The sequence below is a fragment of the Pseudomonas quebecensis genome, from assembly GCF_026410085.1.
GTDB lineage: Bacteria > Pseudomonadota > Gammaproteobacteria > Pseudomonadales > Pseudomonadaceae > Aquipseudomonas > Aquipseudomonas quebecensis.
The window spans coordinates 2,499,085-2,556,755 of sequence record NZ_CP112866.1; the positions used below are offsets into that span (position 1 = coordinate 2,499,085).

Here is a 57,671-nt window from a genome sequence, read left to right on the forward strand (position 1 = left end):
AACGCCCAGCGACGCTCCTCATCGCTCACGGTGTCGTCGCTGATACAGCGTTCGAGCAGCGCCACCTCGAATGCCGGGCCGTTGCCTTGGGCCAAGGCTTGCTGATAGCGCTGGGGTAGGGTGGCGTCCACCGGTTCTGGCGCGGCCATCTCGACCGCCGTGGCGGCAAACGCGTCATCCAGCGCCGATTCTTGCCCACTCATGGCCGCTTCATACGCTTCACGCAGGCGCTGGAAACCCTCGGGATCAGCATCCGGCCGGGTTTTCTTCAGCAGCGCCGCGTAGGTGCGCTTGATGGTGCGGCTATCGGCATCCGGGGGCAGATCAAGAACTTCCCAGCAAGTCATGTGCGGTGCAGCTCCGTGAAGAATCGCGCGCACCTTACCTGTTTCATTGGCCAGTAAGCCAGCAGTAGTAAGGACACTGCTTAACGCTTTGTAGTGTGCCGGATCGCTGCAAATCGGCGCGCGCGGCCCGCCCCTGGCTGGACCGCGCGCGGTATCACTTGAGCGGTGTCAACGGCGGCAATTTCCACTGACCGCTACCCACCTCAGGCTTGGGCAGGTAGATTCGCAGTACGGCATAAAAAGGACCGGGGGGAGCCGGCAACCAATTGCTCTGTTCGGCTTTGGGCGGTTCGTGATGCTGCAGGGCCAGGGTCAGACCTCCATCAGCGTCGAGCTTGAGACCAGGCAACATGCGCGAGTTGATCAGGTAGCGCTTCTTGTGGTTGGGTACCAGTAGCTTTGTCCTGGCGTCGTACATGGTCAGCGACCAGAACGCATCCGCCGGCGGCAGTTGATCCTTGTTGAAGTGCACGGTATAGCTATGGCGGGCGCCATTGGCGGGCTTGCCTTCGCTGTCGACCAGATACTCCAGGTACGCGGCTTCATCGGTTGAATTGCCAAAAATGCTCAGATTCGCACCGGCGTAGCGGTACAGGTAGTTGTTCTGCAAGCGATCACGACTACCGAACAGGTCGCCGCTTGGCACTTGGCGGGTGTCTATTTTGTCTTTCTTGAACGCGGCAAACTCAGCCTTGCCGTCGGCAATCCCGTCTTCCAGGGCCTTGCGCTGTTCGGCGCTGAGCTGGTTGAGCTTGAACGGCGCGCCGGGGGCGATGCCGATTTTGGCGAAGCGCGCCAGCAGGTCTTTCTCGCTGTCCTGGGGCGCGGCGAACGCCAGCATGAAATTCAGGTAGCGGAACAGTTGCGGGCTGTCGCTCATGGTGGCGGTGGGTTTGGGCCACTCGACCTTCGGCGCGCTGGCCGGTGCAGGTTGCTTGACGTAGCTGCTCAGCGGCTGGACTTTATAGCCGCTCTGAATCTGCTTGACCTTGCCCAGGTCTTTTTCGTCGAACAACTGCGTGCGGTACAGCGCATAAGCGATGTTGCTCTCGCTGTAGACCACACGGTCGATGTCCACCGGTTGCTGACCTTTCCAATCCGGCCCGGCGATCATGTAGTGGCCACCGTTGTTGCCGGTGCTGCGCGTGCCCAGGTACGCGAAGTTCTGCGTATAGAGGTCGATCAACTGCACCGAGTAGTAACGGTTGTCGTCGATCTTGGGCAGGGTCAGCACCAACGGTTCGCGGCGCAGGTCCATCCACACGAACGAGTAGGGCGTGTCGGAGTTCGGGGTGACGAATGCGGTGTCCTTGGGCGTGAACACCTGGGCGGTATTGCCGATGTGGTTGAACGGCGCCTTGAAGTTGGCGCCGCCTTTGTCAACGGCCTGGGTGTAGAGCGTCTTGTACATTTCCACCACCGGGAACCCGTACAGGTAGGCTTCCTTGGCGATGGCCCGCGCTTCGCTCGGGGTGGCGGTGAAATCGGCCCAGGCGCCGCTGCTCAGGAGTATCGAGAGGCTCGCCAACAGCAGGCGCGTCGGTTTTCTGATCATGTTGTCGCGTCCTTTTGAGGCTCTTGACGATTTTTTCAAAGGATATGGGAACGCGCAGAGTTTCCGATTTTATTTGTCCAAGGTCACGTAAATCTCTCGTTGCCCGATACAAAAATGCCGCCCGAAAGGGCGGCATTCAATGGAGAAGCCAGCTCAAACAGAAGAAAGGATTGATTTGACCTTGTCACGCAATTGATCGATGGAAAACGGTTTGCCAATCACCTGCATATCGGCGGGGGCGCCGATATGTTCGGCATAGCCGCTGGCAAACAGGATCGGCAGACCAGGGCGCAGTGCGCGGACCTCTTTGGCCAACTCCTTGCCGTCCATGTCCGGCAGGCCCACATCGCTCATCATCAGGTCGATGACCTGGCCCTTGTCGCTGACCACCTTGAGTGCTGCCGCCGCATCCGCCGCCTCGATCACCACGTACTCCAGTTCTTCGAGCACATCGACAATCAGCATGCGCACGATGTTGTCGTCTTCGACAACCAGGATGGTGGACGGGGGTAGGGGCATAGTGGGAGTTCCTGAGAAGAAAGAAAGCAGGTCATAGAATTCAACAAGACGCGTCACTAGTGAGTCTTTTTGATCCAGGCAAGTTCCCCTGGCCGGCGCATTGTGACGATACCGGCCAGTAATGTCTCCTGCTCAGGTACGCAGGTTTTACAAAGCCTCGTCCAGGATCGCTTGTAACGCGGGTTTCTTGACGTTGGCTGCACTCAAGTCGGCCACATCAAACGTACTGACGTAAAACTCCCGCGCCCCGCGCTTGCTGCCGTAAGGCGATAGCGTAGCGGCAATGCCTCCGCTGTTAAGGACCTTTTCCATCCCCTCCTGCATTGACTGCAAGGTGGTGAATTTGGCCATTCCGGAGTTGGGTTCCGGCAGGCGTTTTTACGGCACTGGCCGCGCCTTGGTGAACCGTTGCCATCAGAAAAATGGCGTTCAGGCGCAACTTTGGGGCAAACTCCCGGTTTTTCCGTATTTGGCCAAGGCATGCCCATGACTCCCGCTTCGTCCGTCGATGAAAAGAGCTTCCGTACCCTGCTGAGCAGAAACGTGGCATTGCCCCTGGGTGTGGGCGTGCTCAGCGCGGTGTTTTTCGTGTGCCTGATCACCTATTTGCTCTCGGTGATCCAGTGGGTGGAGCACACCGACCGGGTCATCAACAACCTCAATGAGACGTCAAAGCTGACGGTCGATCTGGAAACCGGCATGCGCGGCTTCCTGATCACCGGGGACGAGCATTTCCTCGACCCGTACGAAGTGGCCAAGCCGCGCATCATTGCGGACCTGCATAACCTGCAGGAGCTGGTGGCCGACAACCCGCAGCAGGTCGACCGCCTCAAGCGCCTGGAAGCGTTGCAACTGGAGTGGAACAAGTACGCCCAGTCGATGATTGATATGCAGCGCCAGAGCGGCGACTACCGCAGCGCGGTAAAGGCCGGGCGGGGCAAGCGCTTGACCGACGAGATTCGCAAGGAATACGACGATGCGGTGGCCATGGAGCAGCAGTTCCGCATCGCCCGTAATGCCGACGTCACCCGCACCACGGTGGCAAGCGTAGGCCTTTACCTGGTATTCGTGCTGGGCCTGAGCGCCTTTCTCGCGTATATCGGCAGAAAAAATCTAGTCTCACTTTCAGTAAGTTACAGCGCAAACCTCGCGTCACAACAGAAGATCGCACGGCGTCTGGAACAGCAAGCATGGCTGCGTAATGGCCAGACCGAACTGGCCGAGCAGGTGTTGGGCCAACTGACCTTGAACATGCTGGGTCGCAATATCCTGCAGTTTTTCGCCCAATACATGGGCTCGGCGGTCGGGGCACTCTATGTGCGCGAAGAGCACGGCGGCCTGAAGCGCATTGCAACCTACGGCTTTTCCCGCGAGCAGGAGCAACAGGAGCAGGCGATCTACAGCGACGAGGGCATCGTCGGCCAGGCCGCGCAGCTCGATCGCTTGATCCGTCTGGACGATGTGCCGGTGGACTACTTCAAGGTCAGCTCGGGCCTGGGTGAAGGCACCACCCGCAGTGTGCTGGTGATGCCCACCAGCGACGATGATCGCGTCAACGGCGTCGTCGAGCTGGGCTTCCTGCGTCCGCTGCAGGAGCGCGACGTGGAACTGGTGGAACTGATCGCCGGCAACATCGGCACCTCCATCGAGGCCGCGCGTTATCGCCAGCGCCTGCAGGAAGTGCTGGCCGAGACGCAGCAGCTCAACGAAGAGCTGCAAGTGCAGCAGGAAGAACTCAAGACCGCCAACGAAGAACTCGAAGAACAGTCGCGCATCCTCAAGGAGTCCCAGGCCCATCTGGAAACCCAGCAGGCCGAACTGGAGCAGACCAACGAGCAACTGGCCGAACAGACCCAGACCCTGGCCGAGCAGCGCGACGCCATGGACCGCAAGAACATCGAGCTCAACCAGGCCCAACTGGAACTGGAAGACCGCGCCGAAGAACTGCAGCGTTCAAGCAAGTACAAATCCGAGTTCCTCGCCAACATGTCCCATGAGCTGCGCACGCCGCTCAACAGCTCGCTGATCCTGGCCAAACTGCTGGCGGAAAACCCCCAGGACAACCTGAGCGCCGAGCAGGTCAAGTTTGCCGAGTCGATCTATTCGGCGGGCAACGACCTGCTCAATCTGATCAATGACATCCTCGATATTTCCAAGGTTGAAGCCGGCAAACTGGAAGTGCGCCCGGAAACCTCCAGCGTGGCGCGCCTGGTGGACGGTCTGCGGGGGATGTTCGAACCGCTGGCGGCCGATCGCAAGCTGGGCTTCCAGGTGGAGGTGCAGGAGGGCGCTCCCGCCATGCTGTTCACCGACCGCCAGCGCCTGGAGCAGATCCTCAAGAACCTGCTGTCCAACGCAATCAAGTTTACCGAGCAGGGCCAGGTAAGCCTGTCGGTGTCCGGCGCCGCCGAAGGCGGCATTGTGTTCAGCGTGCGCGATTCCGGCATCGGCATTGCCCTGGACCAGCAGGAAAGCATCTTTGAAGCCTTCCGCCAGGCCGACGGCACCACCAATCGACGTTACGGCGGTACCGGCCTGGGGCTGTCGATCTCCCGCGACCTGGCGACCCTACTCGGCGGCTCGATCCAGGTGACCAGTGAGCCTGGCAAGGGCAGCGTGTTTACCCTGGTACTGCCGGAGCAGTATGAAGAGCGCCCGCGGGACGCCGCCACCGAGGAGGCGCCGCGCCCAGTGGTTGCAGCGCCCGCACCGGCCCCCGTCAAGGTCTCGCCGTTGCCGGTGGCCGATGCGGAGCAGATCCCACGCTTTGCCGACGACCGCGACAAGGCCCCGTTCACCACGCGCTGCATCCTGGTCGTAGAAGACGAGCCGAATTTCGCGCGGATTCTGTTCGACCTGGCCCACGAGCTGGGCTATCAGTGCCTGGTCGCCCACGGGGCCGACGAAGGCTACAACCTGGCCGAGCAGTACATTCCCGATGCGATCCTGCTCGACATGCGCCTGCCGGACCATTCCGGCTTGACCGTGCTGCAGCGTCTGAAGGAACACGCCAATACCCGCCATATCCCGGTGCACGTCATTTCCGTGGAAGACCGTGTCGAAGCCGCCATGCACATGGGCGCCATCGGTTATGCCGTCAAGCCCACCACCCGTGAAGAGCTCAAGGACGTGTTTGCGCGCCTGGAAGCCAAACTGACGCAAAAGGTCAAGCGTGTGCTGCTGGTGGAGGACGACGACCTGCAGCGCGACAGCATCGCCCGCCTGATCGGCGACGATGACATCGAAATCACCGCCGTCGGCTTCGCCCAAGAAGCCCTCGAACTGCTGCGCAACAACGTCTACGACTGCATGATCATCGATCTCAAGCTGCCGGACATGCTGGGCAACGAGCTGCTCAAGCGCATGGCCACCGAGGACATTTGTTCGTTCCCGCCGGTAATCGTCTACACCGGGCGCAACCTGACTCGCGATGAAGAAGCCGAGCTGCGTAAATATTCGCGCTCGATCATCATCAAGGGCGCGCGCTCGCCGGAGCGTCTGTTGGACGAAGTCACACTCTTTCTGCACAAAGTCGAATCCCAGCTGTCCCATGAGCGCCAGAAGATGCTCAAGACTGCCCGCAGCCGCGACAAGGTGTTCGAGGGGCGCAAGATTCTGTTGGTGGACGACGATGTGCGTAACATCTTCGCCCTGACCAGCGCCCTGGAGCACAAAGGCGCGGTGGTGGTGATCGGGCGTAACGGCCGTGAAGCCATCGACCGTCTCAATGAAGTCGAGGACATCGATCTGGTGCTGATGGACGTCATGATGCCGGAGATGGACGGTTACGAGGCCACGGCGTTGATTCGCCAGGACCCACGCTGGAAAAAGCTGCCGATCATCGCCGTGACCGCCAAGGCCATGAAAGACGACCAGGAGCGCTGCCTCGCGGCGGGCTCCAATGATTACCTGGCCAAACCGATCGACCTGGATCGTCTGTTCTCGTTGATTCGCGTATGGCTGCCGAAGATGGAACGCATTTAAGTGGAGCGAAGTTTTTTGGAAAAAAGCAGCGATATTGAGCTGCGCCTGCTGATCGAGGCGATTTACCTCAAGTACAGCTATGACTTTCGCGACTACTCCGGGGCGTCGGTCAAACGACGCGTGGCCCATGCCATGCGCCAGTTCGACTGCGCCACCATTTCCGCGCTGCAGGAGCGGGTGCTGCATGACCCGGCGGCGTTCATGCAGTTATTGCAGTTCCTGACGATCCCGGTGAGCGAGATGTTTCGCGACCCGTCGCACTTCCTGGCGATCCGCCAGGAAGTGGTGCCGCTGCTCAAGACTTACCCGTCGATCAAGATCTGGATCGCCGGTTGCAGCACGGGGGAGGAGGTGTACTCCATGGCTATCCTGTTGCGTGAAGAGGGCCTGCTGGAGCGTACGATTATCTACGCCACCGACATCAACCCGGCGTCCCTGGATAAAGCCAAACAGGGCATTTTCTCTCTGGAGAACGTGCGGGCGTACACCAGCAATTATCAACAGGCCGGAGGGCAGCGTTCGTTTGCCGACTACTACACCGCGGCTTACGATTACGCGATCTTCGATAAAACGCTGCGGGAGAACGTGACGTTCGCCGACCACAGCCTGGCCACCGACAGCGTATTTTCAGAAACTCAATTAATTTCTTGTCGCAACGTACTGATTTATTTTAATAAAAATTTGCAGGACCGGGCGTTTGGGTTGTTTCATGAGTCGCTGTGCCATCGCGGCTTCCTGGTGCTCGGCAGCAAGGAAACCCTGGATTTTTCTGGCTACAGCAAGCACTTCGAACCCTTGGTCAAGCAGGAACGGATCTACCGCAAATCATGAACGACGCCGCAGCCAGCCCGATTCGCGGGATTGAAGCCATTGTCGTCGGCGCGTCTGCCGGTGGCGTGGAGGCGTTGCTGAGTATTTTCGGCGAACTGCCCCAAGGCTTCGCGCTGCCCATCATTGCGGTGCTGCACTTGCCGGATGAGCGCCGCAGTCAACTGGCGGAAGTGTTCGCGCGGCGGCTGCGTATCCCAGTGCGCGAGGCCCGCGACAAAGAAGCCATCGAGGCCGGCACGTTGTACTTCGCCGGTCCCGGCTACCACCTGTCGGTGGAGCAGGACCGCAGCCTGTCCCTGAGCCAGGAAGAACGCGTGCATCACTCGCGCCCGTCCATCGATTTTCTGTTCACCTCGGCGGCGGACGCGTATGGCTCCGGCCTGCTGGCGATCCTGCTCACCGGCGCCAACCAGGACGGCGCACGCGGCCTGGCCTACGTTAAACAGCAGCACGGCATCACCGTTGTACAGGACCCTGCGGAAGCACGCGTGGACGTCATGCCCCGTGCAGCCCTGGCGTTGCAGACACCTGACCATATTCTGACTCTGGGCCGGATTGGCTCATTGCTGGTTTTGCTGGAATCTACCCCATGTTAAGTACCGTCCAGGCCAAGCTGCTGATCGTCGACGATCTGCCGGAAAACCTGCTCGCCCTCGAAGCGTTGATCAAACGCGAGGATCGCCAGGTCTTCAAGGCATTGAGCGCCGACGAAGCGTTGTCCCTGTTGCTCGAGCATGAGTTCGCCATGGCGATTCTCGATGTACAGATGCCCGGCATGAATGGTTTTGAATTGGCCGAGCTGATGCGCGGCACCGAGAAGACCAAGAACATTCCCATCGTGTTTGTGAGTGCCGCCGGGCGCGAACTGAACTACGCGTTCAAGGGCTATGAAAGCGGCGCCGTGGACTTTTTGCACAAGCCGCTGGATATCCATGCGGTCAAGAGCAAGGTCAACGTGTTTGTCGACCTGTATCGCCAGAGCAAGGCGATGAAACTGCAGGTTGAAGAGCTGGAGCGCAGCCGCCGCGAGCAGGAGCTGTTGCTCAACCGCCTGCAGGCCACCCAGGCCGAGCTGGAGCAGGCGGTGCGCATGCGCGATGACTTTATGTCGATCGTCGCCCATGAGGTACGCACCCCGCTCAACGGGCTGATCCTGGAGACCCAGCTGCGCAAGATGCACCTGGCGCGGGACAACGCTGCCGCATTCACCCTAGACAAGATGCACGCCATGGTCGACCGCGATGAGCGTCAGATCCGCAGCCTGATCCGTTTGATCGAAGACATGCTCGATGTGTCGCGCATTCGCACCGGCAAGTTGTCGATCCGCCCGGCGCGTTTCGACCTGGCGCAACTGGTCAGCAACCTGGTGGAAAACTTCGCGCCGCAAGTGGCCGCCGCCGAATCGTCCATGCAGCTGTCGGCCGAAGGGCCGGTGGTGGGCAACTGGGATGAGTTCCGTATCGAGCAGGTGATCACCAATCTGCTCACCAATGCGCTGCGCTACGGGGCCAAGAGCCCGGTGGATGTGCGGGTGTATCGCGACCACGGCGAAGCGCGGGTCGAAGTGCGCGACCGAGGGATCGGCATCAGCGAGGAAAACCAGAAGCGCATCTTCCAGCAATTCGAGCGCGTCTCCGCCAGCCAGGTAGCGGCGGGGCTGGGCCTTGGATTGTTCATCTCAGAGCAGATCGTCGCGGCCCATGGCGGCACCATCGAAGTCGAGAGCCGGATAGGCGAGGGCGCCCTGTTTCGGGTGTGCCTGCCCCTTGAACCCACGGCGTGAAATCAATCGTCACCTCGACGCAACCTTCTGCGTGACCCTATGGTCGTAGTTGCAGCAATTGACCGGACAAAGGCTTCCCATGAGTGAAGATGCACAAGATGTCGTACTGATCGTCGAAGACGACGAATCCATTATGTTTGTGTTGGGTGAGTACCTGGCGGGCCTGGGTTACCGGGTCTTGAAGGCGATCAATGGTGAACAGGCCTTCGAAATCCTGGCCACCAAACCGCACTTGGACCTGATGGTCACCGATTACCGCCTGCCGGGTGGCATTTCCGGTGTGCAGATCGCCGAGCCGGCGTTAAAGCTGCGGCCGGAGTTGAAAGTCATCTTCATCAGCGGCTACCCCCAGGAAATCCACGACTGCAACAGCCCGATCACGCGCAATGCGCCGGTGCTGGCCAAGCCGTTCGATCTGGATACGCTGCAGGAACATATCCAGCGCCTGCTGGCGTGAGTGGTGCGGCGCTTGTCAGGCGCCGCTAATGCCAACGGTTCAGTAAATTCAAGACGATTGAAAATCGGCCGACGGATTTCTTCTGCTGAAATTCGGCGCGGTTGCTGGCCACTATCCTGCAACGAGACCTCTACACGCCGCATGGCAGCGTACTGTGCTACAAGCACGCCATCGCAAATTTCAAGGGCTCCCGGGCGCTGCAAAAACGTTGCGCGCCTGACAGTTTTTTGTGGTGAGCAAGCCGGTTCACCACCACAAAACTCTCATTTCCCCAGGTTAGGTATCACTGAAGATAGGTATACCTATGCTCAGGCAAGCACGCCCCTGATGCTGGATTCCAGGGTGCTGGAGGGTGTGAACACTATGTCAAAGCCCGCGCCCGTGTCCATGAACTCTCGAATGCCCGCCTGTTGCTCCGCGCCAAGTGGGTAGACGTTGGCTTTACCTGCGGTGTTGGGCACCTGTTTTGTACCACCAAGGGCGTGATCCAGTGCATGTGAGTTTGACTGATAGAGGTGCAGTTGGCCGTCCGGGGCTTTCTGAAGGTAGACGGCATGAACAATTTTATCTTTGTTGTAGCCGCCTCGACTCACAAAGGTCATGACGCCTGATTCGTTGATATGGGCGGCATTGAAACTAGTTTTGCGCGTGCCGGGGCCAATTTTCATGACCTGGTTATAGCGCTCCGATCCGCCATTGAGGACTTCGGGGATGATCTTGTTGAATGCGGTGTCGGTGATTTTTTTGTCGGCTTGAGCAGTGCGCAAGGCGGTGGCGTAACAGATATCCAACTGAGGCTCTTTATCCAACTTTTTGAACAACGCGACCAGATTGTCACTCAGCTCTGCACTGGAAAGCACTTTGGGTTCGAAACCCTTGAGTGCCGGGCCGAAGGGCTGCCGCGTCGCTGGGTTAAAGGCATGCCAGTTGCCCGTCTTTTCATCCAGCCGGGCAAATAGCGCCAGCTCGTCGATTGCGTTGGACGATTTGATCCCACCCTGGGCGATCCCCGGCGTCTTTGTGAGGGCCACGGCGTCAACTTTGGTCAGGGCCGCGCGCAGTTGCTTGAAGCCTGTGCGTGTGGCTTCGTATCCACGTCGCACCGATTTGACTGCTCCTCGGGCCAGATCCGCCACGCCGTCCAGCGGGTTGATCGCCCCGATAGCGGCGCGGCCGATAATTCCGGTGAGTCTGGACGCTTTGCTCAACCCACTGGCCGCACTACGCAGCACTTTTGCGCCCTTGCCTACAACGCCGGTGCCGGCCGTCAAAAAGCCCAACGCATCAAAGGCCAGGTCCGTGATTCCGCCGCCGATGTCACCTTTTGAAAAACTGACGATCGCCGAATAAAAGGGGATCAGGTTAAGTACAGCTTCCTGGATTTGTTTGTAGGTAGGCACTTCCTGGTCAAAGGTGGTCAGCACCTGGCCTTGTTGCTGGATTTTATTGACCAGCCCCAGTTCCTGCGTGACCGTGCGCGCAATCGCCTTGGTTCGGTTACTGTTAAAACTCTGTGGCGTTCGCTCGTCAGGCGGGGTTTCCTCGGTCAGGCCTGGAGCGCTGTCGAGGCCATCGGCCGATAGCTTTACCGGCACCATGTCGTAATGAAAGTGCGTGTGGACCGGGGGTTGCCGTCCAGGCTCGAACAATCCCAAGTCGGGGCGCTGTTTGATTGTCCCATCTACGTTGATCTGGTAGTGCCGAGTGTGCGCATTGCGTGTAGTACGGAAGATCAACTCCGTGGGTTCGGGTTCGTTCGAAGCGCCGTTACCTACTCGCCGGGTAGCCCCGCCGAAGTTGTCCTGCCTGACGCCGACCTCCCGGAATACGCTCAGCGCGCCATATTGAAGGTCTTTTTGTTCCTCGAGCGGCAATTGCGAGAGGTTGAAGTTGATACCGACTTCGACGCTTTTTTCCATTCCCTTCGCATAAGTTGAAATGTCCTGCCTGAACGCGCCGATGAGGTCAGGCCCGTCCTTCAACTTACTGGCCACGTCAGCAATATCCAGCTTGTCGCTGAGCGAGACCCAGCGGTAGTCGGAGCCCGACGTTTGAGTAATTGTCTGCTGAGCCGAAATGAACGGATAGAAACGACCAGCCTTGAAGTTATCGAGCCCGGAAGATTTTCCGGGCAACGAGAACAACCGCTCCTTCAGATAGAGGTCCTTGATTGAGTATGGCCCCGGAAAATCCACATGTGCCGGGGAGATCTGGATGACCTTCGCTTCCAGGTCGACATCCGGGCCTAATGTCGCTCTCAAATAGTCATCCGTTCGTTTGTGTAAATCAGGCACATCGCTGCTACGGGCCTCGGACGCCTGCTTCAATGCTCGGATCTGCTCATTGAAGGCGCTGCGCACCCGTTGCATCTGCCCATCGTTATACACATCGTGCGGGTTCGATTCGATCACGCCATTGGCCACGCCCCAGTCCTTGAGCGCAGTGTTCTGCGCCTCCCATTCGACCTTGCGTTGCGTTTGCGTGACAGGCGCCGTGCTCGCCCAAGTCATCACCTGGGAGTAGGACATGTCTGCTGTTGCACCGGGCGTTGCAGATTCGATACGCGCCACGGCGGTGGCGAAACTGACCCAGCCATGTGAGCCGTAGAGCAGTTGCTCGGGGAGCCCCTTGACCAGAAACTCCGGGGCCCTTGATGACAGCAACAGATGCGCCTGTAAGCGCGCCTTCTCGGGCGAGGACGAGCGACCGGTGGTTTCCAGGTGTTCGGCCAGACGCGTGACGACCTGCGAAGCGGGCCTGCCCCAGTGGTGATCGCCGGCCAGGTTGAAGCCGGCCACCCGGGTTCGGGTTGACGGCGTGTTAGGCGCGGGGGCGTCCGTATCCTGGCTTAAGGCCGCCAATAGCCAGTCATTAACGCTGCCTTTGATCGAGTTGGCCTCGAACCTGGCTTGGATAGCCAGGCCAAGCGCCTGTCCCTTGGGCGATTGAATCAGTCTGTCGAGAACTCGGCGGGGATTGGCCAGTTGCGAGGGTTCCAATGAAGCGCCGTGCAGCAAGTACTCAAGAACGTTCTTGTAGGGGCTTACATCCAGATCACCCACGGTAGCGTGCCGCAGCATACTGCGCAGTGTCAGTTGGCTCTGCTCGTCAAGAGGCATGGGCCAAGACAACGCGCCGCTGTAGTCACCAAGCGCCGGGCCTTTCTCCAGCGTCTTGGGCAGCGCGTCCAAGAGGTTTTGCACTTGCTCGGCGTTGGTGGGAAGGTCCCAGCCATTTTGCAGGATGTAATCGTTGAGGCTGACCTTCGCGCCAGCCTGCGTGGCGAATGCCTGCGCCCAGGAAGAGTCGGGATGGATGTCAAGTCGGGTGCGCTGCAGATAATCAACAATTTCGTCACTCAAGACACTGCCCGAGTCCAGGCCCCTGCCGAGGTGGCGCAACTCGCCCAGCAGGAAGTACAGGTTGCTGTTGTCGCCCCGTACCCGTTTCTGTTCATTGAGCGCTTCGTCGCTGCGTGCGGCATAGAAAGCCGGGTCGCGGTCCCAATCCACACTCATGAAGGTCAGATCACGCTCCAGACGCACGGCTTGCTCTTGCGCTTGCGTCGGGTCGTTGGCAGGCGGTTGGAAGTAGAAGGCGCGTACCAGCTTCCACGGCGCGCTGTCGCTGCGCTCGGTCAGCGGCGGCTTGAAGACGTAGAAGTTGGAAATGGCCCGTCCTGCCATCATCAACGGCCCGCTGACCGTTGCCCAATCCTTGTTTTCCGGACCGACTACGAGCCGTGGCGGATTAGACCCGCGATTTTTCGGATTGTAGAACACCTGACCGGTATCCGGCTTGATTCTGATGCTGTCAGGGTCTGCGCCCACGCGTCTTATCCAATCGAGCACCTCGGGGGACTGCATCGCGCTTCCCAATTGCTTCCACCATTGTCCGAACGTCGAGTGCATGGGCATTGCTTCGACCATGATCGCATTGTCCTTCTCCGGGTCGCCGGCGATCTGGAGCAGCGTTTTGGCATAACGAAAGGCCATTTCGTTGTCGCCGGACACACCCTGCACCCCTTGGGGCGGTTGCCCAAGGTTCACCTGGGCCGCGCGCCCGACCGGTGGCTCGCGTACAGCGAGCTGCGTTGGGGCTTGAGCCTCGACGGGCTGGGTGAGTAACGTTCGAAGGGAAGAGATCATCATAGGCAAGTAACTCGCTGGCGTTCAGAAATAACTCAGCGCAGAGCGCGCGGACCTATTGCTGAGTAACCGTTACTTGTAGGACCGTTCCACGATGCCACGGGTCGAATGTTGCGGCATGTTGACGCTGCGTCGATTACGCCCGGATCATCTCCCGCACCTTGGCCGTCAACAGATCAAACGTGAAGGGCTTGGCGATCAGTTGCATCCCAGGCTCCAGGAACCCGCCGCGCACCGCCGCATGCTCGGCATAACCGGTAATGAACAGCACCTTGAGGTCTGGCCTGATCTGCCGGCCGATTTCGGCCAGTTGCCGGCCGTTCATGCCGGGCAGGCCAACGTCGCTGATCAGCAGGTCGATACGCTGGTCCGACTCGATGATCGGCACGGCGGTGTTGGCATCGCCGGCCTCGACGTAGGCATAGCCCAGTTCCTTGAGTACCGCACTGACCAGCACGCGCACTGCGGCGTCGTCCTCGACGATCAGTACCGTTTCGCCTTCGTTGGCGAACGGCAGCAGCGTCGGATTGCTCGCTTCATCGGCGACCACTTCGCCGACGAAGCGTGGCAGGAACAGGCTGACTGTGGTGCCTTTGTCGACTTCGCTGTGAATGATCACGTGACCCCGGGATTGGCGGGCAAAGCCGTAGATCATCGACAGCCCGAGCCCGGTGCCTTGGCCAATCGGCTTGGTGGTGAAGAACGGATCGAACACCCGGCCCATGACACTTTCGGGGATGCCGCACCCGGTGTCGCTGACGCTCAACTCAACGTAGTCGCCGGGCGTGAGTGAGCCGTAGGCGGCGGTGAACACGCTGTCGAGGTGGCGGTTGCTGGTTTCCACCGTCAGTCGGCCGCCATTGGGCATGGCATCCCGCGCATTGATCACCAGGTTGAGCAGGGCGCTCTCCAGCTGGTTGGGGTCGGCTTCGGCGGTCCACAGTTGCTCGCTCAAGCGCATGTTCAGGCTGATGCTTTCGTTAATGCTGCGTTGCAGCAACTCGCCCATGGAGGTGACCAGTCGATTGATCTGCACCGGTTTGGAATCCAGGGACTGGCGGCGGGAAAACGCCAGGAGCCGGTGGGTCAGCCCCGCCGCCCGGTTGGCGGAAGTCACGCCCAGGTCGATCAGGCTGTCAAGGTCGTCGAGCTTGCCGCGGGCCACGCGCCGGCGCAGCAATTCCAGGCTGCCGATAATACCGGTGAGCATGTTGTTGAAGTCATGGGCGATGCCGCCGGTCAACTGACCGACCGCTTCCATCTTCTGGGACTGGCGCAACGCCTCTTCATTGCTGCGCAACTGCGCGGTACGTTCTTCGACCTGTTGCTCAAGCGTTTCCAGGGTGCGCTGCAGGCGCAGTTCGCTGGCGCTGAGGTCGATCAAGCGATCGCGGGCCTCGTACTGGCGGCGTCGCCCACGCAGGGCTGCGCTGACCAGGCTGATCAACGTTACCGGATGGAACGGCCGCTCGAGGAAGGTCACGTTACCCAGCAAGCCACTGAGGTCCGACGAACCGTTCTGCTCGCTGCCGCCGTGGTGAGTCAGCAGTACGATGGGCAGGTCCGACCACGCCGGTTGACGATGCAAGTGCTCCAGCAATGGCTCCAGATCGACCCCCCGCAAGGCTTCGGCGGCGATGATCAACAGGCCGGCACCTTCTTCCAGGGCCTCGCACAGCGCCATGAGATTGCTGGCAATGATGCCGCTGTAGCCGGCTTCGTTGAGCATCATCAGCGCCAAGGTGCCGTCGCGGCCCAGAGGCGCCAGAACGATAGCGCGCTCGGAGGCGGGTGCCAGGGCCGTCACTCTCCCTCTTCCTTCAACAAAGGCGAACCGGCGCCCATGTAGGTAGGAATGCCACGCAGGACGCCCTGGAAGTTGGCCAGCGGTTCACCGACGGTCATGCCCTGGTGACTGATGCGATACTCGCGAATGGTCGACTCATGGGTGCCCGTGCGTTTCTTGATGATGGAGATGGCGCGACGCACTTTGCCCTGTGCTTCGAAGTAACGCAGCAGGATCACGGTGTCGGCCAGGTAAGTAATGTCGACCGGCGCCTGCATGTCGCCAACGAGGCCATGTTGCGCGACGGTCATGAACGTCGCCGCGCCACGACGGTTGAGGTACAGCAACAGCTCGTGCATATGCAGGATCAGGGCGTTTTCTTCAGGCATCGCGGCCTGATAGCCGTTGATGCTGTCGATCACCACGGTCTTGATCCCGCGCTCATCCACGCAACGTCGCACGCGGTGGGAAAACTCACCAGGCGACAGCTCGGCGGCGTCCACCTGTTCGATCAGCAGGTTTCCGGTCGCTTGCAGCGCGACAAGGTCAATGCCCATATTGCGCATGCGTTCGAACAGCAGCCCCAGCTCTTCGTCGAAGATAAACAGCGCGGCCTTTTCCCCACGCGCTACCGCGGCGGCGGCGAAGATCATCGAAATCAGCGATTTGCCGGTGCCCGCCGGACCCAGAATCAGGCTGCTGGAGCCGGTCTCGACACCGCCGCCCATCAACGCATCCAGTTCGTGGATGCCGCTGCTCAGGGTCTGGCGCACATAACCGCCACGATGCTCGGCCGCCACCAGGCGCGGGAACACATGAATGCCGTCGCCCATGATGGTGAAATCGTGGAACCCACCGCGGTATTTCTGGCCGCGGTACTTCACCACGCGCACGCGGCGGCGTTCGGCGCCATAGTTGGGGGTCAGTTCTTCCAGGCGGATCACGCCGTGGGCGACGCTGTGCACGGTCTTGTCCAGGGATTCGGTGGTCAGGTCGTCCAACAGCAGCACCGTGGCGTCATAGCGCACGAAGTAATGCTTGATGGCCAGGATTTGCCGGCGATAACGCAGCGAACTCTGGGCAAGCAGGCGGATCTCGGACAGGCTGTCGATCACCACGCGGGTTGGCTTGACACGCTCGACCACTTCGAAAATCTGCCGGGTCGCTTCACCCAGTTCCAGGTCCGAGGAGTACAGCAGGCTCTGCTGGTGCTCGGCGTTGAGCAGGCTCTCGGGCGGGGTCAATTCGAAGATATGGATATTGTCGTCCAGGTCCCAACCGTGGGACTTGGCACCCTGGCGCAGCTCACGCTCGGTTTCGGACAGGGTGATGTACAACGATGTTTCACCGTTTTTCGCGCCGGCCTGCAGAAAATGCAAGGCTACGGTGGTTTTGCCGGTCCCTGGCTCACCTTCGAGCAGAAACAAATGGCTGCGGGACAACCCACCGGAAAGAATGTCGTCGAGACCTTCAATGCCGATGGCTGCTTTTTCGGTTAACAACGCTTTAGATGTAGACAAGAAGTGCCCTCAGGTCACATACGAGGAGATGTGCGCACCCGTTCGGGCGCGCCTTAAGCACTTGACCGTTGGCTGTTGCGGGGGTTCAACGTTTTGCGCGGGTTTGTGCGCGACTGCGGCTTTTTTTCCAACTTTTTGTATAAGCCTTACAGGCCTTGCTGCAGCGCCGGGTCATCCGGGTTCTGTTGTTCGAGCTGGGCCAGCAATACCTGCACGTTCTGCAACTGGCCGCTCTCTTTCCAGTAGTTGATCAGCAACACGCGCGCCTTGCGGTTGGCCGGGTGGCGCTGGACGATTTCTTCCAACTGGCGCTGGGCAGCTTCCAGTTCCTGCTGGGCGTGCAGAGTGGTGGCCAGGTCGTAGCGGTAATCCTGATTATCCGGTTCCAGCTCTACCGCTTTGGACAGGCCGAGCAACGCATACGTGCGCTCGCCATGGTGCAGCAGCCACAGGCCGAGGGCGTGCTGCAGGTAAGCCGACTCCGGATGCGCCGCCAATTGCCGGGCCAACAGTTGCCGCGATTCGTCGGTCTTGCCCTGTTTGTCGAGCAACTCGATCTGCGCCACCACCGCCGGCAGATTGTCCGGCTGCAGGCGTGTGGCCTGTTCCAGCGCATTCTGCGCCTCGGGCAGCAGCGCGCTGTGGATGTACAGGCGCGCCAATTGAATCCAGCCTTCAGCGGTTTCGGGCTGGGCCTTAAGGTGTTTGACGTATTCGTCCAGCACCTGTTGCAGCGGGCCGAAATACAGGCCCAGGGCGTCGGGCGACAGGCCGAGCAGGGCATTGGCGGCGGCAAAACGAACGCGTTGCTCCGGGTCATCCAGCAGCGGACCGAGCAACAGGGTGCGCTGGCCGCTGGGCACCAGGCCGACGATGCTGTGGATCGCCGCCTCGCGCACCAGCGGTGCCTCGTGAGCCAGGTCCTTATCCGCCAGCTTCAGCGCCTGGGGGCTGGGGTAGTTGGGCAATTCGGCATGCAACGCGGCACGGCGTTCCGGCGACAGGTCCGGGCGTGCGAGTTGCTGGTACAGCACGCGCGCTGCGCCGGGCTCGCCGTTATGCGCCTGTTTCAACGCTTTCGAATAGCCTTTGGCAATGGCAGGCGGCACAGCCACTTGGGGGGTGTGGGTGAAATACCCAATGATCAGTCCGATAAACAACAGGGCGCACAGGCCGACGAGGGCGTAACGGCGTGACTTTGACATGCAGGCGTCCGAAAGCGTGGGCAGCTCGTTTAAAGCCGCAAGCTTCGACCAGACCACGGCAGGTGTCAAACCCGCATCAGGTGAGCACGTATTCCACCGGCTCCAAGGCCGGCGGCAGCTGCGTCACACCGAGGGCGGCCAGCACCTCGCGCTCCAGGGTGCGCAGGATCGCGTTGCAGGGCAGATCGTTCTCGTCAAAGCCAAACGGGTCTTCCAGGTCATCGCCGATTTCGTCGAGGCCGAAAAAGGTGTAGCTGACAATGGCGGTGAATACCGGCGTCAGCCAGCCGAGGGGTTCGGCCATGGCGAAGGGCAGCAGGATGCAGAACAGGTAGATGGTGCGGTGCAGCAGCAGCGTGTAAGGGAAGGGCAGCGGCGTGTGCTTGATCCGCTCACACGCGGCCTGCACCTGGCTCAGGCTGACCAGGCGAGTTTCCCACTGGGTGTAGCGCCATTCGCTGATTGCGCCGCGCCCGGCCAGTTCGCTGAAGCGCGCGCCCACCTGCTGCAGCACTTGATCGGGCAGGTTCGGGTGGTCGGCCTGCGCCTGCGTCCACGGTTGTATGGCCGAGGCTTCGTCTTCATGGCGCAGACGCGCGATCAAGCCGTGGGCGAAGCCACACACAGCGCGCAACACGTGCGCTCGCTCGGACGTATCGGTCAGCACCTGGGTTTGCCGAATCAGCGAGCGCACTTCGATCACCATCTGACCCAGTTGCTTGCGGCCTTCCCACCAGCGGTCGTAGCAGGCGTTGTTGCGAAAACTCATGAAGATCGACAGCGACAGCCCGAGCAAGGTGAAGGGGGTGGCATTGACCTTGGAGAAGTACGCCGGGTGCAGGGTTTCCACCAGCACGATCACCGACGCGAGCAACGTCACCAGCAGGCTGCGCAAGGCAATGCGCTTGGCAATCGACCCCTTGAGGGAAAACAGGATACCCAGCAGGTTGGGCTTGGGACGCACGATCATCGGGCGGGAGCTTCTCAGGTGGCGCAGCTCGTCAGGGTAGAAGCTGACGGGCAGGGCGTCCAATCGCTTGGGCCGACCGCTTCATCGGCGCGGTCTATGATCAAACGCGGCATTGGCCAAAACAGTCAGCCATGTTGAAAGCTTTGACCATTGCTGGTGAAGCGCGCTGGAGCGACTATTTCCGCGGTGCTTGTCGTAAAAAAACGTCCTGAAAATAAAAACGACCGAAGGATTCCAAGCGATGCGTGACTATTTGGCCGCCACCACCGAATTTGATTATCCGCACACCGTCGAGGCCACTCTGGCCGGCAGCCTGCAGGGCCTGAACGCCTGCGTCGAATGCTGCGACCGTTACGCGTTGCCGGGGCGCATCGCGCTGTTCTGGGAGGGCAAGGACGGGCGCAGCGCCACCGTCACTTTTACCGACCTGCAGGACCAGGCGGCACGCTTCGCCAATTTCCTCCTCGCCCAAGGTGTGAAGCGCGGCGACAAGGTCGCCGGACTGCTGCCACGCACGGCGGAGTTGCTGGTGGTGGTGCTGGCCACCTGGCGCATCGGCGCGGTGTACCAGCCGCTGTTCACCGCGTTCGGCCCCAAGGCCATTGAACACCGTTTGAACAGCTCCGGCGCGGCGCTGGTGGTCACCGACGCGGTTAACCGGCCCAAGCTCGCCGAGGTGCAGGGTTGCCCACTTATCGTCACGGTCGCCGGCCCCAAGGGCGAAGGCATCGTGCGCGGCGACTTCAGTTTCTGGGCCGAGCTCCCCACGTATTCCAACCTCTGCGAGCCGGTGCTGCTGAGCGCGGAGGAACCGTTCCTGCTGATGTTTACCTCGGGCACCACCGGCCCGTCCAAAGCACTGTCGGTGCCGCTCAAGGCGATTGTCGCATTCCAGAGCTACACCCGCGACGCCGTCGACCTGCGGCCCGAAGACGCGTTCTGGAACGTCGCCGATCCGGGCTGGGCCTACGGCATCTATTTCGGCGTGACCGGGCCGCTGTCCATGGGCCACCCGATTACCTTCTACGACGGCCCGTTCACCCTGGAGAGTACCTGCCGGGTGATCAACAAATACGGGATCACCAACCTCACCGGTTCTCCCACCGCCTACCGTTTGCTGATTGCCGGCGGCGAGCAGTTCGCCCGTTCGATCAAGGGCAAACTGCGCATTGTCAGCAGTGCCGGCGAGCCGCTGAACCCGGAGGTGATCCGCTGGTTCGCCGACAACCTCGGCGTGACCATCCACGACCACTATGGCCAGACCGAGTTGGGCATGGTGCTGTGCAATCACCATGGCCTGGCTCATCCGGTGCACGTCGGCTCCGCCGGGTTCGCGTCGCCGGGGCACCGTATCGTGGTGCTGGACGAGGCGTACCAGGAATTACCCGCCGGCCAGCCCGGCATCCTGGCCATCGACCGCGAGCAGTCGCCGATGTGCTGGTTTGCCGGCTACGAAGGCGTCAAGACCAAGGCCTTTGTCGGCAAGTACTACCTCAGCGGCGACACCGTGGAGCTGAACCCGGACGGCAGCATCAGTTTTGTCGGACGCAGTGACGACGTGATTACCACTTCCGGTTATCGCGTGGGCCCGTTCGACGTGGAAAGTGCACTGGTCGAGCACCCGGCGGTGATCGAGGCGGCGGTGGTCGGCAAACCCGACCCGGAGCGCACCGAGTTGGTCAAAGCGTTCGTGGTGATCAACGAGCAATACCGCGCCACGCCGGAACTGGCCGAAGAACTGCGCCTGCATGTGCGCCAGCGCCTGGCCGCGCATGCCTATCCACGGGAAATCGAATTCGTCAGTGACTTGCCCAAGACCCCCAGCGGCAAGTTGCAACGTTTTATCTTGCGTAATCAGGAAATCGCCAAAGCTCAAGCAGCGGTGGCGTGATCCCTTTTTAAGGACACAACGATGCAGATTGAAAACAAGGTATTCCTGGTCAGCGGCGGCGCTTCGGGCCTCGGCGCGGCCACCGCCGACATGTTGGTCGGTGCCGGCGCCAAGGTGATGCTGGTGGATTTGAACGCCGACGCCGTGGCGGCCAAGGCCCGGCACTTGGGCGACAACGCCCGCAGCACGGTCGCCGATATCAGCCAGGAAGCGGCGGCTGAAGCGGCGGTGCAGGCCACGGTGGCGGCGTTTGGCGGACTGCACGGGCTGGTCAATTGCGCCGGTGTGGTGCGTGGCGAGAAGATCCTCGGCAAGAACGGCCCTCATGGGCTGGCGAGTTTTGCGCAGGTCATCAACGTCAACCTGATCGGCAGCTTCAACCTGCTGCGCCTGGCGGCGGCGGCCATCGCTGAAACCGAGGCCAATGCCGAGGGCGAGCGCGGCGTGATCATTAATACCGCGTCGGTCGCCGCATTCGACGGGCAGATCGGCCAGGCTGCATACGCGGCGTCCAAAGGCGCGATTGCCAGCCTCACCTTGCCCGCCGCCCGAGAACTGGCACGCTTTGGCATCCGTGTGATGACCATCGCCCCCGGCATCTTCGAGACCCCTATGATGGCCGGCATGCCCCCCGAAGTACGCGACTCCCTGGCCGCCGGCGTGCCATTCCCGCCGCGCCTGGGCAAACCCGCCGAATACGCCGCGCTGGTGCGGCACATCATTGAAAACAGCATGCTCAATGGCGAGGTGATCCGTCTCGACGGCGCCTTGCGCATGGCGGCCAAGTAAGGAGGACAACCGATGAACGATCCGATTGTGATTGTCAGCGCCGCACGTACGCCCATGGGCGGGTTTCAGGGCGACCTCAAGGGCCTGACCGCGCCGCAGCTGGGCTCTGCGGCGATTCGCGCAGTGGTCGAGCGCGCCGGCATCGCCACCGATGCCGTGGATGAAGTGCTGTTCGGTTGCGTGCTGCCCGCCGGCCTCGGTCAGGCGCCGGCGCGCCAGGCGGCACTGGGCGCCGGGCTGGACAAGGGCACTCGCTGCACCACCCTCAACAAGATGTGCGGCTCGGGCATGGAGGCGACCATCCTAGCCCACGACTCGCTGGCGGCCGGCAGCGTCGACGTGGTGATCGCGGGGGGCATGGAGAGCATGTCCAACGCGCCGTATCTGCTGGACCGCGCCCGCAGCGGTTACCGCATGGGCCATGGCCGTGTGCTCGACCATATGTTCCTCGACGGCCTGGAGGATGCCTACGACAAAGGCCGCCTGATGGGCACCTTCGCCGAAGAGTGCGCCCTGCATAACGGCTTTACCCGTGAAGCCCAGGACGCCTTCGCCATCGCGTCCCTGGGCCGCGCCCAGGAGGCGATCAGCCACGGGCACTTTGCCGCCGAGATCGTGCCGGTCCAGGTCACGGTGGGCAAGGAACAGAAAACCATCCTGCACGACGAGCAACCGCCGAAGGCCAAATTGGACAAGATCGCCCAGTTGAAACCGGCGTTCCGCGAAGGCGGCACGGTGACGGCGGCCAACTCCAGCTCGATCTCCGACGGCGCGGCGGCGTTAATGCTGATGCGCGAGTCCGAGGCGCTCAAGCGTGGCCTCAAGCCGTTGGCGGTGATCCACGGGCACGCGGCCTTTGCCGATGAGCCTGGGTTGTTCCCGGTGGCGCCGGTGGGGGCGATTCGCAAGCTGATGAGCAAGACTGGCTGGACTCTGGACGAAGTCGATCTGTTTGAAATCAACGAAGCCTTTGCCGTGGTGACCCTGGTGACCATGAGCAAGCTGCAGATTGCGCATGCCAAGGTCAATATCCACGGTGGTGCCTGCGCGTTGGGGCACCCGATCGGCGCGTCCGGCGCGCGCATCCTCGTGACCCTGCTCGCAGCCCTGCGCCAAAAAGGCCTCAAGCGCGGCGTGGCCGCTATCTGCATCGGCGGTGGCGAAGCCACGGCCATGGCCGTCGAATGCCTGTATTAAGGACTCTGCACCATGCTGCCCAATGACGAACACCTGCAAATCAGCGATGCGGCCCGGCAATTTGCCCAGGAACGCCTCAAACCCTTCGCCGCCGAGTGGGACCGCGAGCACCGCTTTCCCAAAGAAGCCATCGGCGAGATGGCCGAGTTGGGCTTTTTCGGCATGCTGGTGCCGGAACAGTGGGGCGGTTGCGACACCGGTTACCTGGCCTACGCCATGGCCCTGGAAGAAATCGCCGCCGGTGACGGCGCCTGTTCCACCATCATGAGCGTGCATAACTCGGTGGGCTGCGTGCCGATCCTCAAGTTCGGCAACGATCAGCAAAAGGCCCGGTTCCTCGCGCCTCTGGCCAGCGGCGCCATGCTCGGCGCGTTCGCCCTGACCGAACCCCAGGCCGGCTCGGATGCCAGCAGCCTGAAAACCCGCGCGCGCCTGGAGGGCGATCACTACGTGCTCAATGGCTGCAAACAGTTCATCACCTCCGGGCAGAACGCCGGGGTGGTGATTGTGTTTGCCGTAACCGACCCGGCGGCGGGCAAGCGTGGCATCAGCGCGTTTATCGTGCCGACGGACTCACCGGGCTACAGCGTGGCGCGAGTCGAGGACAAGCTCGGCCAGCATGCTTCCGACACCTGCCAGATTCTGTTCGAAGACCTGAAGGTGCCGCTGGCCAATCGCCTGGGGGAGGAGGGCGAGGGCTATAAAATCGCCCTGGCCAATCTTGAAGGCGGCCGCGTAGGTATCGCCGCACAAGCGGTGGGCATGGCCCGCGCTGCGTTTGAGGCGGCCCGCGACTATGCCCGCGAGCGCGAAAGCTTCGGCAAGGCGCTGATCGAGCATCAGGCCGTAGCGTTTCGCCTGGCGGACATGGCCACGCAGATCGCGGTGGCGCGGCAGATGGTGCATTACGCCGCCGCCCTGCGTGACAGCGGCAAGCCGGCGCTGGTGGAGGCCTCGATGGCCAAGCTGTTCGCCTCGGAAATGGCTGAGAAAGTCTGTTCGGCCGCCTTGCAAACCCTCGGCGGTTACGGTTACCTGAGCGACTTTCCCCTGGAGCGCATCTATCGCGATGTGCGGGTCTGCCAGATTTACGAAGGCACCAGCGATATTCAACGCATGGTCATCTCACGCAATCTTTAAGGAGCCGATACATGAGTTACGAGACTATTTTGCTTGAGGTTCAAGGCCGGGTCGGTTTGATCACCCTGAACCGCCCGCAGGCGCTGAACGCGCTGAACGCACAGTTGGTAAGCGAGTTGAACCAGGCCCTGGATGGCCTGGAAGCCAATCCGGAAATCGGCTGCATCGTGCTGACCGGTTCGAAAAAGGCCTTCGCCGCCGGCGCCGATATCAAGGAAATGGCCGAGCTGACCTACCCGCAGATTTATATGGACGACCTGTTCAGCGACAGCGACCGCGTGGCCAACCGCCGCAAGCCGATCATCGCCGCCGTTAACGGCTTTGCCCTGGGTGGTGGCTGTGAGCTGGCGTTGATGTGCGACTTTATCCTGGCCGGCGACGGTGCCAAGTTCGGCCAGCCGGAAATCAATCTGGGAGTGCTGCCGGGCATGGGTGGTACTCAACGCCTGACCCGCGCGGTGGGCAAGGCCAAGGCCATGGAAATGTGCCTGACCGGGCGTTTTATCGATGCAGTGGAGGCCGAGCGCTGTGGCATCGTCGCACGTATCGTGCCGGCCGACGATTTGCTGGATGAGGCCTTGAAAGTCGCGACGCTGATTGCGGGCAAATCGGTGCCGATCAGCATGATGGTCAAGGAAAGCGTGAACCGTGCATTCGAAGTGAGCCTGTCCGAAGGCGTGCGCTTTGAGCGACGGGTATTCCATGCGGCCTTCGCGACGCAGGATCAGAAGGAAGGCATGGCGGCATTTGTGGCCAAACGCGCGCCGCAATTCAAGGACCAGTAAAAATGTGGGAGGGGGCTTGCCCCAATGCCGGTCAGTTAAGAGACGGAACGGGCAACCAGTAACCTGTGGCGAGCGGGCTTGTCCCGCGTTGGGCTGCGAAGCAGCCCCAAAACATAGTCTCGGAGCTGCCTGGCATACTGCGACGCTCCTATTGGGGCTGCTGCGCAGCCCAACGCGGGGCAAGCCCGCTCGCCACAGTTACAGTGTTCCTCCTTAACTGACTGGCATTGGGGCTTGCCCCCTCCCACATGGCGTATTTAGAACGGGTAGTTTTTCAGTTCGCGGGCGATGACCATCCGTTGAATCTCACTGGTCCCTTCATAAATCTGCGTGATTCGCGCATCCCGGTAGTAGCGCTCCACCGGGTAATCCTCCAGGTAACCGTACCCGCCGTGGATCTGCATGGCCTGGGAACAGACCTTTTCGGCCATTTCCGAGGCGAATAGCTTGGCCTGGGACGCTTCCGACAGGCAGGGCTTGCCGGCGCTTCGCAGGCGCGCGGCGTGCAGGATCAACAGGCGCGCGGCGTTGAGGCGGGTCTGCATGTCCGCCAGCAGATTGGCCACGCTCTGGTGCTCGATAATTGCCTTGTCGAACTGCACGCGCTCACGGGCGTAAGTCAGCGCCGCTTCGAATGCCGCACGGGCGATGCCCAGGGCCTGGGCGGCGATGCCGATACGGCCGCCTTCGAGGTTGGACAACGCAATGGCCAGGCCTTTGCCGCGCTCGCCGAGCAGGTTGGCTTCGGGCACGCTGCAGTGGTTGAGGGTGACGGCGCAGGTATCGGAGGCGCGTATGCCCATTTTGTGCTCGGTGCGGTCCACCACGAAGCCCGGCGTGTCGGTAGGCACCAGGAACGCGGAAATGCCTTTTTTGCCCAGCGCCGGGTCGGTCACCGCAAACACGATGGCCAATTTGGCCCGCTTGCCGTTGCTGACGAATTGCTTGGCGCCATTGATCACCCATTGGCCGTCGCGCAGCTCGGCACGGGTACGCAGGTTGTGCGCTTCCGAGCCGGCCTGGGGTTCGGTCAGGCAAAAGCAGCCAATCGCCTGGCCGCTGGCCAGTTGGGCGAGCCAGGTTTGTTTCTGCTGCTCGCTGCCGTAGTTGAGGATCGGCCCGCAACCCACTGAATTGTGAATACTCATCAGTGCGCCAGTGGCGCCATCCCCTGCCGATATCTCTTCCACGGCCAGGGCGTAGGCCACGTAATCGACGTAGGTGCCGCCCCATTCTTCGGGCACGACCATGCCGAGCAGGCCCAATTCGCCCATTTTCGCCACGAGGCCATCGTCGATCCAGCCGGCTTTCTCCCAGGCCTGGGCGTGGGGGGCGATTTCACCGCGGGCAAAGTCGCGCGCCATGTCGCGGATCATCACTTGCTCTTCTGTGTATTCAATGTCTTGCATGAGTTATTTCGCAACCTGCTCGAAGTCGTGGAAGAAGCTGTCGACATGCGCGGCATCCAACGCCTGGAGCGTCGGCGGATGCCAGCGCGGGGACTTGTCCTTATCGATGATCAGGGCACGCACGCCCTCGATCAGGTCGCCACGCTCGAACCACTGACGGTCCAGGTGCAACTCCAGCGCGAAGCATTGTTCCAACCGCAGACGGCGGCCACGGCGCAGCATCTGCAGGGTTACGGCCATGGCCAGGGGGGAACGGGTCTGCATCAGGTGCACGGTGTTCAACGCCCACTCGTGGCTGTCGGCCACGGTGACGGCCTGCAATTGCTCGACGATGCTTGGGATATCGGGCAGGGCGAAGAAATGGTCAATGGCCGGACGCAGCGCCGCCAGCGGCGCGTCCGGCAGCCGTTGCACGGCAAGCTTGGCTAACACGCCTTGCAGGTCTTTGAGCGGCGCGTCATGCCATTGCAGGCGGTCGAGTTTCTGGTCGAGCTCGGCAAGCCTGGCGCTGTCCAGGTACCAATTTGCCAGGCCGCAGTAGAGTGCATCCGCCGCGCGGATCTGCACCCCGGTCACGCCGAGGTAAATGCCCAGCTCCCCGGGAATACGCGGCAGAAAGTAGCTGCCGCCCACATCCGGGAAGTAACCGATCGCCACCTCCGGCATTGCCAGGCGGCTGCGCTCGGTGACTACGCGCAGGTCTGCGCCTTGCACCAGCCCCATGCCGCCGCCCAACACAAAGCCATCCATTAAGGCCAACACCGGTTTGCGGTAATGGTGGATGGCCAGGTCGAGCGCATATTCTTCGACGAAAAAATCCTGGTGCAGGGTGTCGCCGCTTTTGAAACTGGCGTAGAGGGAGCGAATATCGCCGCCGGCACAGAAGGCTTTGTCGCCAGCGCCGCGCAGGACCACGGCATGGACCTCGGGATCGTCCGCCCAGGCCTGCAATTGCCGGGTCATGTGGCGGACCATGTCGAGGGTAATGGCATTGAGACCGGCGGGACGGTTGAGGGTAAGGTGCCCGATATGGTTACGAACCTCGGCGAGCACCTCGTCCTGAGGCGCATCAGCCCGGCTTGCTTCGGATGAAACCTGAGCAGTCATCTCTAACTCCCTGCTTTTATTGTTCTTTATCAAGAGGTCCGCAGACGGACCATCCCGCGATCCTACCAGCGCAAATTTGCCCAGTACAACCGTGAATCCTGCAGGTCGTTCCTGCATTTATGCACACGCCGGGAGGGCGGGACAGCCCGCCCGACGTTATGCCCGTCAGGGCACACGGCTGGCCAGTACCTGGCCGATGCTGCGGCGCCGTGCGTGAACTTGCGCAGCGTGAATCAACTGCTCCAGCTCGGTGGGAGCCACGTCATAGAATTGCTCCATTTCAGCCAGTGCCAGCTTCAGGTCGGCAGCGGTGACGGCGGCATCGCGTGTGGCATTCGGGTCGGGCAGGATCGCTGCGGGTGCCTCCACCGCACCCTTGGGATAACGCGTGCGCGTGGCGTTATTGTAGGCCAGCGCGCAGCAGAGCAAGGCACCGGCGCCCATCAGCACCGCGCCGAGCTCCTGCCAGCCAAGTGCCGCAGAGGCCGGATCCGCCAGCACCAGCGTCATGGCCAGGCCACCCGCCGGCGGGTGCAGGCAGCGCAACCAGCACATCAGCACCACGCTCATGCCGGCCGCCAGGCAGGCGCCGCCGAGGGTGCGGCCCAGTACCCTGGCTACTAATAAAGCGACCACGCCGGCGCACAGGTAACTGCCGATGATCGACCAGGGTTGCGCCAACGCACCGGACGACACGGCGAACAGCAGCACCGCTGACGCCCCCAACGGGCCGAGCAGGTGCAACGCGACATCCATGCCAAAGACTTGGGCGCACAGCCAGACACTGAACAGGGTGCCCAGCGCCATGCCGATGGCGGCGCGGCTCCATTCCGAAGGGCGGGTGTTGATAGCAGCGGGGAACCAGCGAGCAAGCATTGATGAGATCCATAAACGGCGGGCAAAAAAAAGACTCGTCTGGTCACCCGGAAAAGTCTTTGGACGCTCCTGCCGCTGGGCAGGAACGCGAGCAGTGTGCCGTGGGGCTTCGTTCAGCGCCAATGCATATTAATGAGGGTTAAATACAAAAAAATTGGATTGAAGCGGTGTCAGCCGAACGGAATCGAACAGATGACACTGGCCAGCGGCGTATTGCGTTCACCCAGTACGCGGCTGTCGGTTTCTTCGTTGAAGAGCCGTTTGCGCAGACATTCCTGCAGGGCGGGTTCACTGGCCAGAGGGCCTTTGAGGGCGACGAGGGCGTCGCGCAGTTCCATCAGTCGATCCAGGGGCGGCACGGGCAGGGGGCCGACATGCAGTTCATTGCAAATATCGTATGGCACGGCATTTTCCTCTCATGAAGTAAACCACGGCAGTGGTTGCGGCCCATAGCGTCCTTGTTGTTATCCATGGCCTGTGGCGGTAAATGATTACCGCCATTGGTCACGGAGTTTACAGTCGCGTTTCAGGCGCGGGAAAGGGAAAAGACAGCAGTCATTACGCATAGCTGCGTAGGACGTTTCTGCACTCGCGGCCTTTGTGTAAAGATTCACAATGCCGACGGTTTACTCAGGTGCAGCAGCACATAAGGGTTGCGGTCGAACTCCCCGGTGAGCGTCGGGGTAAGACCGCGAAAACGCGGGTCCTGCAACCCTTCGAAGTCCGCCTGGCTCATCACCAGCCAGGCCGGCCCCTGCAGCGGCGCCAGGTCGGAGGCTTGCTGGGTAAACAATGGCACTTGGTCGCAATCGAGGTTAACCATGTACTTGATCGCTTTGGCGTCTTTGCCCAGGCCGTGCAATACCACCGGCGCACGCGCTTGCATCACCTGCTCGTGCACCTGGAGGGTAAAGGTGCGAGTGTCGTAGAGGCTGCGCTCCAACGGCTCGACCACCAGGATATATGTGGCCCACACCGCCAGTACGGCGGTCAGTGCCGGACCCGTCGCGCGCAGGCGCGCCTTGAGCAAGCCCAGCACCGCCAGCACCTGCAATGCCGCCAGTAAGCTGATTATCGGCATCAGATGGCCCAATGGCTCGGGGTAGCGCGCACGCATGAACACCAGCCCGGCGATCAGCAGCACGGGCAACAGCGTCCAGAGACCCAGCATGAAGCCCCGCAACCAGGCAAACGCCCGCCCTTGGGTCACGTAAAAAGGGTACGCCGCGATAATCGCCGCCATGGGCAACATAGGCAGCACGTAGCGCGCCTTTTTCGCCTGGGGAATCGACAAGCCCAGCAGCACCAGCAGGGCGGCGGCAGCGCAATAACCCACCAGTTTCAAGCCCGGCTGCGGCGTCTGCCTCCCGCCCAGGGCTACCGCCAGCAGTACCAGCCATGCCATCGGGTAGGCCAGGGCGTAATTGCCCAGCGAGCTGGAGAAGTAATACAACGCACCGCTGGACCCTTCGCTGCCATCCATGCGCCCCAGAAACTGCATGCGGATCACGTCCTGCATGAAGGTCTCGCCGCCGCTGAGCTTGGCCAGCAACAGCAACAGGCCCACGCAGGCCACCAGCAACGCCAGCGCCAGAAAGCCAAAGCTGAACAGCTGACGCCATTGGCGATTGATCAGGTAGTAACTGCAGAGTACGCCTGTGGGCACCACCAGGCCGATCGGCCCGCGCACTGCAAACCCCACGATCAAAAGCAGGTACACCCAGTGCAGGCGCTTGCCCGCGTCGAAGTGATCATGGGCGTAACCGAGGTAGAACACTGCCAATGTGACTGCGGCGAGCATCTGGTCCAGGGACACCGCGCGGGTTTCGCTGATAAAGGTGCTGCTGAGCAGCAACAGCGCAACGCTCAGCAAACCCCAACGTTGGGAGTACGGGGCGGTCAAGCGATAGATCAGGGTCACGATCAGCGCCGAGGCCATCGCCGTGGGCAGCCAGGCGGTAAAGCTGCTGACGTGTCCCAGCGGCAACGACAGCAGCCACGTGAGCAGCGTCGACGTCGCCAGGTAATCGGCGTAGGGCTGGCCATAGGTGGTGGGAAAAAAGCTCGGCCCATGCCGCAGCATTTCCTGGGCAAACACCACAAAGCGCGAATCGAAACCGATGATCGCCTGGTTCCAGTTACCGGCAATGAACAACAGCAGGCCCAACAGCCCCAACACCAGGGATTGGCGGCGAACCGTGGCATTGAGCAGGGGCGATCGGGTTTTGTTCACGTCTCAGGCTTCCACGACCTGCGGCACCCACTGTTGCTGGGGAATCGGCAATTGGCAGGAGTCGCCACGGCCCATCGGGAAGTATTGGAAGCCTTTGCGCGCCAGGCGCTCACCGTCGTAGAGGTTGCGGCCGTCGAAAATCACCGGCGTTTTCAGGCGCTGGTGGATCAGGTCGAAGTCCGGCGCCTTGAATTGCTGCCACTCGGTGCACACGATCAGCGCATCGGCGCCCACCAGGGTGGATTCAGGCGTGCCCATCAGCATCAGGCGTGTCTCATCGGCATAGATGCGCTGGGTTTCCTGCATGGCCTCGGGGTCGAAGGCGCGCACGTCGGCCCCGGCGTCCCACAGGGCTTCCATCAATACGCGGCTGGGGGCGTCGCGCATGTCATCGGTGTTGGGTTTGAAGGCCAGGCCCCACAGGGCGAAGGTCTTGCCGCGCAGGTTGCCTTTGAAGAACGCGTTGATACGCTCGAACAGCTTGCTCTTCTGACGCTGGTTGATCGCTTCGACGGCTTCCAGCAGGTCGCTGGAGCAGTTGGCCTGCTTGGCACTGTGGATCAGCGCGCGCATGTCTTTGGGGAAGCACGAGCCTCCATAGCCGCAACCGGGATAGATAAAGTGGTAGCCGATGCGCGAATCGGCGCCGATGCCCAGGCGCACGGCTTCAATGTCGGCGCCCAAGTGTTCGGCCAGCTCGGCGATCTGGTTGATAAAGCTGATCTTGGTGGCCAGCATGCAGTTGGCGGCGTATTTGGTCAGCTCGGCGCTGCGCAGGTCCATGAAGATAATGCGGTCATGGTTGCGGTTGAACGGTGCGTACAGATCGCGCATGACCTCGCGCACTTCTTCGCGCTCGCAGCCGATGATGATGCGGTCCGGCCGGCGGCAGTCGGCAACCGCCGAGCCTTCCTTGAGGAATTCGGGGTTGGAGACGATATCGAACGCCAGGCTGCGGCCGGCCAGGTGCAAGGCTTTGTCGATATGAGCGCGCAGGGTGTCGCCGGTGCCCACGGGCACGGTGGACTTTTCCACCAGAATGACCGGCTCGATCCGATGGCGAGCCACGGCATCGCCGACCGACAGCACGTATTTCAGATCCGCCGAACCGTCTTCATCCGACGGCGTGCCCACCGCGATGAAGAGCACCTCACCGTGCTCGACGGCGAGTTTCTCGTCATAGGTAAAGTGCAATCGCCCGCTTTCGAGGTTCTCCTTGACCATGGCGGCCAGCCCCGGCTCGAAGATACTCACATGGCCCTGCTGCAGCAGCTTGACCTTGTTTTGATCGACATCCATGCAGATGACATCGTGACCGACTTCGGCCAATACGGTGGCCTGCACCAGGCCGACGTAACCACTACCAAATACGCTGATTTTCATGGGGCATTCCTGGGACTTGTAGAGCGAGCACGACGAGAGTTGATAACCAGCACACCCAGGATGACAAATGCCACCCCGAGAGTTTTCGAAAGCGAAAAATGTTCGTTGAACACCGGCAGGCCGGCCGCCAGCAGGTACACCAGCGCGTAGCTGATGCTCAGCAGCGAATAGGCCCGACCCAGCGGCAGGTGCTTGAGGGCCACCAACCAGCAAAGCATCGACAGGGCGTAGGCACAGATCGCCAGAACCACCACCCCGAGGGCTGCAAGATCGATCTGCGCATTGAGCCATTCATGGGGCAACGGTAAACGCGTCATGCTCCAACGCATGCCCAACTGCGCCGCGCTGACCAGGCCCACGCTGCCCAAGGCCAGGGCAAACCCGCGCGCCCGGCTCATACCTGACGCCCCAGCAACACTACGCCGGCAATCACCAGCGCGACGCCCAGCCAATGCCGCGCGTCGATGGGCTCTTTGAACACAAAGCGCGCCACCAGGGTGACCAAGACAAAATTCAGGCTGAGCATCGGGTAAGCGATGCCCACCTCAAGGCGCTGCAATACGAGCAGCCATACCAACAGTCCGAAGCCCAGGCACAGCAGGGCCGACCACAGCCACGGCGAACGTAGCTTCAGCGCCCAGCCGTCGGGCAATTCTCGCCAGCTTTCCACGGCAAACTTCTGCGAGACCTGGCCCATGCAGGTGAGCAGGCAGGCGCTGAGTAACAGAAGCAGGGTGATCATTGCGCGACCTGCGGGAAGATCAGGATCACGATATTGCCCTGCGCATACCGCTGGCCGTCTGCGGGCAGCAGGGCGAGTTCTTCCTTCTCACCCTGGCTATTGACGCGCATCACCACGCCCACGGGGCCGCTGCGACGGGTTTGGGCCATCCAGGCCTGGATCTGATTGCGGTCGACCAGACGATGAGCGGTGTCCGCATAGGCCAGGCCGTATTTCACCTCGCCAGAGGTGTTGTACAGCGTGATGTCGGGCCGTTTCAGTCGCCATGACAACGCCGCGGAGGCGCCCAGGTCGTTGCTCAACAGCGCAATGGAAGGCTTGAGTTCTTCGGCATGATCGATGATGAACTGGTCCGGGGTCTTGTTATAAACCACCGAATGGGGCAATGCGGCGGGCACCAGCGCAACCAGCAGGCCGCTGCCGATCAGCGGTGCGGCCCACAGCGTCGCCGGGCGTACCGCTTGCAGCAGGTTGACCAGGACCCAGCCGGCGAGGCAGGTGAATACCAGCACCAGACTAAGGGTTTCATCACCCTGTACGTACACTGACTTCTTCAGTTGGAACCAACCGAGCGCCAATAGGGCAAGCACGCCGATCACCAGGTTCAGCCACCCGTTGATGCGTACCACGCGGTCACGGCCTTGAGCGAGTTTGTCGCTCAAGGTAGAGCCCATCAGCAAAGCCAGGGGCAGCAGGCACGGCATGATGTACGCAGGCAGTTTGCCTTTGGCCAGGCTGAAGAATGCCAGGGGCATCAATAGCCACAGCAGCAAGTACGCGGTGTCGGGCAGGCGCCGGTCCTGCCACGCCTGTTTGAGGCTGGACGGCAGCAGGGCAACCCAGGGCAGCGTGAACGCCACCAGCAAGGGCAGGTAATACCAGAACGGCTCGGCGTGCTGCGCGTCTTCGCCGGCAAAGCGTTGGATATGCTCATGCCAAAAGAAAAAGTGCCAGTAATCCGGCTCTTGCAGGTGCACGGTCAAGGCCCATGGCAGGCTGACCAGCATCGCCGCAGCCACGGCCACTGGGCCGAACTTGAACAATTCCATCGAGCGTTTCTGCCAGACGGCGTAGGGCAGGGCGATCAATACCGGCAGTAACCAGGCCAGGAAGCCCTTGGTCATGAAACCCATGCCACAGGCCACGCCCAGCAAGGCCCAGGACCACAGCCTGGCACGCGGCGTGCGGCTGGCGAAGCAGAACCACAGGGCTACGCCCGTCAGGTTGACCCAGAAGGTGAACTGCGGGTCCAGATTGGCGTAGCCACCGAGCATCGCCACGCTGACGAAACTCATGTACAGCACAGTGCTGACCAGGCTTTTCTGCGGGTCGTTCCACAACCGGCGGGCCATCAGGTAAACCAGCAGGATACTCAAGCCGGTGCTCAAGGCCGACGCAAAACGCACGCCGAACAGGTTCTGCCCGAACATGGCCTGACCGAGCGCAATCATCCAGTAACCGGCGGCAGGTTTCTCGAAATAGCGGATACCCATAAAGTGCGGCGCGGCCCACTTGCCGGTCAGCAGCATTTCCTGACTGATCTGCGCATAGCGGGTTTCATCCGGAATCCACAGGCCGTGGGTGGCCAGCGGTAACAGGTAAAACACGCCAAACGCCAGCAGGAGCAAGGGCAATGCCCAACGGCGCGTCATGCCTGCTGCACTCCCAGCCAACCCTCGCGGCCACTCAACGCACCGCGCACCAGGTGTTGCTGGGGCAGGGTGGTGAGGTCCGTGGGCAACAAGTCGCCCAGCGGTGTGAAATCGATGCCGCGCTGCCCTGCCTGGGCGAGCAACCGGCGAAAATCTTGAGCCATCAGAATCCCTTCTACTTCTGCATGGATGGTATAGACGTTGAGCTTCGACGCCGTGAAGCGGTCAAGAATGAAGTTATTGAAATCCTTGGCGGCGACCACCGGCCCGACCACTTCGTCGAACGTCGGCAGGTCCACCGGAATTTGGGGCGTACCCGCGCTGCCGTCAGCCAATGTCGGCCGAAACAGGCTAGTGCCCCGGCAATCGCTGTTGTAGCGAAAGTTGAAACCTTGTTTGGCTTGCACGACGCGCTCATCGGCACGCCAGCCGGCCGCCGCTGAGCAGTCGATGCGCGCGCCGAGGATGTCGCTCAGGGTGTCCACGCCACGTCGAATCTGCTCGATCAACTGCGCCTCGCTCCAGCGCCCGGTGTTGGCCTGCCAGCCATGGTGATCCCAGGCGTGCAGGCCGACTTCATGCCCGGCGGCCTTGGCCTGGCGCATCAAGTGCCCCAGGTCGCGGCCGATGGGCTTGCCCGGCCAGGCAGTGCCCGCCAGCAGGATGTCCCAGCCATACAGGCCGGCGGCATTGGAGCGCAGCATCTTCCACAGAAATTGCGGGCGGATCAGGCGCCACAGGTGGCGCCCCATGTTGTCCGGCCCGACACTGAAGAAGAACGTCGCTTTCACCCCGGCTTCATCCAGGGATTCGAGCAACCGTGGCACACCTTCGCGGGTGCCACGGTAGGTATCGACGTCGATGCGAAGACCTGCCTGCATCAGTGCTTGTCCGCCTGTTCGAGCATCGCTTCACGCAGGAAGAAATCCAGCGTGTTGCCGATGGTTTCGCTCATTTCCACGGTCGGTGCCCAGTTCAGCAGGCGCTTGGCGTTTTCGATGCTTGGCTTGCGGTGCGCCACATCCTGGTAACCGGTGCCGTAGAACGCCTTGCTCTCCACATCGCGGAACCCGGCGAACGGCGGGAAGTTGCCGCGCAGTGGGTGCGCTTCGAACTGGCGCAGCAGCTCTTCGCCCAGTTGGCGAATGCTGGCTTCGTTTTCCGGGTTGCCGATGTTGATGATCTGGCCGTTGCACGCGTCATTGTCGTTATCGATGATGCGCGCCAGGGCTTCGATACCGTCGGCGATGTCGGTGAAGCAGCGTTTCTGCTCGCCGCCGTCGAACAGGCGGATCGGCGTGCCTTCCACCAGGTTCAGGATCAGTTGGGTAATTGCTCGGGAGCTGCCGATACGCGCCGAATCCAGGCGGTCGAGGCGCGGGCCCATCCAGTTGAACGGACGGAACAGGGTGAAATTCAGGCCCTTGGCACCGTAGGCCCAGATCACGCGGTCCAGCAGTTGCTTGGAAACCGAGTAGATCCAGCGTTGCTTGTTGACCGGGCCGACCACCAGGTTGGAGGTGTCTTCGTCGAAATACTGGTCCTGGCACATGCCATAGACTTCGGAGGTCGACGGGAAGATCACGCGCTTGTTGTACTTGACGCAGTAGCGCACCAGCTTGAGGTTTTCCTCGAAGTCCAGTTCGAACACGCGCAGCGGGTTGCGGGTGTATTCGATTGGCGTGGCAATGGCCACCAGCGGCAGGACCACGTCGCACTTCTTGATGTGGTACTCGATCCACTCGGTGTGGATGCTGATATCGCCTTCCACATAATGGAAGTTGGGGTGGCTGCGCAGGCGCTCGATGGCGTCGGAACCGATGTCCAGGCCATAGACTTCATAACGGTCGTCGCGCAGCAGGCGCTCGGAGAGGTGGTTACCGATAAAGCCGTTCACACCGAGGATCAGCACGCGGGTACGGCGTGGCTTGCGGCCGGACTCGGCGCCACGCAGCACGGAGCCGTCCACCAGGCCCAATTCGTTGGCCAGGGAGGGCCCGGCCAGGTACAGGCCGTTGTCGTTGCGCTGGCCGAACTTGATCACCAGGGAATCTTCACCGCAGGCGATGCGCAGCGGGTTGACGCTGATCACGCGGCCGGGCGCCAGGCCTTCGTTGCCCTTGACCACGTCGGCCTGCCAGACGATCAGCTTGTGCTCGCCCACGGCGCAGAAGGCGCCCGGGTATGGCTGAGTGACCGCACGCACGAGGTTGAACAGTTCTTCAGCCGGTTTGTTCCACTCCAGCTTGCCGTCGGCGGCCGTGCGGCGACCAAAGCAGGTGGCCTGGCTTTCATCCTGGGCCGTTTCAGTCAGCTTGCCCGCGGCCAGTTGCGGCAGCGCATCGCGCAGCAGGTGGGTGGCGGCGTCACGCAGCTTGGCGTGCAGGGTCAGGCCGGTGTCGCTGCGCTCGATCACAACTTTGTGCTGAGCCAGGATCGCGCCGGCGTCGGCACGTTTGACCATGCGGTGCAGGGTCACGCCGGTTTCGGTTTCGCCGTTGACCAGCACCCAGTTGGCAGGCGCGCGGCCGCGATACTTGGGCAGCAGCGAGCCGTGCAGGTTGAACGCGCCTTTGCTCGCGGTGGCCAGCAGCGCTTCGCTCAGCAGGTTGCGGTAGTAGAACGAGAAAATGTAGTCCGGATTGAGTTTGGCGATGCGCTCGACCCACAGCGGGTGGTTGGCGTCTTCCGGAGCGTGCACGGGGATGCCGTTACGCGCGCACAATTGGGCCACGGAGCCGTAGAAGTTGTTTTCCTTGGGGTCATCGGCATGGGTGAACACGGCAGCGATGTCATAACCGGCAGCGAGCAGCGCTTCGATGCCTGCACAACCAATATCGTGGTACGCGAATACAACGGCTTTTGAACTCATGACTGGACCTGATCGGAAGAAGTGGAAGTGTGGGAAGACGCCAGGCCGTCGACGACGACCACGGGTGCCGGTGCCGCCGGTTGGTTGCGCAGCACTTTTTCAATAAAGAAACGCGGGCGGGCGCGCACATCGCTGTACATACGGCCCAGGTATTCACCCAGCAGGCCCATGCCGATGAACTGGCCACCGGTGAACACGAACAGCACGGCAAACAGCACGAACAGACCGTCACCGGCCCAATCGGCGCCGAAGGCCAGGCGCATGACGATCAGGGCAAAGGCGAACAGCATGCCCAGGGCCGCCAGGCTGAAACCGACGATGGACAGCAGGCGCAGCGGGGTGGTGGTCATGCAGGTCAGCAGGTCGAACATCAGGCTGATCAGGCGCATGGCGCTGTATTTGGATTCGCCGTGCTCGCGCTCGGCGTGGTGCACCAGGATCTCGGTGGTGTGGCGGGCAAAGCCGTTGGCCAGGATCGGGATGAAGGTGCTGCGCTCGCGGCAGGCCAGCATGGCATCGACGATGGTGCGGCGATAGGCGCGCAGCATGCAGCCGTAGTCGGTCATGGCCACGCCGGTGGAGCGTTGCACGGCCAGATTGATCAGGCGCGAAGGCCAGCGGCGAAAGGCCGAGTCCTGGCGATTATTGCGCACGGTGGCAACCACGTCGTAGCCCAGGGCCGCTTGTTCCACCAGGCGCGGGATTTCTTCGGGCGGGTTCTGCAGGTCGGCGTCAAGGGTGATCACCACATCGCCCCGGCATTGCTCGAACCCGGCCATGATTGCCGCATGTTGGCCGTAATTACGGTTGAGGATCACCGCGACCACGTTGCTGCCATCCTCTGCGGCGGCGTCCTCGAGCAATTGCGCGGAGTTGTCGCGGCTACCGTCATCGACCAGGATGATTTCGTATGCGTAGGCCAGTTGCTTGCAGGCTGCCGTGGTGCGGCGCAGCAGCTCAGGCAGGCTGTCTTGTTCGTTGTAGACCGGGATAACGATCGACACGCACTGAATAGGGTAGGGTTTCAAAGATTCATGACCTCGGGGTTAGAGCGGCTTGGAGCGTGAAAACAGCAACGAAGCACGACGGGCGCGCTTTAGCGCACAGCTAAAGCTTGAGCACAATCAACAGGTTAACTGGCAAACCACGGATTGCCATGAAGTACTGCGTTTAAGGTTAAGCGGAAAAATGTGGAACGAATATGAAAGCCGGATGAAAAACTCGTTTATTTGACAGGTAGACAGCCAGGGTTCAGCTAGCCCCGCTGGATAAACAATCTTCTCTGCATCAACGCTCAAGTGCCGGTAAAGTAAGCCATCTCTTGCCAGGGTACTCGGATGAATAGCGTGCAGCTTTTACGCGGCCAATTGCGGCCAGTGTTGATGGGGTTGTTATTGAGCGTGGCCTGTATCGCCACAGTGCGGGCCGATGACGGCCTGGCGCTCACCAGCATCGACCAGGTGCCGGATGGCGTCGAAGTGCGCGGCAAGCAGATCGCTGCCTATACCTGGGATGACCAGCAGGGAAAAAACCTCCTGGTGCTGGCCGAACAGGTCAATGAGCGAGACGACGATGGCACCCAGACGGCTTTTGTCTACGCGGCCCAGTACCTGATCGACGGCAAGCGCCCCAAACGCATATGGATGCTCTACGACGATGTGCAGCGCTGCCAGTTCGACGCGGCCCTGCGCTTTGATCGGACTGCCACCCGGGTTACCGACTTGAACGGTGACGGCCTCACCCAGACCATCGTCGGTTACTCGCTCACCTGCACCAGCGATGTCAGCCCGAATGAATTCAAGTTGATCATGCGCGTGGGCAAGTCGCAGAAATTCCGCCTGCGCGGCGTCGACCGTTACGGCGCGGCCTGGTGGGACGAAGAGGCCGGCGCATTGCGTGGCATGCCCTTGCCCAAGGACTGTAGCGTGGCCGCGCAGCAGGCGTTGGTCAGCCAGTACAAGGAGCAGGGCACCGAGCTGCCATTGCCGGGCTGTTACCGCGATGAGGACGATTTCGCCAAGGCGCCGGACGCCTACTTGCCCTACATGCGCAAGCACTGGTTCGCGCTGATGCAAAAACAGGACAGCGAGTGGAGCCAGGCCCAGACCCAGCCGCCGGAGCCGACCGAGGATGAAGAAACCGTCCCGTGATTTTGTGCGAGGGCGAGTCCTGCGCTAGACTCAGCCCTCGCCAATTCACTGAATAGCTCGAACAAACAATGGTTTGCTCGCGTTATTTAATCCAAAGGCTGATTAGTTTTGACTGAGTCGCTGCGCAACCCTCTGACCCTCTACCTCACCCGCCTGGCACCCTCGAGCCAACTGACCATGCGCTATGTGCTGCAGGATGCCGCCGACCGCCTGGGCTTCGAGGACATCAACCTGGAAGATATCGACTGGCACCTGCTGCAGCCCGAGCACGTCATCGCCCTGGTGGCAGCGTTGCGCGAGGACGGCTACGCCCCGAACACATCGTCGCTGTACGTGAACGCGGTGCGCGGAGTGATGAATGAAGCCTGGCGCATGAGCCTGATCACCCAGGAACACCTGTTGAAGATGCGCACGGTCAAGGCTGCCGCCGGTACGCGCCTGGGCCAGGGCCGCAACCTGCGGCGCACATTGATCCGCGAACTGATGGAAGTCTGCGCCGCCGACCCACGCCCGCAGGGCCTGCGTGATGCCGCGGTGATCGGGATTCTCTACGGTTCAGGCATGCGCAAGTCGGAATCGGTCAACCTCGACCTTGCGCAGATCGACTTTACCGAGCGCAGTTTGCGGGTGATCGGCAAAGGCAACAGAGAACTGGTCAAATACGCCCCGGACTGGGCCTTTGCCAAATTGCAGGCATGGCTGGACTTTCGCCGCCAGCAACTCAAACCGGGCGAGCAGGACGACGACTTCCTGTTCAACCGTATTCGCCGAGGCAGCCATATCACTCGGGAACGTATCACCAAGCATGCGATTTACTACATTGCCCGTCAGCGCGGGGAGCAGGTGGGGGTGAAGATCATGCCCCACGACTTTCGTCGTTCATTCATCACGCGAGTGATTGAGGAGCATGACCTGTCAATCGCACAGAAACTGGCGCACCACACCAATATCCAGACCACCGCCAGCTATGACGTGCGCGACGACAATGAGCGGCGGCGGGCGGTGGATCGCTTTGATCTGTAGCGCAGCGGTCACAGAATCGGTTTGCCGCCTGTGACGGCATAGCGCGAGCCGGAAATGTAGCTGGCTTCGTCCGAGGCCAGCAGCACGTAGATCGGTGCCACTTCCACCGGCTGTCCGGGGCGGCCCAGCGGGGTTTCGCTGCCGAAGTTCTGCACGTCCTCATCGGTCATGGTCGCCACGATCAACGGGGTCCAGATCGGGCCAGGGGCGACACTGTTGACGCGAATCCCCTTGCTGCCGAGCATCTGCGCCAGGCCGCCGGTGAAGTTGGCAATTGCCCCTTTGGTGGCGGCGTAGGGCAGCAACGTCGGCTTGGGCATGTCGGAGTTGACCGACGTGGTGTTGATAATCGAACTGCCGGCCTTCATATGCGGCAGCGCGGCCTTGCAGATGCGAAACATCGCGGTGATGTTGATATCGAAGGTCTTGACCCATTCCTCGTCCTCGATTTCCTCGAGGGTTTCATGGCTCATTTGGAACGCGGCGTTGTTGACCAGCACGTCGATACGGCCGAACTGTTCGACGGTTTTGTCCACCAGCGCCTGGCACGTGGCTCTTTGCGCGATATCACCGGGCAGCAGCAGGCACTGGCGGCCGGCTTCTTCGACCCAACGCGCGGTTTCCTTGGCGTCGTCATGCTCATCCAGGTAGGCGATGGCCACGTCGGCGCCTTCTCGGGCAAATGCGATAGCGACCGCACGGCCGATGCCGCTGTCGGCACCGGTAATCAGGGCGATCTTGTTGGCCAGGCGGCCGGAGCCCTTGTAGCTCTGTTCACCGCAGTCCGGGTACGGGTCCATTTTCTTCTGAGTGCCGGGCACGTTTTGCGCCTGGGGAGCGAAAGGTGGGCGTGGATAGTCAGTCATTTCCAATCTCCATAGGTTTCCAAAGGTGCTATGGGATTAGTAGTTTCATGGCCGGCGATAGTTGTAATGGATGCCGGCCAAGCCCGACGAATGGTACCGCTCAGGAGGAGGGTGGGGCGCTCGCCAAGTGCGGCGGCAAGCGGCGCAAGGTCCACAATACGGTGATCAGCGCCGCAACCGCACACAGCGCAATGCCGATCAGCATCGGCGCCGGGGTGTGATCGGCGAACACGCCTACCAGGCTCATGCACACTGCGCCCGTGATCATCTGAATCGCGCCGAGCAACGCCGAGGCCGAGCCCGCCACGGCGCCGTGGTCTTCCATGGACAGCACGCCGGCCGCCGGCAGCAGCAGGCCGAGAAAACCGAAGCCGATAAACAGCAGCGACATCATCAACGCCAGGCTGCCGGACCACAGTGTGGTAATTGCCAGCAGGCTCATCACCACCGCCACGCCGATGACCGAGCCGCGAATCAACGGGGCCAGGCCAAAGCGTGCGCTGAGGCGCGCAGTCAGTTGGCTCATGGCGAAGAACGACGCGGCGTTGAGGGCGAATGCCAGGCTGAATTGGGTCGGCGTCAGGCCGAAGTGTTCTATGTACACGAACGGTGCGCTGCCGATAAACACAAAGAACGTGGCCAGCCCGAAGCCGCATACCACCGACAACCCCATGAACACCGGATCGCGCAGTAAGGCGCCGTAACTGCTGAACGCACCGGCCAGGGTCTTGCCCAGGCGCCGCTCGGCCGGGTGAGTTTCAGGCAGTTGTACAGCGGTCATCACCAGGCACAGCACGGCCACCACCGCGAGCACGGCGAACACTTCACGCCAGCTCCACAGCGCAATCACCAGGCTGCCGGCCAACGGCGCAAGGATCGGTGAAACACTCATCACCAGCATCAGCAGGGACATCAGCCGCGCCGCTTCGTGGCCGGTGTACAGGTCACGCACGATGGCACGCGGCACCACCATGCCGGCGCAGGCACCGAACGCCTGTACTGCGCGAAACGCGATCAGCACTTCGATCGTCGGCGCCAGCGCGCAACCGACGCTGCCCACGGCAAAAATCACCAGGCCGGCGTAAATCGGCGGTTTGCGCCCGAACACATCGCTGATCGGCCCATAAAACAGCTGGCACACGCCGATCACGATAAAGAACACCGTCAGGCTCATCTGCACCGCCGCCAGTGACGCCTGCAGGCTGGCGCCGAGGGTGGGCAGGGCGGGAAGGTAGCTGTCGATGGCGAATGGGCCGATGGCGGTAATCAATCCAAGCAGCAGGGCGAGATGGGCAATACGACGAGACATGGGGCGGTTCCGGGCCGAGCAAAGGCCGGCCAGCTTAAGGTATCCGCGCAGATACGCAAACTTAGGCTTCAATAACAGGAACGAGATGCCGATAACGGTACTAACGACGCTCAGGCGGTTGGCATTTCAACCGGCGTTCCAGGCACAGGGATACCCGCATGACGATCAAACTACGCTTGATGCTGTTGATTGGGACCGGATTGTTGACCGCCATGCTCATGAGCCTGGTCAGTTATCTGGGGAACGCACGGATGAGCGACGCTGTACGCGACAATGAAGTCAGCATGACGGTGCTGCGTAACCACATGGAAGCGGACATGATGCACGACGCACTGCGCGCCGATGTGTTGTCCGCCATGCTGGTGGGACTGGGCAAGAGCACCAGCAGCAAGGACGAGGTCAGCAGTTCGCTCAAGGAGCACGCGGAGCATTTTCGCCAGATGCTGGCGGAGAACCTCAAGCTGCCGTTGGACGAGACGCTTCGGACCAAGTTGGAAAGCACCAAGCCCGCGCTCGATACCTACATCAGCGCCGCCGAACGTATCGTCGCGCTGGCCCTGGATAACCCGGAAGCCGCTCGCGGTGAATTGGAGACGTTCAATAAGGCGTTCACTCAACTGGAAGATCAACTGGCGACGCTGAGCGAGCTGATCGAAAGCAATACCCAGCAGACCGGCGCCAGCACGCAACAGACCATCCGCAACGCCAATTTCACCCTGGGCATCGTACTGCTCGCCAGCTTGTTGCTGCTCCTGGCACAAGGCCGTTGGGTGATGCTGAGCATCATGGGCCCGTTGCAGTCCGCCAGCCGGATCGCCGCCGGCATCGCGCGGGGCAACTTGAGCGAAACCATCGCCGAGCCGCGGCGCAATGACGAAGCCAGTTCACTGATCCGCAGCCTGGCGACCATGCAGCGTGACCTGCGCGGCATGATCGATGTGGTGCGCAGCAATGCCCATGGCATCACGGGCGTCACCGAGCAACTGAGTCACGGTTGCCATGAAGTCGCCAACAGCAGCCAGCAACAAAGTCTAGCCGCCAGCACCATGGCCGCCGCCGCCAGCGAAATGACCGCCAGTATCGAAGAAATCACCCGCCACGCCGGGCACGCACTGGACATGGCCAACCAGGCCGAGGCCCTGGCCAAGGACGGTGGGCGAGTCATACATCAAGTCGTCAGTGACATGGACGGGATCGCCCGTTCCGCCCAGCAATCGGCCCAGGTGATCCGCACCCTCGACAAAGACTCCGAGGCGATCTACAGCATCATCCAGGTGATCAAAGGCATCGCCGATCAGACCAACCTGCTGGCGCTCAACGCTGCGATCGAAGCGGCGCGGGCCGGGGAGCAAGGGCGCGGTTTTGCAGTGGTGGCCGATGAAGTGCGCAGCCTGGCGGGGCGTACCAGTGCGTCGACCCAGGAAATCGCCAGCATGGTCGGGCGCATCCAGCAAAGCACGCGGGAAGCGGTTACCAGCATGGAGGAGGGCGTCGCTCAAGTGGATAAAGGCATGGCCGTCACCGCCGATGTGGAGCGCGCCATTCGCGAGATACTGCAGGCGACTCTCAACACGACGGAATTGGTGCATGACATTTCGCGCACCATCAGTGAGCAGAGCCTGGCCAGCAATGAAATCTCCCACCAGGTGGAGATGATTGCCGGCATGTCGGAGAGCAACAGTCGAGTGATCGGCCAGACCGCGTCGACGACGGACGAGCTGTCGAACCTGGCGGGCAAACTGTCGCAGTCGGTGGACCGGTTTCAGCTATAGGACCGTAACCTATTGATATAACTCAACTAAATAGTCATTTAGTTGAGTTGGCTATCGGTGTCTTGCGCTCAAGAATGGGCGAGGGCGGTGGCGCGGCGCTGACTGATACGTTCCACCGTCTGCATGTGTTCGGTGCCCCAGACACACAAGGTGCTCAGCGCGTTTGCCAGGGATTCGCCGAACGGCGTCAGGGAATATTCGACCTTGGGCGGTATTTCCTGAAAGTCGATCCGCACGATGATCTCGTCGCGTTCCAACTCCTTGAGTTGCTGAATCAGCACTTTGTCAGTCACGCCACCGATGGCGCGGCGCAATTCGCCGTAGCGATGGACATTTTTCGCCAGGTTGTAGAGCACCAGCGGTTTCCATTTGCCGCCGATCACGGCGAGCGCAGCCTCAAGGCCGCAGTTGAACGACGTATTAGCCATGATTCGGGCACTCCATAGGGTACTTACCAAAAGGTGCATACTATTCAAAAGAATAGCCCGGATCTACAGTTGTGTTTCCACACATCTGGGAGTTCACCATGAGCAGGCTTAACGGCAAGATTGCGGTAATCACCGGCGGCAACAGCGGCATCGGCCTGGCAAGTGCGATTCGTTTTGCAAAGGAAGGCGCGCAGGTAGTCATCGTTGGACGCAGGCAGGAAGAGCTGGACAAGGCGCTGGGCCTGATCGGCCCGAACGCTATCGCCATCCAGGGTGATATTTCGAAACTGGATGACCTGGAACGCATCTTCACGCAGATCAAGGCCACCAAGGGTCGGATTGATGTGTTGTTCGCCAATGCGGGCCTGGGCGATTTCGAGCCTATCGGTTCGATCACGGAAGCATCCTTCGACCGCACGTTCGGCATCAACGTCAAAGGCACACTGTTCACGGTGCAGAACGCGCTGCCACTGATGAGCGCCGGCGGCTCGGTGATCTTGACCGGTTCGACGACGGGCACCATGGGCACACAGGCATTCAGCGTCTACAGCGCAACCAAGGCCGCGCTGCGCAATTTCGCCCGGAGCTGGGCGCTGGACCTCAAAGGCACCGGCATTCGCGTCAATGTCATTTCACCCGGACCGATCTCGACACCCGGCCTGGACCTGGCATTGAGCGGCACCGGCCAGAAGGACGCGATCATCGACGACATGACCGGGCAGATTCCGCTGGGCCGCATTGGCCAGGCTGAAGAAGTTGCGGCGGCGGCATTATTCCTGGCGTCGGACGAGAGCAGTTTCATGACCGGCAGCGAGATGTTCGTGGATGGAGGATTTGCTCAGGTTTGACACTGCAAGGGTTTTGCCCGTTGAAATGTGACGGGCACTGCCTCTAATTATGTAACATCGTATTACGCATAATGTATATTATGTTAAATCATATATCACGCTATAGAGGCTCATCAAGCAAACCTGCCCCCTAACGCTTCAACGCCACCGCCATTTGCAACTGCAGGTCTTTCTGCGCAAACGGTTTATGCAACACCGGGCAATCGGCGAACTCCCCCGGCACGCCGCTGGCGCCGTATCCGGTACTGAACAGGAACGGAATGTGTCGCTCACGCAGGACCTGGGCCACCGGAAAAACCCGTTCTCCGGCCAGGTTCACATCGAGAATCGCCAGGTCGACCTCCAATACCTTTGCAATCTGCAGCGCTTTCGCAAGCTGGGCCACGGAGGCAACCACCGTGCAGCCCAAGTCTTCGAGCATCTCTTCGATCAACATGGCAATGGCACTCTCGTCTTCGACCAGCAGCACGCTGATTCCGGAAAACACGGTCATGGTTTAGCCTCGGCAACCCTAAAGGAAAAGCGGCAGCGCACGCCCTCAGGGGCGAAGTCGAGTTCAAAAGAACCACCTAAATCGCGTTCGATGCAGCGCTTCATCAGGCGAGAGCCCAGGCCTTCACGTTCCGGCGTGGCGACTGAGGGGCCGTTCTGTTCGCGCCAGTCCACGGTCAGCAGCGCGCCACTCGGTTGCGCTTGAATGCTCCAGCGCACTGACAGTGTTCCCGTCTCGGTGGACATTGCGCCGTATTTAAGCGCGTTGATCGCCAGTTCGTTGAGGGTCATGGTTAAGTTCAGGGCGACACGGGTATCAACGTGGATGGCATCGCCGGCGATCAGGACGCGCTCGGGCTCCTGGCCCAATACTGGCATTAGTACGTCATGGGCCAGCGCGCTGAGCGGAGTCAGGCCCCAATGCTGCTTCGTCAGCAGGTCGTGGGCCCGCGACAATGCCAGCAGCCGGGCTTCGAACCGCGTGTACCCTTCCCTGGCATCCTGCGCATTGCGTGCAGTCTGGGCCGCCAGGGACTGGACCGTGGCCAGGGTGTTCTTGACCCGGTGATTGAGCTCATCAATCAGGGTTTTCTGGCGCTCTTGCGCCTGTTTCCGTTCGCTGATATCCACCAGCATATTGATAGCGCCGATCAGGTTTCCGTCCGCATCGTGCAGAGGGGTTGGATAAGGCGCAAACGGCACGCGGCTGCCATCCGGCCGCTCCGCAATGGCCTCCACGCCGCGTATGGGCCGGTTTTCCTTGAGTGCCACGGCCATCGGGCATTGGTCGTGAGGCAGATAGGTGCCGTCGGTATTGAATAATTTCCAGGTGACGCACCAAAGGTCGCCCAGTTGCGGCGTGCGCCCCGACAACTCGACGGCCGCGCGGTTATAGAAGGTAATGCGCCCTTCGGCGTCGGTGGTATAGACAGCCGCCGGCAACGCCTCCAGCAGATTGCGCATGTGCCGCTCGCTGTCACGTATCCGATTCTCCATCTCGCGGGTGAGCGTGACGTCCTGGACAACCCGCACGCCATAGCGGAACCTGCCATCCGGTGCTCTTACCGACGAGCTGTAGACATCCAGATAAAGCGGCTGGCCATCGAGCTTAACGGCCCGCTTGCGCAACACGTAGTGGTCCAGTTCCCCCGCCACCTGGCGTGCATATAAAGCCGCGTCCTGCTCCACACTGTCAGGGTGGGTATAGTCCAGAAAGGTCATCGCCAGCAGTTGCTCGCGAGTTCGACCGAGCATGTTGCACAACGCGTCGTTGACCCGCAGCAGGCGGCCGCCCTCTCCCGCTTCGGCAATGCCGATGGTGGCCGCCTCGTAAGTCGCCGCCAACCGGTCATCACTCTCCTGACGCTCGGTTTCGGCGTGATACACACGGGTAACGTCAATGGTGAAGCAACGGGTATTGAAGAATTTCCCCTCCTCAAATCGCCCGTTGGAGGTAATCGCGACATGTTTGATGCTGCCGTCCTTGGCCCTCAGACGCGCCGGGTAACTGTTCAGGCAATCACCACTGCCAAGCTTGTTGAGGATGTCGCCGATGACGGGCTCATCCACATGGAATTCGGTGATGTGGCGACCGATGTATTCCTCCGCTGAGTAGCCCAGCAGCGCCAACTCCGCTTTGTTGGCGCGCAGGATAACGCCCTCGCCGCTGACAATATGAAGGCCAACGGCACTGTTTTCGAAAAAGTCTTCAAGGTCGGCGCTTTTGCGCCGCAGTTCTTCGGCTAATGCGTGGTGCGCCGACACGTCCTGAAAGCAATTGATTGCGCCCTGGATATGGCCATGCCCGTCTCGCAGCGTGCGAATGCTCATGAGTGCTACGAATCGCGAACCGCCCGGGCGCTCAATCAAGACTTCCTGATTGCGCGCACACAAGCCCGCGCTGAGCGTTGAAGCCATCGGGCACTCGTCAACCGCCAACGGCATGCCGCTGGTGGTGTAAAGCCGATACGAGCCGCAGAAGCGGTCTCCCTGTTCACCCAGAACAGGCGTTCTCCCCCACAGAGTGGCCGCCTCGCTGTTGAACCTGACGAGCCAACCATCGCGGTCACAGAGGTAAATAGCCCCCGGAATGGCATCGAGCGAGCGTGTCCCCATCGCGAGGAGGCTGTCGTACTCGCTGGGTTCGCAAGTGTCTGCGGGGAACTCGTCGACCTTCAACATGCTTGATCCTCAATGCACCTGTATTGAAACGCTTCGGGTGTCACCGCCATTGGCGCTCCACGGAGTGTATGTCCTGGAACGGCATGCCTTGGATTAATTTCATTTTTCTGAGGCTAACAGACACTGGATCGCTATGGGTTGCGTTAGTTAAGTAAAGCTTAGTGGCGCGAGCTGTATCGCACGCATCCTTTCAAGCTTGAGGATTACGGGTCAGCATGGCGGTAAATACTAATAGTGCGCATGATTGCGCGCTTCCCTGCGCCTCTGCCCCGCCCGGTACCTTTCATCCAGCCGCAACTCAATACAGTTGAACCTCGAACGGCCTGCATTTTTCTATCGAAAACACACCGATGGAGGACCGCATCATGGCAGACGATCCGCTCATAGCGACTCACACACACCGGGACATCGACCAACGCGGTGCGATGAACACGGTCGAACGCGCGCTCTCGTTCACGACCGGCGCCGCGCTACTGTTTCATGGCTGGCGCACGGGAGGCTTGCCCGGCGTTCTGGAGGCCGCGGCGGGTGCCTATGGCGTCTATCGCGGCGCCGTCGGTCATTGCGCGCTCAAGCAGGCGTTGACGCCAACTCCCCTGGAGCAGCAATGGAGCGCCGAACATCACTGGCCGATCAGCGCGGCGATTACGCGCAGCATTACCATCAATCGACCGCTGGATGACATTCGCCGGTTTATCAGCGGCCCCGAAAATCTCGGGCCGCTGCTGCGTTGGATCGACAGCGTCGAGTTGATAGCCCCCGGCACCACGCGCTGGACGATCCGCGCGCCTGGCGGTCGACGCCTGCACTGGACACTGGTCCAGACCGAAACCGCCCAGACCGATAAGCTGCACTGGAAGACTTCCGGAACCGCCCTTTGGGAGCACGACGTCACAGTTTCGCTGACACCCGCGCCCGCGGGCCGAGGCACTCAAGTCAAGGCTATCGTCGTTTGCAAGCCGACCATGGGGCGCGTGGGCTATGGCCTGGCGCGCGCATTCAGCATGTTCAGCGACAAGGCATTGCTCAATGCCCTGCAGGCGCTAAAGCAGCAGCTGGAAACCGGCGAGGTCAGTACTAACCGGCTGCGCCCCCAGGACGACGATGTTTTCTTTTATGTGCACGGCAGCACCGAGCAGGTGGCCACCGATCACGCGACGGTGAAAACCGGCGTGGCAATCGAAGGAGGGATTCACTGATGCGCGCACTGACTTGGCAAGGCCCGAACAAACTGCAGATCGACAACGTCCCCGATCCGTCGATCCTCAACCCGCGCGATGCGATCATTCGCGTCACCCTGTCGTCCGTGTGCGGCTCCGACCTGCACCTGCTCGGCGGCTACGTTCCGGCGATGAAACCGGGCGATATCATCGGTCATGAATTCATGGGCGAAATCGTCGAGGTGGGCCCGGGCGTCACTGGCCTGCGCAAGGGTGACAAGGTCATCACCATCTCCATCATCGGCTGCGGCAACTGCGAGCCGTGCCAGCGCAGCGATTTCTCCTGCTGCGACAACTCCAACCCCAACCCCTCGGCCACCGACCTGATGTACGGCCAGCCGTGCTGCGGCATCATCGGTTACAGCCATGCCTTCGGCGGTTATCCCGGCAGCCATGCCACTTACATCCGGGTGCCGTTCGCCGACGTCAACCTGTTCAAGGTGCCCGAGGGCGTCAGCGACGAACAGGCCGTATTCGTTTCCGACGCTGCGCCGACCGGCTATTTCGCCGCCGACAATGCCGGCATCCAGCCAGGCGATACCGTCGCTGTCTGGGGCTGTGGCGGCGTCGGCCAGATGGCCATCTGCAGCGCCTATCTGTTGGGCGCTGAACGGGTGATCGCCATCGACCGTTTCCCGGATCGCCTGCGTTTGGCCCAGGAGCACGGCAAGGCCGTCACGATCAATTACGAAAAGACCAACGTGCATGAAGCACTGCTGGAACTCACCGGCGGGCGCGGTCCGGATCGTTGCATCGATTGCGTTGGCATGGAGGCGCACGGTACCGAGATCGACTACGCATATGACAAGGCCAAGCAGATGCTCAGGCTGCACACCGAGCGAGGCACGGTGCTCAGACAAGCGATTCGCGCCTGCCGCAAAGGCGGCACGGTGTCGGTGGTGGGTGTCTACGGCGGCTTGCTCGACAAATTCCCGATGGGCGCCATCGTCAACAAGGCGCTGACGTTGAAATCGGGCCAGCAGCCGGGCCAGCGCTACGCGCCAACCCTGTTCGAACACATACAGAAAGGCGAGCTGGATCCGTCCTATCTGCTTACGCACCCCATGAGCCTGGAAGACGGCGCGCAAGGCTATCAATGGTTCAAGGAAAAGACCGATCAGTGCCTGCGTGCAGTGTTCAAGCCTTGACGCGTAACGGCCGGGGCGCAGGCGACCGCCGCCTGCGCCCGGTTATGCGCAGCCCTACTCGTCGGCATGAACGTGGGCATCGGCACACGGCAACCGACCTGACTCGCCGCCGGCAATGCGTTCGGCCTGGTCGATACCGCGCTTGAGTGCATCGTCAATCGCCCATTCGCTGCCGGGCAGCCGTTTTATCCGCTCCTGCACCGCTTCGCCGGTGGCCGTGTAGACACTGATAAACACCTCGATATCCCCCGTCTGCGCTTCCCGCGCGCGAACGTCGATGTGACAGCCGTTTTCTACTTCCTGACTGAAGCACGTCTCGGCCCGGTCCTGGGCCGCCCAGGTTTTATAAGTCTCGCCACGAATAAACATGTCGTTCTCCCGCACTGAATGCCCACCCGAAGACCCGAATATCGGCTGGAGGGCCCGGTATTTATTGAGGGCCACTTGAGCATAGCCCGGCCCAGGCGCCCCGCCGTTTCGCTCGTTCAACCGTTCGTCAGCTTGCGTAACATTTTGTTAAACCAACGTGGGAGCCCTTATTCAAAAAAATCGAGGCCGACGCTAATGGCCTCTCTTGCGTCGCCGACCGCTGGCGGCGACGGCATTTTGCTCGCGTGGTTTTCAACTTGGCACGCCGTAGTGCTCGCATCACACAAGGATCGGCGTCAGTAAAGGAGCATGTATGAAGCGAACTATTGGGTATTGCCTGGTGTATCTCGCGACCAGTTTTTTACTTGCGGGCTGCAACCTGATCATCTTCAACCCCAAGGGCGCCGTTGCGCGGGATGAGCGGGACCTCATCATCCTGGCCACCGGCCTCATGCTGCTGGTCGTGGTGCCGGTCATCGTCATGACCTTCGTGTTCGCCTATCGCTATCGCGCCACCAACAAGAAGGCGCGTTACTCGCCGCGCTGGGCCAGTTCTCACAAGATCGAGGCGGTAGTCTGGGGCGTGCCGTTCGTCATTATCTGTCTGCTGGGCTGGGTCACCTGGGTCACCACCCACACACTCGACCCGTATCGCCCACTCGATTCGGATGTGCCGCACATGAACGTGCAAGTGGTGGCCACCGATTGGAAATGGCTGTTCATCTACCCCGACCTCGGTATCGCGTCGGTCAATGAACTGGCGATGCCGGTGAATACCCCCGTGAGCTTCACGGTCACCTCCGACGCGGCCATGACCTCGTTCTTTATCCCCGCGCTGGGCGGCCAGATCTACGCCATGGCGGGGATGCAGACTAAATTGCACCTGATTGCCAATGAGGTCGGGGAGTTCCGTGGTATCGCCGCCAACTATAACGGCGAAGGGTTCTCCGACATGCACTTCTCGACGCTGTCGCTCAACCCGTCCGATTTCGAGCAGTGGGTGGCGAAGGTGAGGAAAGCCCCGCAACGGCTGGACCAGGCCAGCTACGCGGCATTGGCCAAGCCCTCGACCCGGCATCCGGTCAGTTATTACTCGCAGGTACAGGAGCGCATGTTCCTGGACATCGTCGACAAATATGAAGGCATGAACAAAGCCAACAGGACTCCGCGCAGTCAGGCGCAACGGGACGGCACTGGCGTGCGTACCGATCACCAACCCGGTTTGGCGGCTGAGGAGCGTTAACAATGTTTGGAAAACTGTCATGGGACGCCATTCCCACCACCGAACCCATCGTCATGTACACCCTGGCCGTCGTCGGCCTGATCGGCCTGGCACTGGTCGGCTCGATCACCTGGAAGCGCAAGTGGGGCTACCTGTGGCGCGAATGGTTCACCTCGGTGGATCACAAGAAGATCGGCTGCATGTACATCATCGTGGCCCTGGTGATGCTGCTGCGCGGTTTCTCCGATGCCATCATGATGCGCACCCAGCAGGCCATGGCCGCGAGCGGCGGCCCCGGCTACCTGCCGCCGGACCACTATGACCAGATCTTCACCGCGCACGGCGTGATCATGATTTTCTTCATGGCGATGCCGTTCGTGGTTGGCCTGATGAACATCGTCGTGCCGCTGCAGATCGGCGCGCGCGATGTGGCGTACCCGTTTCTCAATGCGCTGAGCTTCTGGCTGTTCGTGGTTGGCGCGGCGTTGGTCAACATTTCGCTGGGCGTGGGCGAATTCGCCCGCACCGGCTGGGTCGCCTACCCGCCCTTGTCCGGGCTCGCCTACAGCCCCGGGGTCGGCGTCGATTACTACATATGGTCACTGCAGATATCGGGGATCGGCACGCTGCTGACCGGGCTTAACTTCTTCGTGACCATCCTCAAGATGCGCACCGAAGGCATGAGCCTGTTCAAGATGCCGGTATTCACCTGGACCGCGCTGTGCACCTCGATCCTGATCCTGGCCGCCTTCCCGATCCTCACCGCGACCCTGTTCATGCTCTCCCTGGACCGCTACCTCGACATGCACTTTTTCACCAACGAGGCCGGCGGCAACCCGATGATGTACGTGAACCTGATCTGGGCGTGGGGCCACCCGGAGGTGTACATCCTCATCCTGCCTGCGTTCGGGATTTTCTCGGAAATCGCCGCCACCTTCAGCAGCAAGCGGCTGTTCGGCTATGCCTCGCTCGTGTGGGCGACGATTGCGATCACGATCCTGTCATTCATCGTCTGGCTGCACCATTTCTTCACGATGGGCGCGGGAGCGAACGTCAATGCGTTCTTCGGCATCATGACGATGATCATCGCCGTGCCGACCGGGGTAAAGATTTTCACCTGGCTGTTCACTATGTATCGCGGGCGCGTGCGCTTCGAAACGCCGATGCTGTGGACGCTCGGGTTCATCGTCACGTTCAGCATCGGCGGGATGACCGGTGTATTGCTGGCGGTGCCCGGTGCCGACTTCCTGCTGCATAACAGCCTGTTTCTGATCGCGCACTTCCATAACGTGATCATCGGCGGCGCGGTGTTCGGCTACATGGCCGGCCTGACGTACTGGTTCCCCAAGGCCTTTGGCTTCAGGCTCAACGACAGGCTCGGACGCATCGCCTTCTGGTGCTGGCTGACCGGTTTCTACTTCGCGTTCATGCCGTCCTATGTGCTGGGTTTCATGGGCATGACGCGCCGGCTCAACCACTTCAACAACCCGGAATGGCGCCCCTGGCTGATGCTGGAATTGGTCGGCGTGGGCATCATCCTCTGCGGCGTGGCGGCGCAGGCACTGCAACTGTATGTGAGCATTCGCAACCGCCACGCCTACCGCGACCTCTCCGGCGACCCCTGGGACGCCCGCACGCTGGAATGGGCCACTGCCTCCCCTCCTCCGTTCTATAACTTTGCCGAACAGCCCAAGGTCGACGACCTGGATGCGTACTGGGGCATGAAAGAACGCGCCGTGAGCACGCTCAAACACACCGACTACCGCAGCATCCACATGCCGCGCAACACCTCGTCGGGCCTGGTGATCAGCGTATTCGCCCTGATCTGCAGCTTCGCCCTGGTGTGGCATATCTGGTGGATGGCGATCGTCGGGCTGGTTGCGTCGATCGTCGCGGTGATTGTGCGCAGCTATGACGATGACATCGATTATTTCGTGCCGGCCGAAGAAGTGGCGCGTATCGAGAAAGCGCGTCTCAAAGACTTGGCGGAGGCTTGATCATGTCCAACATCGTGATCGAAAAAGACATTGCTCATAACCATGAGCAAGGGCACGAGGACGCCGGCTCGCTGAGTGTCTTCGGCTTCTGGATCTACCTGATGACCGACTGCATCCTGTTTGCGACGCTGTTCGCGGGCTACGCGGTGCTGCGCGACAGCGTCGCGGGCGGCCCTTCCACGGTGGATATTTTTGAACTGCCCTATGTGCTCGCTGAAACGGCCTTGCTGCTGGTAAGCAGCATCACCTATGGCTACGCCATGCTGGCCATGAACCGCAACGACTCCGCGCACGTGCTGCGATGGCTGGCGGTGACCTTTGTGCTGGGCTGCGGATTCATCGGCATGGAGATCAACGAGTTCCATCACCTGATCGCACAAGGCTATGGGCCGAGTCGCAGCGGGTTCCTGACGGCGTTCTTTACGCTGGTCGGCACTCACGGTGCGCACGTACTGACCGGGCTGGTCTGGATGGCCGTACTGATGGCCCAGGTCTGGCAGCGCGGGCTGACCAGCACCAACACCACACGCCTGAGTTGCCTGAGCCTGTTCTGGCACTTCCTCGATGTGGTGTGGATCTGCGTATTTACCGTCGTTTATCTGCTGGGAGTGGTGTGACATGTACAAACAAAGTCAGATTCACAGCAGCGCCGGCACCAGCCATGGCAGTAGCCGGTCGTACATGATCGGGTTCATCGTCTCGGTGGTCCTGACCGTCATTCCCTTCGCTCTGGTGATGTACCCGTCACTGCCCCGCCACATAACCGCATGGGCGGTAATCGCCCTGGGCGTGGTACAGGTCTTCGCCCATCTCAAGTATTTCCTGCACCTGGACACAGCTCAGGAACAGCGCTGGAACCTTATTGCGCTGATCTTTTCGGTGATCATCATTGTTCTGCTGGTGGGGCTGTCGCTATGGATCATGAACAGCATTCACCACAACATGCTGGCGCACTGAAGCAGTGGATAACATCTATTAAATAGCCATCATCCGGCCAGGAAAGTTATACGAAGCGGCTTAACAATTCGATATTTGTACAAGTTTTATCGAGCCATTAACCACTCATCGGGACACTTTGAAATTTTTAGAGCATTTGGCGCTTCGCGGTTATCGGAATATATGTCCGTTACAGCAATGGGCAATCAAACCGAAAGTTATTTGATACAGGAGAGCTATCATGACTACAGGTAATAAAAACCCAGGCAACTTCGCCAACGATCGCGAGAAGGCTGCCGAAGCCGGCAAAAAAGGCGGCCAGAACTCGGGCGGTAACTTCGCCAATGATCGTGAGAAAGCGTCCGAAGCCGGCCGCAAAGGCGGTCAGAGCAGCCACGGCGGTGGCCGCCAGTCTTCGTGACACAGCGCTGGGGGGCAGCCTGGCTGCCCCCTTTCATTCTCCCCACCGAGGAACCGTCATGAACGCGGCTACCGATTCGCGGCAAGACGAGCTGCAGTGCCTCAAACCTGCCGAGGCGCAACCGGAAACATTCATCAACCCGCATTTGCATCCGGCGGTGCCCACTGCGGCCCAGCCGAACGTTGAACGACAACAAACCGATCCCGCCAAACGTGAAGAATCGGTGCGCGGTTGTTATGAGCGTCTGCAAACTCCAGCACAGGCTGAAACGAACATAAGAGAATCCAGAATGCTGCCGGTGTGTGAACGCAGTTCTTGAGCGTTACTGCTGTTGCGCGCCAACTGAACGCTGATTGCTTATATTGCCGAGTCTTATCACTAGCAATTAAAAAGGTGGCAAGGTATGACTACGCATGTTATTAACTTCACCGGCCCGATCAACGCCTCCACCTGCGGCCAACTGATTGAAAAAGCCTCTTTAGCCGTGCAGAAAGATGCGAGCTGTCTCTTGGTAAATATCGCCACTATGGGTGGAGAATGCAGTTACGGCTTCACCATGTATAACTTCCTGATATCTCTGCCTATAGCAGTGCATACCCATAACATGGGTACTGTCGAATCCATGGGCAATATCGTCTTCCTGGCCGGGCAGCGCCGGACTGCCTGCGTCCATAGCAAGTTTCTCTTCCACCCTTTCCACTGGCACCTGCAAGGTGCGGTCGATCATTCGCGCATGTCGGAATATGCGATGAGTCTGGACTATGACCTGCAGCTGTACGCGAAAATCGTTGCCGAGCGAACCGCCAATGCCAAGGAGCAGATGGAAACGGAAAAATACCTGATTGCCGCGCCTCGCATTCTCAATCCTCAGGAGGCAATAGCCACGGGCCTTATCGAGACCATTGAGTTGCCTCGGATAAAGCCCGACTACGTCACCTGCTGCATTTACTCCTGACAGCCAGGCCGGACCGAATCACTTCTTGAGAATCAACAGCGGCTCGCCCTTCTTGACGACATAGGTTGCCAGCTCCGAGCCGCGTTCCCGACCGACGTTCCTGGCGATATGTGCCACACCGGCAGGAATGAACAGCGAATCGCCCGCCATAAGCGTGACCGGCTGCTGGCCTTCGAGACGGTATTCGAATGTGCCGCTGATCACATAGGCGATTTCCACACCGGGATGCGCATGCCTGGGTGAGGTCACACCCGGTTCGAAATCGACGCGCGCCTGGATCACCTCACGCTGGTCGGCCCCCAGGTCCTGGTGTACCAGGTCTGTGCGGCTCAGCCCTTGCTGCCAGCTCTGAGCCGGGGTTGTAGAGTGTGCATCGGCGGCATGAGCCAAGCCGCTCAGCGAAACGATCAATGCAGCGGCGGTCATCAACAGTGGGTGGCGCATGGTGTTGCCCTCTTGAGCAATGATGGGGTGGTCATTACTGTGGGCGCGGCGGGTATCGGGAATGTGTCACGCAGCGGGTGTTTGTCAGCGCTTTTGTATCCATCGGTGGGCTGGATACATGTTCATACAAAGGCGGTTGTACACTGCCTGCAAACCGACACTGGGGTGACCGCATGAATCTTCCTGCAAGCGCATCAGAATCCCCTGCCCCATCGGCGATCAGATGGGAGGCGCATGCGTGTCTGCCGCTTCTGGCAAACCAGGACATGTCGGCGTTGCTGCGCTATCGACAAGCGGGGTTTCACCATGTCTCGGTAAACGTGGGCATGGACATGACGCCACTGGACACCGTGATGCGGGTAATTGCCGGGTTCAGGAGCTGGGTGTCGCGGCATGGGGACGTATTGGTGCTCGCACACACGCTTGCCGACATCCGCAGCGCCCGCGAGCAAGGCAAATTGGCCATTTCGTTCGACCTCGAAGGTTCCAGCATGCTGCTCCAGGACCCTGCGATGGTTGAGTTGTTCGCCGCGCTGGGGGTCCGGCAGATTCTGCTGGCTTACAACCGCGACAATGCCTGCGCCGGAGGCTGCCATGGCGCGGATATCGGGTTGTCCAGGGTGGGACGCGAGGTGGTGGCGGCGATACATAACGCCGGTGTGGTGATGGACTGCTCACATGCCGGCAAGCGTTCCAGCCTGGAGATCAT

51 protein-coding genes and 2 pseudogenes (2 of these 53 only partly in view) are annotated in these 57,671 nt (G+C 61.0%); 25 read left to right on the plus strand and 28 right to left on the minus strand.

Annotated features, from left to right (window positions below; translation table 11 throughout):
* The 4 genes from OSC50_RS11690 to OSC50_RS11705 all read right to left on the minus strand — a co-directional run.
* A protein-coding gene (locus tag OSC50_RS11690; RefSeq protein WP_266249412.1) for a J domain-containing protein crosses the window boundary here: on the minus strand, nt 1-347 show its beginning. 1,222 nt of this gene lie to the left of the window's left edge; 347 of the gene's 1,569 nt are visible here — the first part of the coding sequence; it begins with the start codon at nt 345-347; its stop codon lies beyond the left edge, outside the window.
* A gap of 154 nt (nt 348-501) precedes the next feature.
* A complete protein-coding gene (locus tag OSC50_RS11695; RefSeq protein ID WP_253507742.1) occupies nt 502-1,902 on the minus strand; it encodes a DUF1254 domain-containing protein in 1,401 nt (466 codons plus the stop codon).
* Between the two features lie 153 nt (nt 1,903-2,055).
* Nucleotides 2,056-2,421, minus strand: a complete 366-nt coding sequence (locus OSC50_RS11700) for a response regulator (protein ID WP_266249411.1) — start codon at nt 2,419-2,421, stop codon at nt 2,056-2,058.
* A gap of 147 nt (nt 2,422-2,568) precedes the next feature.
* On the minus strand, nt 2,569-2,772 hold the full coding sequence (locus OSC50_RS11705) for a hypothetical protein (RefSeq protein WP_181077673.1): 204 nt from the start codon (nt 2,770-2,772) through the stop codon (nt 2,569-2,571).
* A 135-nt stretch (nt 2,773-2,907) separates the two neighbouring features.
* Here OSC50_RS11705 and OSC50_RS11710 point away from each other — a divergent pair, with 135 nt between their 5' ends.
* The 5 genes from OSC50_RS11710 (at nt 2,908) to OSC50_RS11730 (ending at nt 9,476) form a co-directional block, all read left to right on the plus strand.
* Nucleotides 2,908-6,405 carry a response regulator gene (locus OSC50_RS11710; protein WP_266249409.1) on the plus strand — a complete coding sequence of 1,166 codons (3,498 nt, stop codon included), beginning with the start codon at nt 2,908-2,910 and terminating at the stop codon, nt 6,403-6,405.
* On the plus strand, nt 6,406-7,236 hold the full coding sequence (locus OSC50_RS11715; RefSeq protein ID WP_414704494.1) for a CheR family methyltransferase: 831 nt from the start codon (nt 6,406-6,408) through the stop codon (nt 7,234-7,236).
* Nucleotides 7,233-7,832, plus strand: a complete 600-nt coding sequence (locus OSC50_RS11720; RefSeq protein WP_181077667.1) for a chemotaxis protein CheB — start codon at nt 7,233-7,235, stop codon at nt 7,830-7,832. Before OSC50_RS11715 ends, OSC50_RS11720 begins: the two co-directional genes overlap by 4 nt.
* The gene (locus OSC50_RS11725; RefSeq protein ID WP_266249406.1) at nt 7,826-9,019 is read left to right on the plus strand and encodes a hybrid sensor histidine kinase/response regulator; all 1,194 of its coding nucleotides are present in this window, start codon (nt 7,826-7,828) and stop codon (nt 9,017-9,019) included. The genes OSC50_RS11720 and OSC50_RS11725 overlap by 7 nt, the downstream gene beginning before the upstream one ends.
* 79 nt (nt 9,020-9,098) lie before the next feature.
* A complete protein-coding gene (locus tag OSC50_RS11730; RefSeq protein WP_181077663.1) occupies nt 9,099-9,476 on the plus strand; it encodes a response regulator in 378 nt (125 codons plus the stop codon).
* Between the two features lie 308 nt (nt 9,477-9,784).
* Here the strand turns inward: OSC50_RS11730 and OSC50_RS11735 are convergent, their stop codons facing one another.
* The 5 genes from OSC50_RS11735 to OSC50_RS11755 form a co-directional block, all read right to left on the minus strand.
* On the minus strand, nt 9,785-13,627 hold the full coding sequence (locus OSC50_RS11735; RefSeq protein WP_266249403.1) for a DUF8038 domain-containing protein: 3,843 nt from the start codon (nt 13,625-13,627) through the stop codon (nt 9,785-9,787).
* 133 nt (nt 13,628-13,760) lie between these two features.
* On the minus strand, nt 13,761-15,431 hold the full coding sequence (locus tag OSC50_RS11740) for an ATP-binding protein (protein WP_181077659.1): 1,671 nt from the start codon (nt 15,429-15,431) through the stop codon (nt 13,761-13,763).
* A complete protein-coding gene (locus OSC50_RS11745; protein ID WP_181077657.1) occupies nt 15,428-16,930 on the minus strand; it encodes an ATPase domain-containing protein in 1,503 nt (500 codons plus the stop codon). The genes OSC50_RS11740 and OSC50_RS11745 overlap by 4 nt, the downstream gene beginning before the upstream one ends.
* 146 nt (nt 16,931-17,076) lie before the next feature.
* On the minus strand, nt 17,077-18,135 hold the full coding sequence (locus OSC50_RS11750; RefSeq protein ID WP_181077656.1) for a tetratricopeptide repeat protein: 1,059 nt from the start codon (nt 18,133-18,135) through the stop codon (nt 17,077-17,079).
* 76 nt (nt 18,136-18,211) lie between these two features.
* A complete protein-coding gene (locus tag OSC50_RS11755; RefSeq protein WP_266249731.1) occupies nt 18,212-19,105 on the minus strand; it encodes a bestrophin family protein in 894 nt (297 codons plus the stop codon).
* 241 nt (nt 19,106-19,346) lie between these two features.
* Here OSC50_RS11755 and OSC50_RS11760 point away from each other — a divergent pair, with 241 nt between their 5' ends.
* From OSC50_RS11760 to OSC50_RS11780, 5 genes are read left to right on the plus strand one after another with little or no spacing between them, the layout of a single operon-like run.
* Nucleotides 19,347-20,996: an AMP-binding protein gene (locus OSC50_RS11760; RefSeq protein WP_266249400.1), complete on the plus strand. Its 1,650-nt coding sequence runs from the start codon at nt 19,347-19,349 to the stop codon at nt 20,994-20,996.
* 21 nt (nt 20,997-21,017) lie between these two features.
* Nucleotides 21,018-21,785, plus strand: coding sequence for an SDR family NAD(P)-dependent oxidoreductase (locus OSC50_RS11765; RefSeq protein WP_266249398.1), 768 nt, complete (start codon nt 21,018-21,020; stop codon nt 21,783-21,785).
* 12 nt (nt 21,786-21,797) lie between these two features.
* Nucleotides 21,798-22,982 carry an acetyl-CoA C-acyltransferase gene (locus OSC50_RS11770; RefSeq protein WP_181077648.1) on the plus strand — a complete coding sequence of 395 codons (1,185 nt, stop codon included), beginning with the start codon at nt 21,798-21,800 and terminating at the stop codon, nt 22,980-22,982.
* 12 nt (nt 22,983-22,994) lie between these two features.
* Nucleotides 22,995-24,122 carry an acyl-CoA dehydrogenase gene (locus OSC50_RS11775; protein WP_266249396.1) on the plus strand — a complete coding sequence of 376 codons (1,128 nt, stop codon included), beginning with the start codon at nt 22,995-22,997 and terminating at the stop codon, nt 24,120-24,122.
* An 11-nt stretch (nt 24,123-24,133) separates the two neighbouring features.
* A complete protein-coding gene (locus tag OSC50_RS11780; RefSeq protein ID WP_181077644.1) occupies nt 24,134-24,907 on the plus strand; it encodes an enoyl-CoA hydratase in 774 nt (257 codons plus the stop codon).
* 257 nt (nt 24,908-25,164) lie between these two features.
* Here OSC50_RS11780 and OSC50_RS11785 read toward each other — a convergent pair whose 3' ends face one another.
* The 12 genes from OSC50_RS11785 to arnC form a co-directional block, all read right to left on the minus strand.
* Entirely contained in the window at nt 25,165-26,316 is a 1,152-nt protein-coding gene (locus OSC50_RS11785) for an acyl-CoA dehydrogenase family protein (RefSeq protein WP_253507719.1), read from the minus strand.
* A gap of 3 nt (nt 26,317-26,319) precedes the next feature.
* Nucleotides 26,320-27,423, minus strand: a complete 1,104-nt coding sequence (locus OSC50_RS11790) for an enoyl-CoA hydratase/isomerase family protein (RefSeq protein WP_266249394.1) — start codon at nt 27,421-27,423, stop codon at nt 26,320-26,322.
* A gap of 165 nt (nt 27,424-27,588) precedes the next feature.
* Entirely contained in the window at nt 27,589-28,299 is a 711-nt protein-coding gene (locus OSC50_RS11795; RefSeq protein ID WP_253507713.1) for an HPP family protein, read from the minus strand.
* A gap of 170 nt (nt 28,300-28,469) precedes the next feature.
* Nucleotides 28,470-28,703: a type VI secretion system contractile sheath small subunit gene (locus OSC50_RS11800; RefSeq protein ID WP_370694729.1), complete on the minus strand. Its 234-nt coding sequence runs from the start codon at nt 28,701-28,703 to the stop codon at nt 28,470-28,472.
* Nucleotides 28,704-28,909: 206 nt separating this feature from the next.
* Nucleotides 28,910-30,532 (minus strand): ArnT family glycosyltransferase, encoded by a 1,623-nt coding sequence (locus OSC50_RS11805; RefSeq protein WP_253507709.1) that lies wholly within the window; start codon nt 30,530-30,532, stop codon nt 28,910-28,912.
* A 3-nt stretch (nt 30,533-30,535) separates the two neighbouring features.
* Nucleotides 30,536-31,915 (minus strand): UDP-glucose dehydrogenase family protein, encoded by a 1,380-nt coding sequence (locus tag OSC50_RS11810; protein ID WP_181079426.1) that lies wholly within the window; start codon nt 31,913-31,915, stop codon nt 30,536-30,538.
* Nucleotides 31,912-32,313, minus strand: a complete 402-nt coding sequence (arnF, locus tag OSC50_RS11815; RefSeq protein ID WP_253507706.1) for a 4-amino-4-deoxy-L-arabinose-phosphoundecaprenol flippase subunit ArnF — start codon at nt 32,311-32,313, stop codon at nt 31,912-31,914. The genes OSC50_RS11810 and arnF overlap by 4 nt, the downstream gene beginning before the upstream one ends.
* Entirely contained in the window at nt 32,310-32,657 is a 348-nt protein-coding gene (gene arnE, locus OSC50_RS11820; protein ID WP_266249392.1) for a 4-amino-4-deoxy-L-arabinose-phosphoundecaprenol flippase subunit ArnE, read from the minus strand. The genes arnF and arnE overlap by 4 nt, the downstream gene beginning before the upstream one ends.
* Nucleotides 32,654-34,309, minus strand: coding sequence for a lipid IV(A) 4-amino-4-deoxy-L-arabinosyltransferase (gene arnT / locus OSC50_RS11825; protein WP_181079431.1), 1,656 nt, complete (start codon nt 34,307-34,309; stop codon nt 32,654-32,656). Before arnT ends, arnE begins: the two co-directional genes overlap by 4 nt.
* Complete coding sequence (gene arnD, locus OSC50_RS11830; RefSeq protein ID WP_266249390.1) at nt 34,306-35,190, minus strand: 4-deoxy-4-formamido-L-arabinose-phosphoundecaprenol deformylase; 885 nt, start codon at nt 35,188-35,190, stop codon at nt 34,306-34,308. The genes arnT and arnD overlap by 4 nt, the downstream gene beginning before the upstream one ends.
* Nucleotides 35,190-37,181: a bifunctional UDP-4-amino-4-deoxy-L-arabinose formyltransferase/UDP-glucuronic acid oxidase ArnA gene (gene arnA, locus OSC50_RS11835; RefSeq protein ID WP_266249389.1), complete on the minus strand. Its 1,992-nt coding sequence runs from the start codon at nt 37,179-37,181 to the stop codon at nt 35,190-35,192. The genes arnD and arnA overlap by 1 nt, the downstream gene beginning before the upstream one ends.
* A complete protein-coding gene (gene arnC, locus OSC50_RS11840) occupies nt 37,178-38,209 on the minus strand; it encodes an undecaprenyl-phosphate 4-deoxy-4-formamido-L-arabinose transferase (protein WP_181079435.1) in 1,032 nt (343 codons plus the stop codon). Before arnC ends, arnA begins: the two co-directional genes overlap by 4 nt.
* Nucleotides 38,210-38,518: 309 nt before the next feature.
* On the opposite strand from arnC, the gene OSC50_RS11845 reads away from it, so the two are divergent.
* Both OSC50_RS11845 and OSC50_RS11850 read left to right on the plus strand, forming a co-directional pair.
* The gene (locus tag OSC50_RS11845) at nt 38,519-39,331 is read left to right on the plus strand and encodes a M949_RS01915 family surface polysaccharide biosynthesis protein (RefSeq protein WP_266249387.1); all 813 of its coding nucleotides are present in this window, start codon (nt 38,519-38,521) and stop codon (nt 39,329-39,331) included.
* 108 nt (nt 39,332-39,439) lie between these two features.
* Nucleotides 39,440-40,354, plus strand: a complete 915-nt coding sequence (locus OSC50_RS11850) for a site-specific integrase (protein WP_181079439.1) — start codon at nt 39,440-39,442, stop codon at nt 40,352-40,354.
* An 8-nt stretch (nt 40,355-40,362) separates the two neighbouring features.
* Here the strand turns inward: OSC50_RS11850 and OSC50_RS11855 are convergent, their stop codons facing one another.
* Complete coding sequence (locus OSC50_RS11855; protein WP_253507692.1) at nt 40,363-41,220, minus strand: SDR family oxidoreductase; 858 nt, start codon at nt 41,218-41,220, stop codon at nt 40,363-40,365.
* Between the two features lie 100 nt (nt 41,221-41,320).
* Complete coding sequence (locus OSC50_RS11860; protein WP_266249385.1) at nt 41,321-42,529, minus strand: multidrug effflux MFS transporter; 1,209 nt, start codon at nt 42,527-42,529, stop codon at nt 41,321-41,323.
* A 158-nt stretch (nt 42,530-42,687) separates the two neighbouring features.
* Between OSC50_RS11860 and OSC50_RS26180 the strand changes: the two are divergent.
* Both OSC50_RS26180 and OSC50_RS26185 read left to right on the plus strand, forming a co-directional pair.
* Nucleotides 42,688-43,443, plus strand: a pseudogene (locus tag OSC50_RS26180) (MCP four helix bundle domain-containing protein); the annotation flags it as partial.
* Nucleotides 43,444-43,575: 132 nt separating this feature from the next.
* Nucleotides 43,576-44,301 (plus strand): methyl-accepting chemotaxis protein, encoded by a 726-nt coding sequence (locus OSC50_RS26185; RefSeq protein WP_434085308.1) that lies wholly within the window; start codon nt 43,576-43,578, stop codon nt 44,299-44,301.
* 68 nt (nt 44,302-44,369) lie between these two features.
* On the opposite strand, the gene OSC50_RS11870 is transcribed toward OSC50_RS26185, so the two are convergent.
* Nucleotides 44,370-44,729: a winged helix-turn-helix transcriptional regulator gene (locus OSC50_RS11870; protein ID WP_266249382.1), complete on the minus strand. Its 360-nt coding sequence runs from the start codon at nt 44,727-44,729 to the stop codon at nt 44,370-44,372.
* 98 nt (nt 44,730-44,827) lie between these two features.
* On the opposite strand from OSC50_RS11870, the gene OSC50_RS11875 reads away from it, so the two are divergent.
* Nucleotides 44,828-45,577, plus strand: a complete 750-nt coding sequence (locus OSC50_RS11875; RefSeq protein ID WP_253507682.1) for an SDR family NAD(P)-dependent oxidoreductase — start codon at nt 44,828-44,830, stop codon at nt 45,575-45,577.
* Between the two features lie 130 nt (nt 45,578-45,707).
* On the opposite strand, the gene OSC50_RS11880 is transcribed toward OSC50_RS11875, so the two are convergent.
* Nucleotides 45,708-46,070, minus strand: coding sequence for a response regulator (locus OSC50_RS11880; protein WP_266249379.1), 363 nt, complete (start codon nt 46,068-46,070; stop codon nt 45,708-45,710).
* Nucleotides 46,067-48,250 (minus strand): PAS domain-containing sensor histidine kinase, encoded by a 2,184-nt coding sequence (locus tag OSC50_RS11885; protein WP_266249377.1) that lies wholly within the window; start codon nt 48,248-48,250, stop codon nt 46,067-46,069. Before OSC50_RS11885 ends, OSC50_RS11880 begins: the two co-directional genes overlap by 4 nt.
* Nucleotides 48,251-48,615: 365 nt before the next feature.
* On the opposite strand from OSC50_RS11885, the gene OSC50_RS11890 reads away from it, so the two are divergent.
* Nucleotides 48,616-49,449, plus strand: a complete 834-nt coding sequence (locus tag OSC50_RS11890; RefSeq protein ID WP_266249375.1) for an SRPBCC family protein — start codon at nt 48,616-48,618, stop codon at nt 49,447-49,449.
* A complete protein-coding gene (locus tag OSC50_RS11895) occupies nt 49,449-50,618 on the plus strand; it encodes a zinc-dependent alcohol dehydrogenase (RefSeq protein WP_266249373.1) in 1,170 nt (389 codons plus the stop codon). The genes OSC50_RS11890 and OSC50_RS11895 overlap by 1 nt, the downstream gene beginning before the upstream one ends.
* A 54-nt stretch (nt 50,619-50,672) precedes the next feature.
* On the opposite strand, the gene OSC50_RS11900 is transcribed toward OSC50_RS11895, so the two are convergent.
* Complete coding sequence (locus tag OSC50_RS11900) at nt 50,673-50,987, minus strand: hypothetical protein (RefSeq protein WP_266249371.1); 315 nt, start codon at nt 50,985-50,987, stop codon at nt 50,673-50,675.
* 313 nt (nt 50,988-51,300) lie between these two features.
* On the opposite strand from OSC50_RS11900, the gene cyoA reads away from it, so the two are divergent.
* The 7 genes and pseudogenes from cyoA (at nt 51,301) to OSC50_RS11935 (ending at nt 56,518) form a co-directional block, all read left to right on the plus strand.
* Nucleotides 51,301-52,230 (plus strand): ubiquinol oxidase subunit II, encoded by a 930-nt coding sequence (gene cyoA / locus OSC50_RS11905; RefSeq protein WP_253507641.1) that lies wholly within the window; start codon nt 51,301-51,303, stop codon nt 52,228-52,230.
* Nucleotides 52,231-52,232: 2 nt separating this feature from the next.
* On the plus strand, nt 52,233-54,206 hold the full coding sequence (gene cyoB / locus OSC50_RS11910; protein WP_181079450.1) for a cytochrome o ubiquinol oxidase subunit I: 1,974 nt from the start codon (nt 52,233-52,235) through the stop codon (nt 54,204-54,206).
* Between the two features lie 2 nt (nt 54,207-54,208).
* Complete coding sequence (gene cyoC / locus OSC50_RS11915; protein WP_266249368.1) at nt 54,209-54,823, plus strand: cytochrome o ubiquinol oxidase subunit III; 615 nt, start codon at nt 54,209-54,211, stop codon at nt 54,821-54,823.
* A gap of 1 nt (nt 54,824) precedes the next feature.
* Entirely contained in the window at nt 54,825-55,163 is a 339-nt protein-coding gene (gene cyoD / locus OSC50_RS11920) for a cytochrome o ubiquinol oxidase subunit IV (RefSeq protein WP_266249366.1), read from the plus strand.
* Between the two features lie 229 nt (nt 55,164-55,392).
* A pseudogene (locus OSC50_RS11925) lies at nt 55,393-55,563 on the plus strand (con-10 family general stress protein); the annotation flags it as partial.
* Nucleotides 55,564-55,621: 58 nt separating this feature from the next.
* Entirely contained in the window at nt 55,622-55,882 is a 261-nt protein-coding gene (locus OSC50_RS11930; protein ID WP_266249364.1) for a hypothetical protein, read from the plus strand.
* A gap of 84 nt (nt 55,883-55,966) precedes the next feature.
* Nucleotides 55,967-56,518, plus strand: coding sequence for an ATP-dependent Clp protease proteolytic subunit (locus OSC50_RS11935; protein ID WP_253507634.1), 552 nt, complete (start codon nt 55,967-55,969; stop codon nt 56,516-56,518).
* Nucleotides 56,519-56,536: 18 nt separating this feature from the next.
* On the opposite strand, the gene OSC50_RS11940 is transcribed toward OSC50_RS11935, so the two are convergent.
* Complete coding sequence (locus tag OSC50_RS11940; RefSeq protein WP_181079454.1) at nt 56,537-56,962, minus strand: cupin domain-containing protein; 426 nt, start codon at nt 56,960-56,962, stop codon at nt 56,537-56,539.
* A 266-nt stretch (nt 56,963-57,228) separates the two neighbouring features.
* On the opposite strand from OSC50_RS11940, the gene OSC50_RS11945 reads away from it, so the two are divergent.
* A protein-coding gene (locus OSC50_RS11945; RefSeq protein WP_349679107.1) for a membrane dipeptidase crosses the window boundary here: on the plus strand, nt 57,229-57,671 show its start. The gene runs 463 nt beyond the window's last position; the window shows 443 of its 906 coding nt (coding positions 1-443); the start codon lies at nt 57,229-57,231; the stop codon falls past the right edge of the window.

Coding starts and splice junctions, on each gene's coding strand:
- OSC50_RS11695 (WP_253507742.1), bottom strand. CDS start 1,902: ATGATCAGAAAACCGACGCGCCTGCTGTTGGCGAGCCTCTCGATACTC.
- OSC50_RS11700 (WP_266249411.1), bottom strand. CDS start 2,421: ATGCCCCTACCCCCGTCCACCATCCTGGTTGTCGAAGACGACAACATC.
- OSC50_RS11705 (WP_181077673.1), bottom strand. CDS start 2,772: ATGGCCAAATTCACCACCTTGCAGTCAATGCAGGAGGGGATGGAAAAG.
- OSC50_RS11710 (WP_266249409.1), top strand. CDS start 2,908: ATGACTCCCGCTTCGTCCGTCGATGAAAAGAGCTTCCGTACCCTGCTG.
- OSC50_RS11720 (WP_181077667.1), top strand. CDS start 7,233: ATGAACGACGCCGCAGCCAGCCCGATTCGCGGGATTGAAGCCATTGTC.
- OSC50_RS11725 (WP_266249406.1), top strand. CDS start 7,826: ATGTTAAGTACCGTCCAGGCCAAGCTGCTGATCGTCGACGATCTGCCG.
- OSC50_RS11730 (WP_181077663.1), top strand. CDS start 9,099: ATGAGTGAAGATGCACAAGATGTCGTACTGATCGTCGAAGACGACGAA.
- OSC50_RS11735 (WP_266249403.1), bottom strand. CDS start 13,627: ATGATGATCTCTTCCCTTCGAACGTTACTCACCCAGCCCGTCGAGGCT.
- OSC50_RS11750 (WP_181077656.1), bottom strand. CDS start 18,135: ATGTCAAAGTCACGCCGTTACGCCCTCGTCGGCCTGTGCGCCCTGTTG.
- OSC50_RS11755 (WP_266249731.1), bottom strand. CDS start 19,105: ATGATCGTGCGTCCCAAGCCCAACCTGCTGGGTATCCTGTTTTCCCTC.
- OSC50_RS11760 (WP_266249400.1), top strand. CDS start 19,347: ATGCGTGACTATTTGGCCGCCACCACCGAATTTGATTATCCGCACACC.
- OSC50_RS11765 (WP_266249398.1), top strand. CDS start 21,018: ATGCAGATTGAAAACAAGGTATTCCTGGTCAGCGGCGGCGCTTCGGGC.
- OSC50_RS11770 (WP_181077648.1), top strand. CDS start 21,798: ATGAACGATCCGATTGTGATTGTCAGCGCCGCACGTACGCCCATGGGC.
- OSC50_RS11775 (WP_266249396.1), top strand. CDS start 22,995: ATGCTGCCCAATGACGAACACCTGCAAATCAGCGATGCGGCCCGGCAA.
- OSC50_RS11780 (WP_181077644.1), top strand. CDS start 24,134: ATGAGTTACGAGACTATTTTGCTTGAGGTTCAAGGCCGGGTCGGTTTG.
- OSC50_RS11785 (WP_253507719.1), bottom strand. CDS start 26,316: ATGCAAGACATTGAATACACAGAAGAGCAAGTGATGATCCGCGACATG.
- OSC50_RS11790 (WP_266249394.1), bottom strand. CDS start 27,423: ATGACTGCTCAGGTTTCATCCGAAGCAAGCCGGGCTGATGCGCCTCAG.
- OSC50_RS11795 (WP_253507713.1), bottom strand. CDS start 28,299: ATGCTTGCTCGCTGGTTCCCCGCTGCTATCAACACCCGCCCTTCGGAA.
- OSC50_RS11810 (WP_181079426.1), bottom strand. CDS start 31,915: ATGAAAATCAGCGTATTTGGTAGTGGTTACGTCGGCCTGGTGCAGGCC.
- arnF (WP_253507706.1), bottom strand. CDS start 32,313: ATGAGCCGGGCGCGCGGGTTTGCCCTGGCCTTGGGCAGCGTGGGCCTG.
- arnE (WP_266249392.1), bottom strand. CDS start 32,657: ATGATCACCCTGCTTCTGTTACTCAGCGCCTGCCTGCTCACCTGCATG.
- arnT (WP_181079431.1), bottom strand. CDS start 34,309: ATGACGCGCCGTTGGGCATTGCCCTTGCTCCTGCTGGCGTTTGGCGTG.
- arnD (WP_266249390.1), bottom strand. CDS start 35,190: ATGCAGGCAGGTCTTCGCATCGACGTCGATACCTACCGTGGCACCCGC.
- arnA (WP_266249389.1), bottom strand. CDS start 37,181: ATGAGTTCAAAAGCCGTTGTATTCGCGTACCACGATATTGGTTGTGCA.
- OSC50_RS11845 (WP_266249387.1), top strand. CDS start 38,519: ATGAATAGCGTGCAGCTTTTACGCGGCCAATTGCGGCCAGTGTTGATG.
- OSC50_RS11855 (WP_253507692.1), bottom strand. CDS start 41,220: ATGACTGACTATCCACGCCCACCTTTCGCTCCCCAGGCGCAAAACGTG.
- OSC50_RS11860 (WP_266249385.1), bottom strand. CDS start 42,529: ATGTCTCGTCGTATTGCCCATCTCGCCCTGCTGCTTGGATTGATTACC.
- OSC50_RS26185 (WP_434085308.1), top strand. CDS start 43,576: ATGGCCGCCGCCGCCAGCGAAATGACCGCCAGTATCGAAGAAATCACC.
- OSC50_RS11870 (WP_266249382.1), bottom strand. CDS start 44,729: ATGGCTAATACGTCGTTCAACTGCGGCCTTGAGGCTGCGCTCGCCGTG.
- OSC50_RS11875 (WP_253507682.1), top strand. CDS start 44,828: ATGAGCAGGCTTAACGGCAAGATTGCGGTAATCACCGGCGGCAACAGC.
- OSC50_RS11880 (WP_266249379.1), bottom strand. CDS start 46,070: ATGACCGTGTTTTCCGGAATCAGCGTGCTGCTGGTCGAAGACGAGAGT.
- OSC50_RS11885 (WP_266249377.1), bottom strand. CDS start 48,250: ATGTTGAAGGTCGACGAGTTCCCCGCAGACACTTGCGAACCCAGCGAG.
- OSC50_RS11890 (WP_266249375.1), top strand. CDS start 48,616: ATGGCAGACGATCCGCTCATAGCGACTCACACACACCGGGACATCGAC.
- OSC50_RS11895 (WP_266249373.1), top strand. CDS start 49,449: ATGCGCGCACTGACTTGGCAAGGCCCGAACAAACTGCAGATCGACAAC.
- OSC50_RS11900 (WP_266249371.1), bottom strand. CDS start 50,987: ATGTTTATTCGTGGCGAGACTTATAAAACCTGGGCGGCCCAGGACCGG.
- cyoA (WP_253507641.1), top strand. CDS start 51,301: ATGAAGCGAACTATTGGGTATTGCCTGGTGTATCTCGCGACCAGTTTT.
- cyoB (WP_181079450.1), top strand. CDS start 52,233: ATGTTTGGAAAACTGTCATGGGACGCCATTCCCACCACCGAACCCATC.
- cyoC (WP_266249368.1), top strand. CDS start 54,209: ATGTCCAACATCGTGATCGAAAAAGACATTGCTCATAACCATGAGCAA.
- cyoD (WP_266249366.1), top strand. CDS start 54,825: ATGTACAAACAAAGTCAGATTCACAGCAGCGCCGGCACCAGCCATGGC.
- OSC50_RS11930 (WP_266249364.1), top strand. CDS start 55,622: ATGAACGCGGCTACCGATTCGCGGCAAGACGAGCTGCAGTGCCTCAAA.
- OSC50_RS11935 (WP_253507634.1), top strand. CDS start 55,967: ATGACTACGCATGTTATTAACTTCACCGGCCCGATCAACGCCTCCACC.
- OSC50_RS11940 (WP_181079454.1), bottom strand. CDS start 56,962: ATGCGCCACCCACTGTTGATGACCGCCGCTGCATTGATCGTTTCGCTG.